This is a genomic window from Streptomyces sp. SP18CS02 (genome assembly GCF_036322365.1).
Taxonomy (GTDB): Bacteria; Actinomycetota; Actinomycetes; order Streptomycetales; family Streptomycetaceae; genus Streptomyces.
The window spans coordinates 54939-110679 of record NZ_JAQYXC010000277.1; the positions used below are offsets into that span (position 1 = coordinate 54939).

Below are 55741 nucleotides of genomic sequence, written 5' to 3' on the forward strand. Positions count from 1 at the left end.
CGGGGAGCGGATCGGCTCCTACTACGACGGTGTCCCGCTCCGGGGGTCATCCCCGCATGCGCGGGGAGCGGATCGACATGCTTAAGCCCGAAGCGTCCGTGGGGGGGTCATCCCCGCATGCGCGGGGAGCGGGGGCAATCAGGTCTCGGATGCCGCCCGCCGCTGGGGTCATCCCCGCATGCGCGGGGAGCGGACTCGATGAGCTGCGGTTTCATCTACCGGTCGAGCCAGTTTCAGCAAGGATGCAAGGTTCGGACATAACGCATGAACATCCCCATATGTCTTGCCGTACTCCGCCCGTGAAGCAGCATGCTCCCGGCGACATCGAACGGGAGAGGTCCTTGTGTCGAGGCACTGGTCGCTCCAGGGGTGATGTTCTTGCAGTTGCGTTGTTTAAGCGGGTCGCGCGGAGCCTGGACCGAGCCCAACCCGGCCCAGGCACATACACGACTTGATGAGGGTCCACGGGCTCCGATCACCGCGTATGAAGCCGCCTGCACCCGCGCCGTTCGGCCTGTGCCGCTTCAGGTTGTGCGGTTGCCGAAGCGGCGGCGTTTGGAAGCCTTGCTCCAGCCGGACGTCGGGGAAGTTCCTCGGACGCCGGCATCCGGGGCGGGGCGGGGCGAGGGGCGGAGCATGAGGGTGAGGCCCTCATGATCCACCGGGTGCCAGGCGTGGTCGTGGGTACGGAAGGCATAGCCCTGCTCGGTGTCCGTCGCATGAGCAAGCAGAGCGCGGCCATTGCCCGCGTACTGGCGTACCTCGTCCCATAGGGCGTCGCGGATCCTGGCCGAGGGATTACCCACGAAAACGCCCGGGGAGATCTCCAGAAGCCAGCGGGTGAGGAAGCCGCGCAGGCCGATCGGGCAGTTGGCAAGAACGACGACCGTCACCAGATCACCCCGTCCCGCGCCCGTGCGTCCTGTACGGCCGTGTCATCGGCGTAGTTGCGGCCCGCCGCCATCCGGGCGCCCTTGTCGGACAGGAGCGTGACCCGGTCGTCGTACGGCTCCGGCCGGCTGTCGGTCGTCGTCGGGAAAAGCGCCTGGATATCCCGGACGCACCGGTCGAGCAGCCCTGTGCTGTTGACGCGGTCGCGCAGTGCCCGCCTCGTACGGGGTCCGACGTCCTCCGGGCCTTCGGCGGCCACGTCGAAGGCCACCGGAATACCGATGTCCGTCTTGTAGAGGTCGGCGATGTCGAGGACGAAGGAAAGCTCGTGGCCCGAGTGGACGAAGCCCAGGCCGGGGCTGCAGCCCAAGGCGGTGACAACGGTCTGGGCGATACCGTACATGCACTGCGCGGCGGCCGTGACGGCCTGGTTGATCGCGTCACCCGAGCCGAAGTCGCCCGGGGTGAACCGCCGTCCCCTCCAGGGCACACCGGTCCGTGATGCCTCATGCGCATAGCAGCGTTTGACGCGATCGCCCTCCTGTCCCAGAAGCTGCCTTCGGGTGAGCCCCGCCGGATCCTCATCGGGGAAACGGAGGCGGTACATGGCCCGGGCGACGTCGAGTCGTGTCCGCTGGTTCGCCCAGGCCAGTGCCTGGGCCTCGACCAGGGCCGAGGAGCGGTTGAGCGCACGTCCTCCGGCGTAGAAGCGCACGCCGTTCTCACCGACCCACACCACGACTGCCCCGGTGTCACCGAGCAGAGCCATGGCCTGGTGGGTGACGCGCGTGCCGGGACCGAGGAGCAGCGTTCCGATCGTCGCCGAGGGGATGTGAGTGGTTCCGTCGGCGTCCTCGGCCGTGAGGGCGTTGGAGTCGCGGTGCACCACACAGCGTTCGAGGTAGACGAAGGACAGACGATCACCGACACGGGTGAGCTGACGGGGGCTGGTCGCGGGCCGACTTCCCACAGTGGCCATGGGCTACTCCACCGGAGCCAGTGTCATCAGCCCACAGCCGTACGCCTTGGCCTTGCCGAGACCTGCGGTGAGGGTGCGGCGCAGGGCATCGGGGTCGGTGACCCGAAGCCGGCCGTCGAAGGTCACACGAGTCAGCCGTACGTCATGACCGCGGCCGCTGCTCTCCTCCCGCTTGCCGAAGGAGAGGTCCCGACGACTGTGGACGGTGATCTCGTGCCACGGGGCGTCGAGGCCGTCAGGCCGGCGTTCGGGGCGTTCGATGATCGCGAAGCCGGCGTCCGCCTGCCGTTTGAGCAGCCAGTCCACCTGGTGGCGCGGCGTGACGTGCGCGGTGCGCTTGGTGGGCTCGGCGGCGTGCCGACGGACACTGTGCACGGGGTTGGCGGTGAGCCGGAAGGCCCAGGTGTCGTCCTTGGCGAGTCGGGCCAGGAACGAGACGTAGGGGGAGGTCAGCCAGCTACCCGTGGTCGGCCATCCGGCCTGCTCCACCAGATGGGTGAGGTCGGGGCGGTGCGGGCTGACGATGTACAGCAGCACCTCGCTGTTGGACTGGTGGTCCAGCCGCCACAGCACCCTCGGACCACCGCCCAGGGGCTCGACCTTCTCCGCGAAGGACGCCATCACCGCCGCGTGCAGCCGCTGCGGCGAGGAGAGGAGCCGCCGCGCGCCCATGCGCGCGGTGTTGAAGCGGAATCGCGTCAGGAACATGTTCAGTCTTCCAGCAGGGACATCGGATCATGTGCGGGCGGCGTGAAGGGCTTCCGGTGCGTACCGAGCGGATGGGCGACGACGACCGTGTGCGATCGGACGGTGCGCGTGCCGTAGCGCCGGTGGCGGGGATCGAAGCTGAGCGGCTGGTCGCGTACGACATCACCGGGTCCCTCCGCCCGCTCCGCACCGACGGTCAGGTCGACGAGGGCTTCCAGCTCGACGCGACGTTCGCGGATGCGGCGTCGCTGGACCCAGGCGGACGCCTGCCAGCGCTCGGTCTCCAGCGCCCGCCACAGTCCGGACCGGTGGACTCCAAGAGCGAGCGGACGGGACGGCGGGCAGGAGCGGCGCCCCAGGAACGGCAGGTACACCGGGGCCCTGACTGCCTTGTGGAGCGCGTCGATCAGGTTCCTGTCCCCTTCGACGGCGGCGACGAACACCGCGTCGGCCAGGTAGAAGCGTTCGGAGATCGGCATGGACTTGTGTGTGTCGCCATGCGTCGCCGTCTGGTAGTCCCTCATGCGGGTTCCCGGCTGGTCCAGCCGGACGGCGAAGCGCAGCTGCGCGAGATCGGAGACGTCGGCGCTCCGGTCGCGTCCCTGAGCGGCGGCGAGCAGGCCCAGCACTCCGCTCTTGGTCGGCGCGCGTTCGGTGGTCCGCCGGGCGAAGCGCGATGACGCCCCCCACGACTGGAGCGGACCTGCGAGACACAGCGTCAGGACGTTCGCGTGCTCGCTCATGCCCCCGCGCCCGGTTCTTTCGGCGTTCCCGGTGCCCTTGCCGCCAGTCGCGCGGTCACCGCTTCGCTTACCGCGTCGAGCAGTCCACCGAGGGTGACGTCGGCTCCGAGTGCCGACAGAGGTTCGGTGGCCACGCCCACCCGCATCACCCAGCAGGGATCGTCGGTGACCTCGTACGTCTTCTCGATGTCCGAGACATGAGCCAACAACTGGGCACAGGCGGCGCGTACATGGCCCCCGGTGCCCTCCTGGGTGATGACGGGCTCCTCGAAGGCGGAGACGAAGCTGATGGGCCGGGCGGAGCGGAGGGTGACGACCACGGCTTCGGGCAGGGTGTGGTTCCCGAAGGAGTTGATCTTGCCCGTGGGCATGGAGGCCACGAATCCGTGCAGGAAGGCGCGTACGGCCCGGATCACCGGCGTCTCCTGCGGCTGTTCGTCACTGAGTGCGGGGCCCAGGTTGTCGCGCAGCCGGTCCACGTCAAGGGCCGCGTACCGGTACAGGGTCGCCGAGTTGAAGTCGACCGTGCCGATCATGCCGGCTCCGGTCTCCTCGTCCCTCTCGTTGTGGTCGTCCACCGCCGTGTAGTAGTCGGATTCGGTCTCCGTCCGGTGGACGCCGATGGCGTGCGCGACCTGAGCGGCAGCGTCGACGCCCAGGTCGGAGGAGTCGGCGACCATGCGACCGAAGAGGGCGATATCGACCGAGTGCCGGGTGTCGGCGATCTCTCGAACCCTGTCCCTGGTCTCTTTCGGCTTCAGGTACGCCTTGATGTCGTGGGCGCCCCCGACCGCGATCCCGGCGAGACCGTCGAGCTGGCGGGCGCTGAGGAACATGAGGTACGACGACTCCGGCGGCGGTTCGGGCTCGCCCTTCTTCTTGGCGCTCTCGGCCTTCCGCCGGGGCACCTCGATCTTCGAACCGGTCGCGACGCGCAGGGTCTCCGCCGCCGCCGCCAGGGCGTCGCCACCGGCCAATGACGGCTCGCGCTCCGTGATCCGCTCGGCGAGGAGCTCGGCCACCCTTCGGGTACGCACGCCCAGGTCGGCCGGATCGAGAAGGTCCCGGAAGGCCTTGCGGGTCGCCCGCTTCCACGCCTGGCTGGACACCCGGGCACGGCGTACACCGCCGTACACGGCAGTCTTCGGGGCACCGGTGTCATCCCGGTTGAGGTTGCTCGGCGGCACGGTCTGCAGCACGTGCACGTCGATGATGGTGCGGGTCATGGGGTGTCGTCCTCCGGGAAGCTGGTTTCGGGGTGGTCGTCCTGCGCGCCTGCTCGGGCCGGTGTGGAACCGTTCCCGACGACCTCTCGGGAAACGACCAGGTAGGACCTGCCCCAGGAACGGCGTACGCGCTGTGGGCCGCCGGTCTGCTGCCAGGCGTGGAGCTGGTCGGCGAGCAGTCCGTAGTCGAGCGGGATCTCCTCCCTGCGCAGCAGGAGAACGAGGGCGCGCAGACGCACGGCGAGTTCCACCGGGGTGGCGGCCGCTCCGATGCGCACGAACCGTTTGTGCGTCGGTTCATCGATCTCCGCCGCGTACGTCCGACGCACGGCGGTGCCGAGCTCCGGTCCTGGTCTGCGGTGCATGCGCTTCGTGCGGTGAGACTGCTGATGGAGCGACCAGAGGGTGACGGCGATGTGCGTCGCCGCCTCGGCCCGGTTCATCGCCTCCTCGGTGAACTCGCCTCGTTCGTAACGCTCGTACAGCGGTTCGGTGCCGGTCAGGCCCCACAGGTCGGGGGTCTCCCCGGCCGGCCGGCCCACGCCGCGCCGCAGCCGGGCCAACGCGGCAACGGCGTCCGCGCGGTCGTCGAGGTATCCGCGCTGCAACCGGTTGATGTGCTGGTGGACCGCGGCACCGACCGGGCCGAGGGGTGGCCGGCGGGGGTTGGGCGGATCGGGTGAGTGTGCGGTCATGCCGGGAACTCCTCTGGGATCGAGGGGAGGGGCGGGAGGGAGGAGTCGTCCACAGGTGTGCTCGGCAGCGGCACGGGACCGTCGAAGGCGGTGGTCAGGAGCCGGCCGAGCCTGGAGCGGAAACGCAGTTCGGCCGTGGCGCCGCTCATCCAGCGGCGTCGGCCTCCGGCATCCACCAGGCGCCCTTCCCAGACGACGGATCCGGCCTCGTCCAGCAGCCTTGTGCCCATGGTGAGCACGAGGCCACGCAGCTCCCGCTTCCACCGGTCCCGCTGTTCGTACGGGTCGGGGGACGAGCCCAGATCGCGAAGCCAGCGGCGGTACGGGGTGTCCAGCGTGCCGAAGCCGAGGTCCAGCGCCGCGCTCTTCCTCGGTTCGGGCGGGGCGCCGGACGCCTCGGCGAGATCGGCGGCCAGATCACCGAGGAGCAGAACGGCCTTCTCCGCGTCGCTCAGAGCGTCCAAGGCCGTCTCCCCGTACTGGGGGTCCTCCCGGTGCAACAGCACCACGGACATCAGCACCCCGTCGTCCACCACCTCGTCGATCACCGACTGCTGGGTGCCGTACCGTGCCCCGATCGCCCGGATCCGGATCAGGTGCCGACGGGGCAGGTATCCCTCCGTGGACAGCCGCGCCACCCATTCGACGATGCGCGGCCGCAGGCGGGCGGCGGCGCCGTGCCGCTGCTCGGGTACCTGCTCCCGGCCCGTGATCAAGCCCCGAAGACCGCGCCACGCCATGTGCGCCGGGTCGTGCTCCTGGGGCAGGTAGACCTGGGGCTCACCCCTCTTCTTCTCCTGGGCGGGACTGCGGCGCCAGGCCGTCATGGGCTCATAGCCCTGCTTGTTGTGCGGTTCGAGCCGGTCCCCATAGGCGAGGACCACGCCGTGCACACCCTCGGCGTCGTGGTGCAGCCGGATGCGCCGGGACTGCCAGGTGTACAGGTCCCGCAGTCCGTACGGCCGCCCCGCCAGGTCAGCCGCCTCGGCCGGCCCGCAGTCCGGTGCCCTCCACGCCGGCCGGTCGACGGTCGCGAAGCGCACATGAGCGGTGTCGGCCGCCATGAGGTTCAGCAGCAACGTCTCGTGGAGGGTGTCCCCTTCGGCCAGCACTCCGCCCAGGTTGCCCGCCCAGCCGACTCCCTGTGGATACCCCTTGCCCGCCTTCACACGGGGGTCGCCGACAGCACCGGACTTGATGCCCGAGGGGTCGAAGGCCTGGGCATGCACCAGCCAGCGCGCTGCCTCCGCGAAACCGAGCCGGTCCGCCCCCGGCATCCGCATGCTGAAGAAGGGATCCCCATTGGGCACGTCGGCGACGAGGCGGTTGAGCGAGAAGACTTCGTCCTTCGCCGTGCGCAACCCCGCGACCTGGAAAAACGGACGCTCCGGGTGCAGCAGGTCGAAACTCTCACGGTGACGGAGGAAATAGTCGGCGACGGGGGAGAAAGGAGCTTCCGCCAGCCACAGTTCCTCCCAGGCGTCGATGTCCGTCGGCGCCGGGGCCCGGGCCTCCGGGCCGCCGAGGGCATCGTGCAGGATCGCCAGCAGAAGCCGCAGCAGCGCGAAGTCCTGTGTCGGCAGGTCGCCGACGATCCGACGGATGTCCCGGGCCTGGTCGAACACCTCCAGCAGGGACAACTCGCCCTCTCTGCCGTCCCTGAACCGAACGGGCAGCCAGGGCCGGTTGACCAGGTCGAACGTCGGCCTCTTCACCATTCGCGCCTTCTTCCTCCGCGCCGGTCCGTGACGGGACAGCAGCAGCCCCTCGTCGGGGTCGTATGCGAGGTCCCATCCCGCCAGCGAGGTCCGGCCGTCCTCGTCGAGGGGGAGGATGAGCTCCCCGGCGAGCCAGTGGCTCTCCTTGCTCTGCCAGGCCGGTACGTACAACTGCTCCAGGTCCGCGAGAGCACGCTCCAGTTCCCCCGGAAAGGCGAAGTGGTACGGGAGCCGCAGACCGCTCGCGGCGGCGGCACGGGCGGCGCGGGGGGACGGAACGGTGTCGGTCGGCAGGTCCAGTCCACCTCGTCCGCGGTCCAGCCAGGGCAGCGTGCACAGCGTGCCGTCGGCCCGCCGGGTCACCACCAGCACCTCCAGGCTCTCCCGGCTGTCGCGGACCTGGGCGCGGCCGGCCCGGCTGTCGTCCGCGTCGCCCACTCCGGCGTCGATCCAGCCGATCAGGGGACGCCCGTCCGCCCGTGCCTGCTCCAGCCGGAAGACCTCCGCGTTCCGTTGTTGCACGGCACGCTTGCGCTCGTACTCGGCACGGGCCGCGACGGCCTTTCCCGCCCAGTGGTCCGGCGACGGGTCGTCCTCACCGTAGGCGCGCTGGACGAGCGGGCTGATGTCCTCCGGCAACCGCACCGGACGCCCGCGAGTGCCGGGCGCGCCGAGGTGCGGAGCGAGAACCGCCAGCGAGCGCAGGAGGGAGTGGGCGCCGTAGACCGTGCACGAGCCGCCGACCGGTTCCGGTGCGGGCCGCGCCCGCCAGTCGACGCCGGTCACGAAGCAGCGTGGCCGCCGCAGACCGGGCGGGCGCAGGCGCTGTTCCTCGCCGCGCGGGTGCCGGTGCAGCCGGCCCATGCGTTGCAGCAGCAGGTCGGCCGGGCACAGGTCGGTCACCAGGAGGTCGAAGTCCACGTCGAGCGATTGCTCGGCCACTTGGCTGGCCACCACGATGTGTGCCTGCTCAGGCCGTCTCGGGGAGGTGCCGTCACGTTCCGGCGGCCCGAAGCGGTCGAGCAGCGAGGCGTCCTTGCGGGCTCGGTCGATGTCGACATACCTGGCGTGGGCGACGGTGACGTGGTCGGCTCCGAACCTCTCCCTGAGCGCGGCGGCCGTGTCCGTCACGCGGTCGACCGTGTTGCGGACCACCAGCGCACAACCGCCGTCGGCCAGCTCGCGGGCCAGCAGGTCGGAGAGGGTCGCGTCGTCGTCCGCCAGCGGCTCCAGCACCACATCGGTGCGCCGCCCTGACGCGGGGGGCGTCTCGACCACAGGCGCTGTGCCGGGGCACACGGCCGTCAGCAACGGGTACCCGGTGGCTTCGGCGACTGCCTCCGCGTCCGTGCCGTCGTACGCCTCGACCAGCTCGCGTCTGCGGGAGGCCGGGAGGGTCGCCGAGAGCACGACTACCGGGACGCGGTAGGCGCCGAGCCACGACAGCACGCGGTCCAGGTACGCGTTCATGTAGGCGTCGTAGGCGTGCACCTCGTCGATGACGACGACCTTGCCCGCCATCGCGAGGTGCCGCAGCGCAAGATGGCGGCTCTTGAGGCCGGTCATCAGAAGCTGGTCGATCGTTCCGACGGCGAACGAGGCGAGGAGTCCCTTCTTGCGTCCCCGAAGCCACTGATGCGCCACCAGGTCGGCCGGAGCCGTCCGGTTCTCCCGGCGGATCCCGGGAGGCACGTGCTCGTTGTCGTAGGCGTCGACCGCGGCGATCGTGCGGTGGCCGTCCCGCAGAAGGCCGGCATAGTCGTCCTGGAGCGCTGCCTTGGCGTGGGCCAGGAACACCGAGCGCTCACCGGTCGAGCCGGATCCGGTGGGCGGGAGCCGGTCGAGCCACGCCAGCAGCCGGGGGAACATGGCGTTACCGGTCGCCATCGTGGGCAGGGCGATGTAGCAGCCGCCGGCACCGGAGCGGGCGGCGAAGACCTCCGCGACGGCCAGTGCCGCCTCGGTCTTCCCCTCCCCCATCGGCGCCTCGATAACGAGCATCCCCGGTCTCGGCATGGTGCGGGCCATGGCGACGGCTCGCTCCTGCACCGGCCTGACGCGGGCACCGGGCGGAAGGGCGAATCGCTTGGAGAACAGTTCCTCTGCCGGATCGCCCGGTTCGGCAGGCTCCCAGGGAGGGGGCAGCCTCAGCCCCTTCCACGCGGCCGCCACCCGTTCGCTCTCATTGCGGGGCACGTCTTCCGGCATGTACGGGAAGAGATCCGGGTTGCTGGCGATCCAATCCGCGACGATCACCACGGCCGTCAGAAGCACCTGAACCGGCTGCGGCAGTTTCACCTTCTGCCAGAGAGCCAGCCGCTCTTCGACGCCGAAGACCTGGGCGCAGGCGTCCAGAACCTCGTTCTGCACCCGCCGCCAGACGGCCTCGGCCGGGCCCGGGGTCCGCAGCAGCTCGGGATGGGCATCGACGTGATGGATCTGGGCGTGGTCGGGCGGCACGCCGTGGTGGCCGCCTGCCACGATCGCGAACTGCGCGGATGACCGGCGGGACCAGCCGTGCCTGTCCTCCAGCCACTCCTGCAGCAGAACGTGGCCGGCCAGCCCGTGCGGCGCTGCCCTGCGGTCGTCGCCGAACTGCCTGCGGGTACGCATACCGAGGCCGGCGCCGCGCATGACGTCCGCGAGTTCGTCCACCTGGCAGGCGAAGGCAGGGGTGCATTTCCCGATGTCGTGTGTCCCGGAGAGCCATACGCAGAGCCGCCGCCCGTCTTCCTCCCCATCTGGCAGCGCCTCTGCCACGAGCGTCTTCACGCCGCGCGGCAGCCATCGATCCCAGAGGAGCCCGGCGACGGCGGCACTGTCCGCCAGATGCCTCCACAGCGGCAGCCACTTCCCGAAGTCGGGGTCGTGTTTGGCCCATACGGTCCTTGCAGCGCCGGTCAGCAGATCACCGAGTCCCACCGCCTCAACCTGGTCATCTCGCACGGCGGTCATTCAACAAGGAGGCGGGCACAGCTATGACACCGTTAAACAAAATGATCAATTTTGACCGAAGGTGACAATAATAGTCAGAATATCGATCAAACACCGGTCCGATCAAGAAAAATCGAAAGGATAAGTGGAAGTCGAAAATATATGGAACACAAGCCAGAAAAGGCCTCTCCGGACTTCACCATTCACCGACGGCTGGTGCGTGAAGGAAAAGCGAACACAGTACAGTGACATGGATCTGCTCCCCGGCAGCAACGGGGCATCCCGTCCCCAGGAGGACCTCGGGACGGGACCACAAGAGCGCTCTCCGATCCGGCACCTGCTGGATGACCCCTTGGCGCCTCTCTTGCGGACAATGCTCCTCGCACCTGCGGGGATAGGCACACTCAAGACGCCTCCGGCATCGCTCCGAACACCTGGAGCAACTCCGCTCGCCATCTCGCCCCCGCCCGTCGGTCGAGTGAATGACACCGAACTTGGCACCTCTCTTACGAAGACACCACGAACAACCTGCGTGTTGCAGTCGCAAGCTTCCTGGAGCCACCTCTAGATTGTCCGCACAACAAGACGGCAGTCGCAATGGAATGAATCCCATGCGATTGATGGATCATCAGAAACAATGGAGCTGACGGTCATGCAGGACGCCCCCGCCCCTCCGCCCTGCCCACCTCGCGGCATCCGCGCGGTGCTCGCCCGGCTTCTCCGAATGAAAACCAATATCGGAGCCTCGCTGCGGAAGCTCCGGCACATCGCCCGCCGACTGAGTCCCACCATCGTGGCCAGCGTTGTGTACGGGGTCACGGTGACGGCCTCGGACCTCGTCACATACAGCGTGGGATGGGTGCAGAGCCGATGACCGGCCGGTTTCCTCGCCGCCAGCGCGGGTCAATATCGACGCCGTCCGCCTCGCCGAGGTTCGTCACGAGTGCGGTACCCGGCCGGGACTCGAGTGCGAGAGGCGTCGCCTGGGTTCAGACGCCGTCCGACGGGTTGGCGGTGTGGACGATCGCCGGCAGCAAAGGGTGAGGCGAAGCGCCTTGATGTGTCCTTGCTCGACAAGCTGCGTCAGCGGCGGGCTGGCATGTCTCCCGCTCCGAGCGCGAGTTCGCTTCGCTTCACCCCTCTTAGTGAAGGCCCTGGTCGGAGCCAGCATCTTGATCATCGCGTGAATCACTTCGGAGACGCCGTGCCGTCGGCGCGAACCGTCAGGGCCTCATCCGGTGCCAGGCACTCCTGCCCGATGCCGCAGCGCGGGGAACGAGTCCGGGGTGGGCACAGCGTTCGGTGTCCTCGGAGCCGCCTGTGGGCTGCACTTTTGGCGGCAGGAACCCCTCGTCGCCGAGGTCCACGACCGGCTGATCGGCCTGTGCGTCACCCCCGGCGAGAGCATCGTCTGCCCGGACCCCGCCGGCCTTCCGGCATCCGCTGGTCCGGCCTCTCGGCGGAGAGGATCGCCGCGATCCCGGCCCCGGCGGCACGGCACGGCACGGCACGGCACGGCACGGCACGGCACGGCACGGCACGGCACACCGCTGGACGAGCTGAGCACGGAACGGTTCCGCCAGGTGGCGAACGGATCGGCTCGTCGCGGCGGTTCACGTTCCCGCGCCGGCTCCCCTCGGAGGCGGCCGTGCTCTTGGCCCAGGGCATCGACCGGTGCGTCGGGTCGGCGGCGGGCGAACGGAGCGTTGCCCGGGTGGATGCGGGAGAGCGCGACGCCTGGATCGGCGGACGACCGAGGCGGGTCATGCGCCTCACCGTGGACCAGGTCGTCCCACTCGGCAGTGACCCGGGGCTCCGGGGGACGCACCGGTGGGATCCGGCCAGATCGGCGTGGGCTCGGGGAGACCTTGGCCACATCCCTCCCCTTCGGGTATCCCGAGGGTGCCTCCGGATGTTGGGGCCGGTGAACACACCCGAGTTATGGACAGGACATGAAAGACGTGAATTCCAGCCGCGCAGCCGACACCCTCGCCCGCCCGTTCTCCGTCCGCGGGCTCACCTCGCGCAACCGGATCGCCATGGCGCCCATGACCCGGCAGTTCTCCCCGGGCGGTGTTCCCGGGCAGGACGTGGCGGACTACTACACCCGGCGGGCCGCCGGGGGTGTGGGGCTGATCATCACCGAGGGCACCTACGTCGACCACCCCTCCGCGGGCACCAGCGACCGGGTTCCGCGGTTCCACGGCGAGGACGCCCTCGCGGGCTGGGCCGGTGTCGCGGACTCCGTGCACCGGGCGGGCGGCGCGATCATCCCGCAGCTGTGGCACGTGGGCGTCACCCGCACCGAGGGGGCCGGGCCGGTGGCGGACGCGGAGCCCGTCGGCCCCTCGGGCGTCTCCCTGGCGGGTGAGCCCAAGGGACGCGCCATGACGCAGCAGGACCTGGACGACGTCATCGCCGCGTTCGCCGACGCGGCGGCCGCCGCCGAGCGCATCGGCTTCGACGGCATCGAACTCCACGGGGCGCACGGCTACCTCATCGACCAGTTCCTGTGGGCCGGCAGCAACCGGCGTACCGACGCCTACGGCGGCGACATCGTCGCCCGGACCCGGTTCGCCGCCGAGATCGTGGCCGCCTGCCGCGCGGCCGTGTCCGACGCCTTCCCCATCTTCTTCCGTATGTCCCAGTGGAAGATGGACGCCTACGAGGCGAAGCTCGCCGAGACTCCCGAGGAGCTGGAGTCCCTGCTCACGCCGCTGGCCGCGGCCGGCGTGGACGTCTTCCACGCCTCCACCCGCCGCTACTGGCTGCCGGAGTTCGACGACTCCGACCTCAACCTCGGCGGCTGGGTGAAGAAGATCAGCGGCCTGCCCACGGTCACCGTCGGATCGGTCGGCCTGGACGGTGACTTCTTCAACGCCTTCCAGGGCAACGGCTCCCAGGTCACCGGTATCGACCAGCTGCTGGACCGGCTGGAGCGCGACGAGTTCGACATGGTCGCCGTCGGCCGCGCGCTGATCGCCGACCCCGAGTGGGCGGAGAAGACCCTGGGCGGGCGCACCGGGGACATCACGCCGTTCGACGCGGGGATGCTGTCCACCCTGCGCTGATCCGGCACGCTTCCGACGCGCGCGTGGCATCCGGCCACGGTCGGCGCCTCGCGGCGTCGGTCGTGGCGGGTGCCGGCCGCGCCTTCCCGCTGCGCCGCACGGGTGGTCATGGACAGAGCAGAAACGTTCCTGCATGTGCCAGAGGCATACGCCGGCACACGCGCGTGGTTCCTTGATGCCGCGCCCGGCCGCGAAGGCCGGCCGGAACGAGCGAACGGAGCAAGCCATGAGCACCACCAGCGGGCTGCCCAACGGTGTCGTCGTGATCAGCCCCCCTGAGGGCGCCCCCTGTCCGCCGCAGACCCTGGGTCTGTGGCGGCACTACAACTGCGGCGGCGAGGCGTACGGCATCGGTGCCGGCCACAACGTCGACCTCAGCCGGCTGCCCCTCCCGGGCGGCGGCAGCATGGCCAGGAACGTGTCGTCCTGGGTCAACCTCACCGACACGGACGCGAAGCTGATCAGCAGGAGCGGTACGCGCATCCTCCCGGCCGGCGAGAAGCTGGAAGAGCCGAAGGAGCACAACGACACGGTGGAACGAGTCGAGTGGGTCCTCTGACCCCGGCCGGCTGACGTGCGGGGCGGGCACGCGCGAACGCACCCGCCCCCCATGGGTTCACCCCCGCGCCCCTCACGGGCCCTCTCCCCTCCCACGACCCGCCGGGCCCCACCCCGTACCCGCGTCCCGGCCCCACCGGCCCCACCGGCCCCACCGGCCCCACCCGATCCCCGCGCGTCCCGCCCCCCGGGCCCTCCCGGATCCCCGCGCGTCCCGGCATCGGCCCCGGGCATCCGCCCCGCACGTCACGGAAACCCTTCCCCCGGAGCGGACCAATATCTGACCCCGCTGAATGAGAATTCGACGCGACGCCCGGTGAGAATTTCTCACTCGACAGGCCGAGTGGAATTTCGCACCCCGCACGGCCGATCCAGCCGTGCTACTGTCGACACCAGTTGCAGTTGTGGTTCCCAAAAACTCCAAGTACCTCGACGGCCTTCACCGGCCTCGGGAGTTCTCTTGTATTTCCGGTCGTTTTTCCGGTAGGGGCAATCATCGCGGCGACGCGGAGTCCGCACAGTGCGGGCTCCGGGCACTGCCCCGAAGGAGATTTGACATGGCATCTGGCACCGTGAAGTGGTTCAACGCGGAAAAGGGTTTCGGCTTCATCGAGCAGGACGGTGGCGGCGCTGACGTGTTCGCCCACTACTCGAACATCGCCGCCCAGGGCTTCCGCGAGCTGCAGGAAGGCCAGAAGGTGAACTTCGACATCGCGCAGGGCCAGAAGGGCCCGACGGCCGAGAACATCGTTCCCGCCTGATATTGACGCGTAGGACGAGCTGGGGCCCGCACCTTGGGGTGCGGACCCCGGCTCGTTGCTTTTGAGGGCTCAGCCCTCCTCCCCACCTGCCGTCCGGCGATCACGGCCACGGCAGGAAGGCGTCCGGATCCGAGGCCCCTCGCCCGGCGGGCGCCACACCCGTCCTCGGGTCAGAATTCCGTATGGGTTTCGACGCTTCCGCACTTCAGGACCGCGACTCAGGAATCACCGATCCGGCGCCCGGACGACCCGGCGCATTCCAGTGGTCGAACCCGCTGATGCTCCGCAGGTCGATTCCGTTTCTGCTTTCATTTCGGCTCGTTCTCGCGATTCTCCGCGCTGCTCATTCGCCGCGGTAATTCCTTGATACGTGCCGCATCGAGGAAGGTTCCGTATGAACCGCACACGCACGAACGACCGCTCTTCCCGCACCCGTACGCCCGGCGGCTCCGGCCGGGCCGGCGGCTTCGGCGGCACTGCCACCACCCGGTCGGGCGCACCCGGCCGCCCCGCCAGGACGAACCGCTCGGGCGGTCAGGGCCGGCGGCCCGGCGCCGTCCAGGGCGAGTTCGCCCTGCCCGTCACGCTGACCCCCGCGCTGCCCCCGGTCGAGGGGTTCGCCGACCTCGACATGCCCGAGCAGCTGCTGGCCACCCTCACCGCCCAGGGCGTGTCCGCGCCCTTCCCGATCCAGGGCGCGACGCTGCCGAACACGCTGGCCGGCCGGGACGTACTGGGCCGCGGCCGTACGGGATCCGGGAAGACGCTGGCCTTCGGCCTGGCGCTGCTGGCCCGTACGGCGGGCCGGCGCGCCCAGCCGAGGCAGCCGCTCGCGCTGATCCTCGTGCCGACGCGTGAACTGGCCCAGCAGGTCACCGACGCCCTCACCCCCTACGCCCGCTCGGTCAGGCTGCGCCTGGCCACGGTGGTGGGCGGGATGCCGATCGGCCGGCAGGCCGGGGCGCTGCGCGGCGGGACGGAGGTCGTCGTGGCGACCCCGGGCCGGCTGGCCGACCTGATCGAGCGCGGCGACTGCCGGCTGGACGAGGTCGGGATCACCGTCCTGGACGAGGCCGACCAGATGGCCGACATGGGCTTCATGCCCCAGGTCACCGCCCTGCTCGACCAGGTGCGTCCCGGCGGCCAGCGGATGCTGTTCTCGGCCACCCTGGACCGCAACGTCGACCTGCTGGTACGCCGCTACCTGAGCGACCCGGTCGTGCACTCGGTGGACCCCTCGGCCGGCGCCGTCACGACGATGGAGCACCATGTGCTGCACGTCCAGGGCCATGACAAGGAGGCCGCCACGACGGAGATCGCCGCCCGCGACGGCCGCGTGATCATGTTCCTGGACACCAAGCACGCGGTGGACCGCCTCACCCGCAGCCTGCTCGACAACGGGGTACGGGCGGCGGCCCTGCACGGCGGGAAGTCGCAGCCGCAGCGCACCCGCACGCTCACGCAGTTCAGGACCGGCCATGTGACGGTGCTGGTGGCCACCAACGTCGCGGCCCGCGGCATCCACATCGACAACCTCGACCTCGTCGTCAACGTCGATCCGCCCACCGACCACAAGGACTACCTGCACCGCGGCGGCCGCACCGCCCGGGCCGGCGAGTCCGGCAGCGTGGTCACGCTGGTCACCCCGAACCAGCGCCGCTCCATGGCCCGTCTGATGGCCGCCGCCCGGATCACCCCGCAGATCACCCAGGTGCGCTCGGGCGAGCCGGAGCTGAACCGGATCACGGGTGCGCAGGCGCCGTCCGGCGTGCCGGTCGTCATCACGGCCCCGGCGGCCGAGCGCCCCCGGCGCGGCGGCTCCTCCCGGCCCCGCCGCGGCCGCGGTGGGCAGGGACGCCGTACCGGCCGTCCGCAGTCCGCCTTCGGCGCTGCGGCCTGAGGGACCAAGGGGGGCGTCTTGTCGATCAGGCCGGAGCAGTGAGCGGCGAGGCGCGGTGCCGGACGTCGCTGGCCCGGCACGATCGGCGGGACACCCCCTCTCGGGAGCGCCCGGCCCCTCGATCAGGACGACGCCACTTCTCACGCAGGAGGCTCTTTTGACTCTGGTCCACACGCAGTCCGTCCCGGTGGACGCCGCCCCCACGGCCCGAACGGTCCTCGACGCCATGGACTCGGCCGGGCCCCAGGTCTGGGACGACATGACCGTCGAAGTGGCCCTGTCCGTCATGGCGGGTGCCCGCGCCGGGCACCTGCTGGTCCGCGACGGCGACGGCCGGTGCACCGGCCTGGTCACCCTGGCCGGGCTCCGCACCGTGCGCGACAGTCCCGCGTACACGGACCGGATCCGCCTGCGGGACGTCGCCGCCGGATCGGGCCCCGGTGGGCCCTTCCTCCCGCCCCACACCCCGATGACGGAGGCCCAGCACCTGCTGCGTCACCGGCGGCTCGGGGCCCTGCCCGTGGTCGACGAACACGGCCGCGCCCTGGGCGTCCTCGCCCTCTCCCGCTGAACCACCTGCTCCCGCTGAACCACCTGCCGGACCACCCGCCGGACCACCCGCCGGGCTTCGGCCGCGGTCCCGCTCCGGAGCACCCGCCCTCCCTCCCGTACCTTCCCTCCTTCTCCCTGTGAGGTCTCATGCGCTGCGTCATCGCCCGCTTCCCGTTCGACCTGACCAAGAGCGGAGTGCTGGAATCGATGAAGGGCGTCAAGCCCGAGCCGGTCACCGGTGACTACGTCGTCATCGGGCGCCGTCACTACCCCGTCAAGCAGGTCGGCGAAGTCGTCACGCGCCAGGACCGCCGCGACTTCAGCGCCGGTGAGGTGGTCCGGGCCATGACCCAGCTCGGCTTCACCTGTCGCGGGCCCGCCCAGGCCGCGCCCGCGCCCGTCATGACCCCGTTGGAGCGGGCCTCCTCCATGCTCGGCACCGCCGCGTCGATCTGACGGGCCGGCTCCGCCGCACGCACCGAGGGCCCGACCGGCATGTGCCGGTCGGGCCCTCGGTGCGTGCCGCCCCGTTCCGTGGCGGTGGCGGGTCGTCGGTGGCGGGTCGGTGGTGGCGGGTCAGTGGTCGGAGTAGCTGAAGTCGCCGATGGTCCAGGCGCTGACGTCCTCGATCGCGACGCGGTACATGCCGCCCGTCTCCGGGATTCCCACCGTGCCCTGAAGGATCCGGGCGACATGGAAGTGCAGGTGTTCGGGGGGCCCGTCCCTGCGGGCGTCCGTACGGAAGATTCCGGAGAAGTCGCTCAGGCGGGCCGAGTCGGTCAGGACCTCCGCCACGCGCTGCCGCCATACCGCTTCGGGAGCCAGCCGGCCGGTGATGACGGCCCCGCCGACGACCACGGTCAGGGACATCTGATTGCTCTGCCCGGACTCCACCAGGGCGGCGACGCCCACGAGCAGCTCGTCAGGTTTCGACATGGAAACCGAGTCTATTCATCTGTCCCGCCCCGCGCCCTCCACAAACCGGACACCGGAGTCTCCCGTTCCCGTCGTACGGCATGTCCGCCCGGGGTGCGGGCGAGGGATACGGGACCGAGGCACAGGCAGCGGATACCGGACCGGGGTACGGGAGAGGAACCCGTCCCGAATCCGCGATCCCGCACTTCTCGTCCCCGTTCGGACGGATTCGCCGACACAGGAGGCCGTCGCGGTATCCGAGCCGGCAGGTGGTGTAATTCCTTGGGGCCCTGGTGCCGTACGGCGCCGGGGCCCCTCGACTTGTTTCCCAGGATTCCGATTCCCTCACGTGTCCTGACAGAGGTGCAGATGACAGCAGAGAACCCGACAGGCCCGCTCGGCGGTCACCTGGACGACGACGACTACCCCGCCTACACGATGGGCCGGGCCGCCGAGATGCTCGGCACCACGCCCGGCTTCCTCCGCGCGATCGGGGAGGCCCGCCTGATCACCCCGCTGCGCTCCGAGGGCGGCCACCGGCGCTACTCCCGCTACCAGCTGCGGATCGCCGCCCGGGCGCGGGAGCTCGTCGACCAGGGCACGCCGGTCGAGGCCGCCTGCCGCATCGTCATCCTCGAGGACCAGCTGGAGGAGGCCCAGCGCATCAACGCCGAGTACCGGCGCGCGGCCGCCGAGCAGGCGGAGAACGGGTCCGACTGAGCCCGTCGCCCCCCAGGTCGTGCCGGCCGCCGGCCCACGGACCCGGCCGCGGGCCGGTGGACACACGGCACCCGTCGGGGACACAGGGCCGGTGGGCACAGGGCACCCGTCGGGGACACAGGCCCGGTGGACACACGGCACCCGCCGGAGGCACAGGGCCGGTGGGCACAGGGCTGTGCGGCCGCCGCCCGGTTCCGCACCCCCCGCCCTCCCCCGCCGACGGCCGGGCGCGCACCGCTCTGAGTACAGTGCGAGCCTCGACGTCACCGGCAGGGAAGGCAGAGGATGAGCGGCTGGAAGTGGGCGATGTCCACCGGTGTGAACCTCCTGCTGGGCATCCTCGCGATCATCCCGCTCTGGATGCTCCTGCTGTTCGTGCTCAACTTCCCGCTCGCCTCGATGGGCCTGTCCGAGCGGGAGCCCACGGAGAACGACGGGATGCTGCCCTGGCTGATCATCCTGGTGCCGTTGCTCGTGGGCACGGCGGCCCTGTGGCTGACGCTCAACGCGCTGATGCGCCGGAGGACCGGGCTGCCCGGGCGGAGCTACTGGTCGATCAGCTCCGCGACGGTACTGGTCCCCACGGTCACCACATGGGTCCTCGTGACCGTCCTCTGACCCGCCACGGCCGCGACCCCGACCGTCTCCGGACCGCCCACCGGCCGGCCGGTGCCTCCGGCGTCTTCGAGGCGTCCGGTGTCTCCGGTGCCTCCGAGGTGCCCGGTGCCTCCGAGGAGTGGATCACCTCACATCCTCCATCCCTTGCCCGCCACGGGAAGACCCCGCCGGGCCGGGCTGACGGACCCTCACCCCATGTGAACTTTGGATGTCCACGGTGCAACTGGCTTACTGTTCTTGACAATTACCCGACGTACCGATGGTAAGATCACCTTACATTTCAGTGGGCTGATGGCGCATGGGGGCATTCCGAGAGGGATGGATTCTCGGCCCCACATTCGGAATGGCCTTCCCGACGTGGCACCGGCCGAGGCTCCAAGAGCCCGGAACGGCACCGCGCCGAGCAGCGCCGATCCGTTTCCGTAGCCATGGCACTTGAAGTGAGTCTCATGACATTTGCACAGAGCCTCCTCCTCTGGGCACTGGTGGTCGTAGCGCTGGTCTCTGTGGGTGCCGTCCTGCGTGCTCGCACGACCAACATCCGGCTGCGCAGGCAGAACGCCGACCTCCAGGGGGAGCGCGACACGCTGCTGCGGCAGCGTGACGATCTGCACGCCGCGCACTCCGGTGTCCTGCACCGGCACGCCATGGAGCTCTCCGAGGTCCGCAAGGACGCCGAGGAGGAGACCAAGGCGGTCCTCAAAGCGGCGGTCCGCACGCTCCAGGGCCTCGCGGACGAACAGCAGGTGGTCGTCGAGAAGGCGCAGAAGAAGTACGGCGACGACCCCCAGATGCTGGCCGACCTGATGGCCATCGACCACGCCAACAGCCAGTTCGGGCGCCGGGCACAGGGCATCGCGGTGCTGTGCGGCGGCTGGCTGGGCCGCCGGGAGACCGTCGCCTCGGTCTTCGACGTGGCCCGCAGCGCCCAGGGCCGTATCCGGCAGTTCGACCGGGTGCGGATCAACGGACAGGTGAACTTCTCGGTCGTCAGCAAGGCCGTGGAGCCGGTCGCGGTGGTCCTCGCCGAGCTGCTGGCCAACGCCACCAACTACTCCGCCCCCGGCACCCCGGTGGAGATCAACATCCAGGCCGTGCCCAAGGGCGTCTGCCTGATCGTCGACGACGCCGGTCTCGGCATGGGCCAGGAGGAGAAGGACCGCGCGGCGGCCCTGCTCGCTCCGCAGGCCGCGATCAGCCTCTCCAGCCTGGGCATTCCGCCGCAGTTCGGATTCGCCGTCTCCGGCATGCTGGCCGCCCGCTACGGGTTCCGGGTGTCGGTGGATTCCGTATCCCCCTATGGAGGCGTACGCGCCGTGGTTCTGCTGCCCGACGAGCTTCTCACCAGTGACGCCCCGCCGCCCGCGGCGGTCGGCGGTCACGAGGCCCACGTCTCGGAGTTCGCCCGGCGTCAGACACCCGCCCCGCCGCCCACACCGCTGTTCCCCCCGGCAGCACAGCCGGCCCCCGCCCCTCAGCCCGCGGGCCAGGTCACCACTGCCGGTGGCCTGCCGAAGCGTCGTCGCAAGAGCCCCGTCTCCGCCGTGCCGTCGGCCGATCTGGCTCCGGTGCCGAGCAACGAGGAGACCGCTTCCCGCCTGGGCGCTTTCCAGCGCGGGACCCGGTCCGGGCGTGACACGACGACGATGGAAGGACCCGAGATCCAGTGAACCCCGAACTGTCGTGGGTACTCAACGACCTGCTCCAGGTACCCGGCGCGCGCCACGCGATCCTCGTCTCGGCCGACGGTCTGCTGCTGGCCAACTCCAATGAGATCGGCCGGGACGACGCGGAGACCGTCGCCGCGGCCATGAGCTCCATGCAGTCGCTGAGCCGGGCCGTCGGTCCCTTCATCGGGAGCCAGACCCCGGGCCGCTGGCGGCAGACCCTCCTGGAGTACGAGGGGGGCTGGATCTTCCTCATCGCGGCGGGCACGGGTGCCTACCTCGCCGCCGCGGCAGCGGCCGACGTGGACATGGAGGCCATGTCCTTCCGTATGCAGCAGCAGGTGAGCGCGCTCGGAAAGGCGATGACCACACCTCCCCGCCAGAGCGCCGGAAGCGACGCATGACGACGCCGGGCGAGGAGCAGGCGGTCAGCAGCGGGTTCGTCCGGTCCTACGTCATCACGGGCGGACGCGGTCTGCCCGACCCGGACGAGCTCTCGCTCGTCACCCTGGTCACCATCGCACCCGACCGGCAGCCGCACCCGAACCCGAGCCCCGAGGTCCGGGCGATCTGGGAGCTGTGCTCCGGGGGCTACCTGTCGGTGGCCGAGGTGGCGGGCCGCCTGGAGCTGCCCGTCGGGGTGGCGCGCCTGCTGCTGAAGGATTTAGCGGAACAGGGTCACCTCATCCGCCGCAAGGCGCCGCCACCGGCCCAGCTCGTTGACAGGAAGATCCTCGAAGAGGTGTTGCATGGACTCCATGTCCGGTTCGGCTGAGAACATCTACGTGCCGGACGCGGTGCAGCGTGCGGCGAAGATCCTCGTCGTCGGACACTTCGCCGTGGGCAAGACGACGCTCATCGGCACCCTCTCCGAGATCGCCCCGCTGCGTACCGAGGAGAGGATGACGCAGGCCAGTGCCCAGATAGACGACCTGCGGGGTGCGCCGGACAAGGTGACCACGACGGTCGCCCTGGATTTCGGCCGGCTGACGCTGAGCGACGAGCTGGTGCTGTACCTGTTCGGCACGCCCGGTCAGCAGCGCTTCGTGGAGCTGTGGGAGGACATGGCCCGGGGTTCGCTCGGCGCCCTGCTCCTCGTCGACCCGTCCCGCCTCGCCGACACCTTCCCGGTCATCGACCTGGTCGAGACGTACGGGCTGGAGTACGCGGTCGCCGTCAACAGCTTCACCCCCGGCTCCCGCCACGCCGAGGAGGAGCTGCGTGAGGCCCTCGATCTGCTGCCGTCCACACCGGTCGTGTACTGCGACGCCCGGGACCAGAAGTCGTCCGCCCAGGCGCTGATCACCCTGGTCCAGCACCTCCTCTCGCGCGTGGACTGATCCCCGTTCCACCCGCTTCCGGCATTCCGCCGCCCCCCGACATCCGACCGGTGCCCCGACAAGGCCCGCGATCACACCGAGGAATCACACATGGACTCTCAGCCGGGAGCCTCCCCGTACAGCGTCCCCGCTGGGTGCCCGATGCACCGTGAGCGGCAGACGTCGCTCTACGGACCGGAGTTCGCCTCGAACCCGCAGCGCGTGTACGACGAGTTCCGGGCGCACGGGCCCGCCGCGCCGATCGAGCTGGCGCCCGGCGTGGACGCCACGCTGATCGTCCAGCACGAGGCGGCACTGCGGGTCCTGCAGAACCCCGCCCTGTTCGCACGGGACGCACGGCGTTGGGGGGCGCTGCGGGAAGGGCGCGTACCGCTCGACAGCCCGGTGCTGCCGATGATGGCGTACCGGCCCAACTGCCTCTTCACCGACGGCACCGAGCATCTGCGGCTGCGCAAGGCCGTCACCGAGAGCCTCGCCCGGCTGAACTCCAGCCGGCTCAGCCGGGACGTCGAGCGCATCGGTGACTACCTGATCGACCAGTTCATCGAGCGCGGCAGTGCCGACCTGCTCAACGACTACGCGAAGCTCCTGCCGCTTCTGCTGTTCAACCAGCTCTTCGGCTGCCCCGGTGACATCGGTGACCGGCTGACCCGCAACATGGCCGCGATCTTCGACGGCGAGGACGTGCTGCGGGCCAACGCCGATCTGACGGCCTGCCTGATGGAGCTCGTCGCCTTCAAGCGCCGGACGCCCGGCGAGGACATCACGTCCTGGCTCATCCAGCACCCCGCGGGCCTGCGCGACGAGGAGCTCAAGGACCAGCTCGTCATGCTGATGGGCGCGGGGGTCGAGCCGGAGCGCAACCTGATCGCCAACGCGCTGCTCCTGCTGCTCTCGACCGACGGCTCGGGAGCGAACCGGCGCGGTTCCGGGATGCTGGTCGAGGACGCCCTCGACGACGTGCTGTGGAACAACCCGCCCATCGCCAACTACGCGACGCACTACCCGGTCCAGGACATCGATCTGGGCGGCGGGGTGACGCTGAAGGCGGACACCCCGGTACTGATCAGTTTCGCCGCCGCGAACAGCGACCCCGAACTCACCGACGCCCGCCAGACCCTGAGCAAGGGCGCGCACCTGGCGTGGGGCGCGGGGCCGCACGTCTGCCCGGCGAAGTCCCCCGCCCAGCTGATCGCGCTCACCGCCATCGAGAAGATCCTCAACGCGGTGCCGGACCTCACCCTGGCCATACCGGCGTCCACGGTCGAATGGCGGCCGGGGCCGTTCCACCGGGCCCTGGTGTCCCTGCCCGTGCGGTTCAGCCCGAGTGCCGCCCGGCACACCGCGACGGCCGCGCAGGCGATGCCCTCCGCACACCGTGTCCCGGCCCCCGAAACGGTGTCCGCGCCGCACCGCGCCGCCCACGCGGAAGCGCAGAAGAAGCCGAAGGGCTGGTGGAGTTCCTTCCTCGACGTCTTCCGTGTGTGAGGGGTCGCCCGCCCTCCTGTCGAACGCCTGATCCATTGGCCGATAAATCACCTGACGGTCTGTCCGGTCAGGCGCTTGACGGGGCTTATGTCCTGTGACGGGGACAACAGACGGCAACGCTTGGCGAGTACATGCGGAGGGGTAGGTTCTGGCCGTAATCAGGTGCCGAGAACAAGGGACTCCGCGTGAGCGCCATATGTGGCACAGACAGGCCGGCCGTCGACCGCCGTGCTCTCATCCCGCTGCTCCGGCGCCTGAGGACCCCTGAGGGCCAGGCCGATCCCTACCCCGTCCTGGACGAGCTGAGAGCCATGGGCGACGTCGTACGGGCCCCCTGGGGCGGCTATCTCCTCACCGGCTACGACGTGTGCGACCAGGTCCTGCGCGGCCGGAACTGGTTGGCACCGGACTTCGCCTGGCAGGAGCGCCAGTCGGACACCGACCGCTGGGACGCGATCGCCACACAGGAGATGACGAAGACGCTCTCCCGGCTCAACGCGCCTGATCACACGTGTCAACGGCGCAGTCTCGGCAACCTCTTCGACCGCTCGACGATCCAGCGGCTGACCCCGCACGTCGAGCGGCACGTGGACCGCCTGCTCGACGGACTGGCCGAGGGGCTGCGCCGGGGGGAGGCGGACTTCGTCGGCCTCGTCGGCGACCGGCTCCCGATCAGCACCATCGGCTCCTGGCTGGGGATCCCGCCCGAGGACCACCCGGCCATCCTGGAGATCACCCACAACCAGGTGCACGCCCAGGAGCTGCTGCCCACCAAGCGTCAGCTGGCCCTGTCCGCCGAGGCGACCGTCCGGCTGCGGGCGTACTTCACCGGCCTGGTCGGGCGGCGCCGCGCCACACCCGGCGACGACGTCCTGACCGGCTGGATCCGCACCTGGGACGCGCTGGAGCCCGACCGGGCGACCGCCGACGAGATCCTCTACCGCCTGACCATGTTCGTCACCATCGCCTCGCTGGAGACCACCGCGACGCTGCTGTCGACCATGGTGTGGCTGCTGTCGAGGGAGCCGGGCCAGTGGGCCTGGCTCGCCGAGCACCCCGAGCACGTCGACGCCGCCGTCGACGAGGTGCTGCGGTACGACCCGCCCATACACGTCAACACCAGGGTCGCCGCCGACGACACCGTCCTCGCGGGCGTCCCGATCGCGAAGGACAGCATGGTCCACGTCCTCTACGGGGCCGCCAACCACGACCCCCGCCGCAACGCCGACCCGGCGCTCTTCGACATCCTGCGCCGGGGCGACCACCTCACCTTCGGCGGCGGCGTCCACTACTGCCTGGGCGCGGCGCTCGCCCGCCTGGAGGCGCGCACGCTCCTGGCGGGACTGCTGCGCCGCTTCCCCACCCTGCGCCCCGCCGCCCCGCCCGGGTACGCGTCCCGCATGGTCTTCCGGCGCGTGACCTCGCTGAAGGTGACGGTATGAACCTCGCGCCCTCCGACTACCTGGCCGCGCACCTGCCGCAGGCGCCACACCTGCCGCCGACTTCGCACATACCGCAGACCCCACCCATACCGCAGAACCCGCACATACCGCAGAACCCGCACATACCGCAGAACCCGCCGGGCGCCCCCACCGCGCAGGCCCCCCCGGCCCCACCGCACGGCCCGCACGGCCGGCAGGCGCCGCGTGACCCGTCAGGAGCGCCCGGACCGCAGGCGGCCCCGTCCGGCCGGCCAGCCCGGGTACGCACGCTGCGCGAGGGTCATGTCCTGCACCTGGAGCTCCACTGTCCCGACACGGGCAACGCGGTGACCGAGGAGATGCTGGACGACCTGCTGGCGGTGCTGGCCGTGCCGGACCCCGATGTCCGGGTGCTGGTCCTCAGCGGCGCCGGCGACGACTTCTGCCTGGGCGGGGACCGTACGGAGTTCGCCGACTGGCTCGACGAGGACCCCACCGGGCGGGGCATCCGGATCGCCGGAGACAAGGCCCGCCGCGTCTGCGAGGCGCTCTCCGCCGGGCCGGCCGTCACCATCGCCCGGGTGCAGGGCAGGGCCATCGGCGCCGGGCTGGCGCTGGCCCTCTCCTGCGATCTGCGCGTCGGGGCCGACACCGCCGGATTCCGGCTGCCGGAGCTGGCGCTCGGGCTGCCCACCGCGTGGGGCGGTGTGCTGCCGCGGCTCATCCACGAGGTGGGCGCCGCCCGGGTGCGCGAACTCATCCTGACGGGACGCGCTTTCGGCGCCGCCGAGGCGTACGGCCTGTCGATCCTCCAGCGCGTGGTGCCCGAGGACGCGCTGGACGAGGCGGTCGCCGCATGGGCCAGGCCCGTCGTCCGCCGCCCGGAGGCCGCGCTCCGGGTCACCAAGGCGCTGCTCAACTCCTACGCGGCCCCCACCCGGCTGGCCGACCCGTCCCTGCTGGACGGGGAACTGATGGCCGCGGTCGCCGCCGCGACCCGCCGCGGCCGCCACGGCGGGGAGGCCGGGCCCGTACAGGGCCGGTGAGCCGGGCCGGCAGGCCTGGAGGCCGGCAGTCGCGGGGCCGGTGAGCCGGGGGTCCGGGTGCGGCGGCCCCTCGGGCCCGGGACCCGGGGCCCCGGCCGGTGGGCGGCCGCGCACACGTCGACGGCCGTGCCGCTCAAGCCGGCACGGCCGTCGGAACGAACGGCACCCGGAGGGCCGTCTGACACGCATTCCGGTCCGGGGTGCATGGGCGAAGCCGGGGGGCGACACCTTCAGGACGCCACGGGGCTTCGCGGACGGAAGCCGGCACCGGCCGGCTACCAGTAATGCCGTCGCCCGCCGACGGCGTGCCCGAGCGCTCCGAGGATCCACAGGATGGCCCCGATGACGAGCAGGATGATTCCGATGGTCCACAGAATGGAGATGCTCAGCACCCAGCCGATGACGAGCAGGATGACCCCGAGAACGATCATGGCGCCCTCCGATCTTGCGATGTACCTCTCTCTCAGCGTAGGCGCTGCGGGGCGGCCCGGCCTCTTGAGCCGTCGCCTCACCGGGGCACCGGACGCCGGGGGGCCGTGGGCTTCGCCCGGCGGGTCGGGAAGGGCCTTCCGGGCGGGGTCGCGAGGGGCTGCCGACGGGCGGCGAGGGGTGTCCCCCAAAGCGGAACTGCGGGACGGAACGGCGGGAAGACGGAACGGCCGCCGCTGAATCCGGAAACGGCGGAAGGGGGCACGCCGAAGAACTCGGTGTGCCCCCTTGCCGTAATAATTCCGGGCGGCTATTCCACCAATGCTTACCACTGCCCCACTGGTTTGCGTTCTCACCGGTGAGGGCCACTGGTCTGTTTGTTTCTGCCGTGCCGTCAGCCGTGACGACGCCCGCCGGCTACCAGCGGTACCAGCGGCCTCGTCGGCCACTCGGGCCCGTGGAACGGGCGACGAAGCCGATCAGCCACACCACCAGCACGATGACGGCGATCCACCACAGGGCCTTGAGTGCGAATCCCGCACCGAAAAGGATCAGGGCCAGAAGAAGAACGAGAAGAAGGGGAACCATATTTATCGACCTCCGTTCCGCCGTCTGCCCCGGTATTCCGCAGGTACACACTCGCATGACCCGTCACTTCCTCGGCGGCCGCCGGGACTCGGCCGGGGCGCCGGGGCGGGACGCGCGTCCTGAGCGGGACGGGAGGCGTGCCGCGGGGTGGCTACGCGCCGGTCTCGATCAGCGCGAGGGTGATGTTGTCGGGGCCGCCCGCCTCGATGGCCGACTTCCACAGCTCGAACGCGGCCCTGCCGTCGTCGTGGAGCCGCAACAGCTCTTCGAGCGCGTCCTGCGGTACGGGATCGGTCAGGCCGTCGGTGCACACCAGGTACCGGGCGCCCGGGGCGAACGGTGAGGTGGCGACATGGGGTGTGATGGGGTGGAACCGGTCCGCGCCGCCGAGCGCCTGGGTGACCAGGGTCGTGGTGCGCTCCCCCTCGGCGAGCGGCGGACTGTCGTCCACGCTCACCTGGCGCAGGCCGCTCCCGCCGGCGTCGAACACCCGGCTGTCGCCCACGTTGAACACCAGCAGGTGCTCCGCCAGGACGACCGCCCCGGCGACCGTGGTGCCCATGGTGAACAGCTCCGGGTCGCGGTCCGCCGCCGCGTACACCGCCTGGTTGCAGGCGTCCAGGGCATCCCTGACGGCTTCCTCCCCGTCCAGGGACGGTCCGAGCGCGGCCAGTTCGGTGGCGACCAGCGCACTGGCCACCTCGCCGCCCGGCTGCCCTCCGATGCCGTCGGCGACGGCGACGACGAGCGGGGTGCCGAGGGGGAACACGAGCGTCTGCGGGTTCTCGGTCACGGTCCCGCAGAGCGTCCACGGACCCGCCACGAGACTGTCCTCGTTGAGGCCCCGGACGAGCCCGGGATGGCTCAGGGCGGTCACGGTCACGTACGGCATCGCATCGTCCCGCCTCTCCATGGCGACAGGAGCGTCCCGTGCCTCCATTGTGGCGCCGGGGGGCGCCCGGCGCCGAGACGGGCAGCGGTGGAGCCCTGCCGCAGCCGGGCGCCGCGCCCCGAGTTGCGGGGCGGGGTCACCGGGGTTATGCCGAAGTGGGCGGGCGCCATACCGGTGTCCCTCCCCCAGGATGGTGGTGAACCACCGTGCTGTTCACCGATCGCACGGATGCCGGACGACGTCTCGCCGAGGCCCTGCTGCACACGCGCGGGGAGCGGCCCGTCGTCCTGGGCCTGCCCCGTGGCGGGGTCCCGGTGGCCTACGAGGTGGCGCGCGCGCTCGGCGCCCCGCTCGATGTGATCGTGGTCCGCAAGCTCGGGGTCCCGTACCACCGGGAGCTCGGGTTCGGGGCCATCGGCGAGGGCGGCGTACGGGTCATCACGGACGACATCGTGCGCCGCAGCGGGGTCGGGGCGAGTGACATCGTCTCCGTCGAGCACGCCGAGGAGGAGGAGCTGGCACGACAGGCGCGGCGGTTCCGCGGCGACCGGGCGCGGGTGCCGCTGGGGGGCCGGACGGTGATCGTGGTGGACGACGGGATCGCGACCGGTGCCACGGCGGCCGCCGCGTGCCAGGTGGCGCGGGCCCAGGGAGCGGCCCGGGTGGTGCTGGCCGTACCCACGGCCCCGCCGGACGCGGTGGCCCGGCTGCGCGAACAGGCGGACGAGGTCGTGTGCCTGTCCACGCCGCACGCCTTCCGGGCCGTGGGCGAGTGGTACGAGGACTTCTCCCAGACCCCGGACGAGGATGTGGTCGCGCTCCTGGCCCGGTCCACGGCCGCCCCCCTCGGGGGCCCTCCCGGAGGCGCCGAGGCCGGGCCCACCGAGGAGCTGGAGCTCGACGCGGGCGGGGTCTCCCTGACCGGGGACCTCACTCTGCCGCGGGGCGCGGAGGCGGTCGTGGTGTTCGCCCACGGCTCCGGGAGCAGCCGTCACAGTCCACGGAACCGTTCGGTGGCGGGGTTCCTGAACCGGGCCGGTCTGGGCACCCTGCTCCTCGACCTGCTGACACCCGCCGAGGCGGCCGACCGGGCCAATGTCTTCGACATCGAGACCCTGGCCGGCCGGCTGACGGACGTCGCCCGCCGGCTGCGGCTCCGGGAGCCCCTGCCGGTCGGGTACTTCGGGGCGAGCACGGGTGCCGCGGCGGCGCTGCGGGCCGCCGCCTCGCCCGGCACCGGCGTCGGGGCCGTGGTCTCCCGCGGCGGCCGGCCCGACCTCGCCGGGCCGCGGCTCGCCGACGTACGGGCACCCGTCCTGCTGATCGTGGGCGGCCGCGACACGACGGTGCTGGACCTCAACCGCCGCGCCCGGGCGGCCTTGCGCTGCGAGAACCGCCTCGACGTCGTACCGGGCGCCACCCACCTCTTCGAGGAGCCCGGGGCGCTGGACACGGTCGCCGGCCTCGCACGGGACTGGTTCGTCGACCACATGACGTCGGGGTGACGTCGCGGCGGCGACCCGGGGCCGCGCCTCCCGCCCGGCATGCCGCCGGCCCGCCGGGCGGTACCCGACGGGCCTCTGCGGACAGCGAACCGGCACGACCGCCACGACCGCCACGACCGTCACGACCGGCGGGACCGGCGGGACCGGCCAACGGGTGGCCTCGCGGTGGAAGGTCTAACGGGTGGCCTCGCGGTGGAAGGCCGAGCGCGCCCACAGGTAGCCGACCAGGCTCAGGCCGACGCTCCAGGCGAGGGCGATGACGGCGCTGTTGCCGATCTCCGTGCCCAGCAGCAGGCCCCGCAGGGTCTCGATGATCGGGGTGAAGGGCTGGTACTCCGCGAACCACGCCAGGCCGGCGGGCATGGAGTCGGTCGGGACGATGGCGCTGCCGATGAAGGGGAGGAACGTCAGCGGCATGGGCATGTTGCTGGCCGTCTCGACCGTCTTGGCCACCAGCCCCATGGCGGCCGCCAGCCAGGTGAGGGCCAGGGTGATGAGCGCGAGCAGGCCGATGGCCGCGATCCACTCGACGGGCGTGGCGTCGGGGCGGAAGCCCACGAGCAGCGCGACGCCGGTGACGAGCGCGATGCCGATCATCGTCTGGATCAGACTGCCGACGACATGTCCGGTCAGGAACGACGCACGGGAGATGGCCATCGTGCGGAACCGGTTGACGATGCCTTCGGTGACGTCGACGCAGACGCTGATGGCGGTGGTCAGGGCACCGGAGGTGGCGGCCATGAGGATGATGCCCGGGGCGACGTAGTCGATGTACTCGCCGCTGCTGGGCATGGTGCCGATGCCGCTCCCCAGGGCACCGCCGAACACGAAGTTGAAGAGGAGCAGCATCATGACGGGCATCACGACGACCGTGAGCGTCAACGACGGGTAGCGCAGCGCGTGCTTGATGTTGCGGCGGAGCATGGTCATCGAGTCACGGACGCCGTACGACATGGTGGTCATCGGACGTTTCCCTTCTGCGGGTCCGCCGGGGCGTCCGACGAACGGGTCTGGCCGGTGAGAGTGAGGAACACGTCGTCGAGATCGGGCGTGTGCACGGTGAGTGCCTCGGCCACGATCGACGCGCCGTCCAGGACGTCGAGCACGGCACGCAGGGCCGGAACACTGCCGTCGCTCGGGATGCGCAGGGTGAGTGCCTCGTCGTCGCGGACAAGGCCCACCGGGTCGAAGAGGGCGTCCGCCGCGTGCAGCGCGCCCTCGTCGGCGAACCGGAGCCGGATGTGGCCGCCGGGGATGCGGCGCTTGAGCTCCTCCGCGGTGCCCTCGGCGACCAGCCTGCCCTGGTCGAGGACGGCGATGCGGTCCGCGAGCTGGTCGGCCTCCTCCAGGTACTGCGTGGTCAGGAAGATCGTGACGCCGTCGTCGACGACCAGGCTGCGGATGATCTCCCACATGGTCCGGCGGCTGCGCGGATCGAGCCCGGTGGTCGGCTCGTCGAGGAAGATGACGCGCGGGTCACCGACCAGGGTCATCGCCAGGTCGAGCTTGCGGCGCATGCCGCCCGAGAAGGTGGAGACGGGCTTCGTGGCCGCCTCGGTCAGTTCGAAGCGGTCCAGCAGGCCGGCCGAGCGCCGGCGGCCCTCGCGGCGGTCCAGGTGGTTCAGGTCCGCCATGAGCATCAGGTTCTCGCGGGCGGTCAGCAGGTTGTCCACCGCCGAGAACTGGCCGGTGACACCGATCGAGGCCCTTATCGCGTCGGCCTCGACAGCCAGGTCGTGGCCCGCCACGCGCACCTCGCCGGCGTCGGCGGAGATGAGGGTGGAGAGGATCTGGACGGTGGTGGTCTTCCCGGCGCCGTTGGGGCCGAGGAGGGCGAAGATCGTTCCTTCGGGGATCGTCAGGTCGATGCCGTCGAGCACCACCTTGTCGCCGTAGCGCTTGGAGAGGCCCGAGGCGCTGATCGCCACCGGGGCGCCGGTGGCGCGGGAACCGGTCATGGCGGTCGTGACAGTCATGGCAGCCCTGCCCTTTCACTGGTGCGGTCTGGTGCGGTCTGGTGCGGTCTGGTGCCGTCATGGGGGTGTGGCCGTCCGGCCGGACGGGCCGTACGACGGAGTCATGTGCCGGGGTGCGGTGGTGCCGGAGCGGGAGACGCTCGGGGTCCGGAGGGGGGCGAGCGCGGGTGGGGAGGTCCGGGTGCCGCGGGGCTCCGGCCCGCTCACGGGTCCGGCGCCGCCGGATCACGGGCCTGGAGGCCGCGCCGGACCGCGAGGTCCGGGCGTCGCGGTGCCGGTGTGCCGGTGTGCCGGGGCCGGGGTCGGGTGGCAGGCCGCGGGGCCGATCAGGGGGCCGGTCGCAGGGGCCGATCAGGGGCGTCGCGGACCGGGAGGACGCCGGGCGGGCGCGGGAGCCGGCAGCGCGGTGGGAGAGGGGCCCGCAGGGGGCCGGGTGCCGGGGGCAGAGGCCGGGGACCCGTCAGCGGGCCGGGCCTGGCCCCGGCGGGCACCGGGCCGGGGCCGGTCGGGCTGTCAGGGTCGGGTGTCGAGGGCCGGGTGTCGAGGGCCGGGGCCGGGTGAGGTGCCGGTCAGGAGGAACGGCGGATCACGATGTCGCCGATCCCCGTGCGCGCACGCACCTTGACGGTCTCGTCGCTGGAGCCGGGCCCGTCGGAGGGATCGAGCGAGTTGCGCACCTTGCCCAGTTTGGTGTTCACGTCGAGCCAGGCGGTGGTGGACCGGCGGATGCCGATCTCGACCTCCCCGGCGGCGGTCTGCAGCTCGGCCTGACCCCGCACCACCTCGCCGACCCGGATGTCGCCGTTGGCGGACTTGGCGTCGATCCCCGCCTGGACGGCGTCGACGGAGATACGGCCGTTGGACGCGTTGACCCGCAGATCGCCGGCCACCTCGCCGATCGTCGTCTCGCCGTTGCCGTTCTTGACGACCGCGGTGCCCCCGATGCGGCCGATGTCGATCCGGCCCGCCCCGATCGCCTCGGTCTCGCCCTCCACCCGTTCCACACGGATGTCGCCGTGGCCGGTCCTGAGGTGGGCGGTGGACGCCTCCTCGACCTGGATGTGGCCGACGGACGTCTTGAGCCGGCAGTGTCCGAAGACGCCCTCGCAGGCGAAGTCCCCCACGGCCGAGGTGCCCTGGACGTCCGAGCCGGCGGGAAGCCCGATGGTCACGTCGACCGATCCGCTCCTGCCGAAGAGGGACCGCTTCCTGACCCCCTTCACGAGCAGCCTCCCCCCGGTGAGGGAGACCTTCGTCTGCTGCGCGGCCCGTACGTCGGCCTCCTCGGTGCTGTCGCTCGGCACCACCTCGACCACGGTGTCCGTGCGCTTGCTCGCGGTGATGCGGACCGACCCGACGTCGAACTCCACCGTGACGGAGATCGGTTCCGGGGTCTCGAAATCAGGCATGGCTGTCCCGTCCTCATGGCTGTGGTGCGCGTTCCCGCCGGCAGGGCGGGTGCGATGACAAGTGGTGCCGTACGCGTGGCGGTTCGCCCATGGACCCGGGCGGGCACGCCCGCCCCCCCACGCTCGGCGGGCGGAGGTCCTGGACCGTGTCCGGAAGGTCCCGCCCGGACCGCGACGCCCGCCGGGCGGACGCCGGTACTTTCCGGACGCTCCCCCAGGGGCTCTCGTGCGGATCCTGCCGGGCCGATCCAACCGGAAGACCTAGCGGACCCAGCCCGTGTACCCCTGCTGACCGTGGTGGCGGCGCCGGTCGGCGGGCCGCGCTCCCGGCTCGCCGGACTCCAGGGCACCGGTCACGGCCCGCACCAGCCAGGCGTTGACCGAGAGGCCCTCCTGGACCGCGGCCTCCTCGATCCGGGCCTTCAGATGGGCCGGTACCCGGAAGTTGATGCGGGCGGTGCCGCCCTCCTCGCCGTCCGCCGGGGCCGGGGCCACCGGGGCGCGAGGGCCGCTCGGCACGCCCGCCGGCGCGTCCGTGTCCTCGTACGGCTCCGGGACGGGCGGCGGCGTGACCACGAAATCGGGGTCGAGCCCGCGCAGCCGTACGTCCACCGAGCCCGGCGCCAGTTCGCGGGTGACCTCGGCCATCGCGTCGGACAGGGCGTTCAGGAGGGTGAGCCGGGCGGCCGATTCCAGGGGGGCGGTGAGCCGCTCGGCCAGGGCACGGGCTTCGCTGCCGCCCGCGTCCGCGGCGACCGCGAGCTCGTGTCGGAGGTTGTCGACGTACGACGTGAGGTCCATAACGCCATCATGGCACACCGATGACGCCACGTCGAGCCCCTAGTGGCGCCACGTGGTGCCATGGGTGCGCCATGGCGGTGCGGATCTGCTGGAACGGCCGGCCGGGCCGGGGGGACGCTCGCTCCCGCGACGTCACCGGGACCCCGCCCGGCGTCGTCTCACCCCTGCCCCTCGCGCCCGGAGATGTGCTGGGGACGCCTCGGCGCCTGCTGCCGGGAAGCGCCCCCCGGGTCCTGCGGGTCGAAGGGGGACGCGCCGGACCGGGCCGGCGGGATGGGCAGCGCCTTCCCGGAGGCCGGGGCGGGGGCCGCGGCGGACCGGGGCGCGTTGCGGTGGCGCGGCTTGGCCTGCCGGGGCGGGCGGGTCAGGGTGATCTGACGGACGATCTGCTGGAAGCAGGCCAGGGCGGCGATGGGGGGCAGCGAGGCGGCGGCGGCATCGATGACCGTCCGGGGCGCCTCGGCCACGCACAGCAGCATGGCGACGGTGGAGAAGAGCAGGACGACGGCCCAGGAGTGCGCCGACCGCCGCTCGTGCAGCGCGGCCCGCAGGATCGACAGGGAGGCGACCACCCACGGCCCGTAGACCAGCAGGGGCCACCAGCGGACCGCCTCCTGGCCGGCCCGGTAGGCGGCGATGTGGCGCAGGGGATCGTACGCGACGATGCCGCCGAACACGCTCACCACGGAGACGATGACGGCGGCGAGCGCCCCCAGCAGGAAGCTGGTCGTCTGCAGCACGGTGACGGCCCGTCGGGAGGTCCGGACCCGGCGGTGCCCGGGAGCGGACGGGCGTACGGGGGGCAGTTCGGCGGTGTTCTCCCCCGCCCCGAACACGGCACCCTCGACGCCGGCGTCCCCGGCGGCGAAGTGGGCGGAGGACGGGACAGCGGCCTCCGTCGCACCCCCCGGAACACCGTCCAGGGGGCCGCCCGTGCCGGTGAAGACCCCCGGCCCGCCGCCATAGGCTCCGGGGACCCCGGCCGCCCCGCCGCCGATGACCCCCGCCCCGAAGGCCCCGGCCTCGGCGCCGCCTCCGTGCCCGGCGTATCCGACGCCCTCGGCGCCGAATCCGGCCCCGCCGAGAGGACCGGCGTACCCACCGCCGCCGGCGTACCCGCCGCCGTAACCGCCACCGGCGTAACCGCCGCCACCAGCGGGTTCGGCGCCGGCGACGCCGCCGCCCGCGCCCCCGGCCGCCGCCTGGCGGGCCGCGTTGCTCTGCAGCAGGTGCGCCAGTTCGGCCTCCGGGTCCCAGGCCGCGTCCAGGGTCTCGAGGTCGATCGGCACGTACAACTGCTGCCCGCCGCCGTACGAGGGGTGGCCGGGAAGCGGCTCCGCCCAGCCAGGGGGGACCCCCTGAGCGGGCTGGGTGGCCTGCGCCCGGGACCAATGTTCCTCATGCATGGATGCCCCGCTCGACGCACTCTCCACCGTGCCCGACGGACGCCCCCGCGGCGTTCGTCAGCCGGATGAAGTCCGCCTGGATACGGCCCACGGCCCCCAGGAAGTCCTCCAGCAGCGTGGAGGTGTGACGCAGCGAGATGCACTGGTCGCCATGGCGAAGAGTGGCGCTAGAACCTTGCGGAGAGTAAGCAACGGCCGGCGTGAAGGTCCAGTCCCCCATCCGGATCGTGCGGGACCCACGCCGGACGGCGGGCTCGGGCAGCGTGCGTGGTGTCGTCATATTCCAACCAACGACCCCGCCATTAACCCTGGTGCGCGGCAATCGGGTGACCCGCTGCGTCAAATGGGTGGCATATCCGAGCGTTTTATCTGCTCTGCGGCCATTCTTGTGATATAAGGGCTCCTTGTGTGAGCCTTTGTCCGAACAGCGCCGACGATGCTCACGGCGAACCGCTTCATCACGCACCCGAGTGACTACGGAACGTAAGGGCGATGGTAGCCCCTCGCCCTGCCGACACGCCCGGGAAGTTCCGCTCGGAGGCCCTCGCGCACCCGACCGCCGCATCCGGCCGCTCCCGCCGCCTCGCCCCCGCCCCCGCCCCCGCCCCCGCCCCAGAAGCCGTGACACGACCGGGCATACGGTGCGAAGATCATGAATCTTCAATCATATGGGGGTTGTCATGGCACTGTTCGGAAATGCGCACACCGTCGACCCGGTGGCGGCTCAGCAGGACTACGCGCGGCTGCTGGGGCAGGGCGAGCGGGTGCACGCCGCGTTCCTGTTGATCAGGGACACGATCCTGTTCACCGACCGCCGGCTGATCCTCGTCGACAAGCAGGGGATCACCGGCAAGAAGGTCGAGTACCACTCGGTGCCGTACCGGAGCATCACGCACTTCGCCGTGGAGACCGCCGGCACCTTCGACCTCGACGCGGAGCTCAAGATCTGGATTTCCGGCACTCCGGCACCGATCCAGAAGACCTTCACCAAGGGCGTCGACATCTACGAAGTCCAGGCGATCCTCACGCAGTTCGTGGCCCGCTAGCACGGCACCGCCCGCCACGCCCCGGGAGGGACCGTCCACGACGACGGGACCGCCGGAGCACATCCGCACGCCCCGCCGACCCGGACCCATCACCGCTGGTCAGCCATTTGATCAACTGTACCGAGCGGTAATCGCCGCATCCCGGGGGCGAGTCGAGCCACCCGGACGCACCGCCCGACCGGGGCCCCGGACCGAGACCGGGGCCCCGTTCCAGGGCCCGCCGGACCACCGCCGGCGCACCCCGGCCCGCCAAAGAGCCGACAGACCGGCCGACTTCGAGAAGGCCCTTTCAACGGGCTCGCGGGGCAAGGAGGTTGAGCGGCCTCCGCGTCACCGGACGACGCCTTCCCGGGAGATCGATCACTCCACGCGTTGACATCACGCCGAGCAAGGGAGAGGGTGGAAATGGCCCAAAAGTCCAATAAGCAAAGAATGCTCGGAGGTGTATGAAGATGCGCCGGAGGATCGTTGCCGCAGCCGCAGCAGGAGCCGCAGGGCTCGCGCTCGGCGTGATGCCCGCGACTGGGGCATTCGCTTCAAGCGACAGCAACCACAACGACCGTTACAGCTGTGACTGGCGAGATGGCCGTTGGCACGACTACGACTACTGCGACGACTACAGAGGCTCCCACCACGACAACGACCGCCATGACAACGGCCGGCACAACGGTTATGACAACGACCGTGGCGGCAACGGCCACCACGACAACGACCGTGGCGGCAACGGACACCACAACGGTGGCGGCAACGGCCACGACGGTGGCGGCGGCAACGGCCACGACGGTGGCGGACGTGGTGGCGACGGAGGAGGCCGTCACTGACCAGTAGCCGAACGTCGACACAGCGGACAGCGGTGAACACGGAACCCGCCGTCTGTGGCAAGCATTCGAGGCCCAGGTCCCTGACCTGGGCCTTCCTGATTTCCCTGTCCCTTGTCTCCCTGCCCCTGTCCCTGTCCCTGTCCCTCCCGCCAGGGCCGCGCGCGGCCCGCACGGGGGCGTGAGCGCGGTCCGGGTGGCGGTCGGGCGGTGATTCCACCCAGGGCGCAACTCGACCGTCCTGACTGCGTTGTTCCTCTCTCCTACGCTGACGGGGTGAGCGACCACATACCGCACCGAGACCATGTCGTCCCCCTGCGCCCCGCCCGCGCGGGCGGCTCCCCCGCCCCTGCCGCCGAACCGGCGCCCGCGGCCAGAGAGCCGCTGTGGCGGCACATCGTCGGCGGCGTGCTGCGGCAGGAGCGGCTCGCCCAGGGGCGCACGCTCAAGGAGGTGTCGGAGACCGCCCGGATCTCGATGGCGTTCCTCTCCGAGGTCGAACGGGGGCGCAAGGAGGCGTCCTCCGAAGTCCTCGCGGCGGCGGCCGGGGCCCTCGGCATGGGTCTGGCCGACATCCTCGCCCTGGCCCAGGAGGAGCTCGTCCTGCTCGCCGCCGCGCGGGCGGCCCGCGACGCGGAGCGGGAACGGCGCATCCTCGTGCGGACGGGCGCGCGGCGCGGCGTACCGCTGACGAACATCACCGGCGAACGGGCCGTCCCGCCGCGGACCGGATCCCGGACGGGTGCCCGGCCCGGCGGGATGTGCCTCGCCGCCTGATCGGCGGGGGCCCGCCCGGACGCCGGCCGATCGGCGGGGCCCGCCGGGACGCCGGCCGACGGGGCGCGCGGTCCGGGCGGCCGGCGGTCCCGCGCTCCGGCCGTTGGGGTGAAGCTCGCGCGACGCGCCGACCGCGGGGGAGCGAGGCGGATATCGACAGCCCGACCAGGTACGCGGGCGTGCCGGGAGGAGCCGGTGCGCCAGGAGCGTCCCCGCCTGGTCCCGTCGAAAGGTCCGCCCGTGTCCGTACCGTCCACCATCGATCACGACGCCACCGGTTACAGCCTCCAGCACGCCTACTGGATGGCCCAGGCGGCCGGCCTCGCCTACAAGGACGAGGCGGCCGTGGAGCAGCGGGCCGACCAGTGGGGCTTCGACCGGGTGCGCCACCACCACACCCGGTTCGACCCGCCCTTCCCGCTCCAGGACACGCAGGCGTACACGATGGCCAGCGACCGGATGATCATCACCGCGTTCCGGGGCACGGAGCCGGTGCAGATCCGGGACTGGCTGTCGGACGCCACCACCCCGCCGTGGCCCGGCCCCGCCAGGACCGGGTTCGTCCACTACGGCTTCGGCGAGGCCCTCGACTCGGTCTTCCCCGCCGTGCGGAAGGCGGTCGCCGAGCTCCGGGACAACGACCAGACCGTGTGGTTCACCGGGCACAGCCTCGGCGGTGCCCTGGCCATGCTCGCGGGCTGCCGGCTCTACATGGAGGAGCCGAAGCTGCGGGCGGACGGCGTCTACACCTTCGGGCAGCCCCGCACCTGCGACCGGCAGCTGGCCGCCGCGTGCAACAAGGGCTTCAAGGACCGCCTGTACCGCTTCGTCAACAACAACGACGTCGTGCCGCACCTGCCGCCCGAGCCGGTCTACACGCACGTCGACACGCTGCGCTACATCGACTCCGGCGGCAAGGTCCGCACCTCGACGCCGCTCGTCGGCGCTCTGACCGACCGTGCGAAGGGGCTGACCGCCGACATGCTCGCCCCGGCCGGTGACGGGGTGCGCGACCACAACATCACCAACTACGTCACCGCTCTGGAGCGCAATCTGGCCTGACGGGAGCGGACCCGGTGCCGGCCCCCGTCGGGAGCAGCGCCTCCCGGGCGGCCGGCACCGCGCCGAGCCGTACGCACGCGGCGCCGGGGCGCCGGGGCTCAGGCCGTCCCGGCTCAGGTCGCCGGGACGGTCTCCGGCATGGTGCCCTCGGTGGTGTTGATGTCGATCACCGAGAAGGTGGCCCCCTGGGGGTCGCGCAGCGCGGCGAACCGGCCGAACGGGCTGCTCATCGGGCCGAAGCGAAGCTCCGCGCCCCTCTCGGTCGCCCTGGCCACGGCGGCGTCGCAGTCCTCCACGGTGAAGTAGACGTTCATGAACGAGGGTTCTTCGGGCGGGAACTCGTCCGTCATCGCCATCCGCCCCAGGACCGGGTCCTGGCCCAGGTCGAAGAGCTTGAAGTCGACCGCCTCGTCCCGCATCCGCTTCACGTGGTACGGGTAGACGGCGGGGAAGAAGGCGTCCGCCTTGCCGGACTCCCGGGTGAAGATCTCCGCCCAGCAGTAGGCACCGGGCTCCCCCTTCGCCTCGAAGCCCTCGTGCGTACCGGCCTGCCACACCCCGAAGACGACACCGCCGGGGTCGCGCGCCAGCACCATCGTCCCGAAGTCACCCACCTGCATCGGCTCCATGAGCACCTCGCCGCCGTTGTCGCGGATCCTGCGCGCGGTGGCCCCGGCGTCGGGCGACGCGAGGTAGAGGCACCAGGCCGACGGGCCTTCCTCTCCGTCCTGCCCGGGCATGGGGGGTACGACGGCGGCCACGGCCTTGCCCTCGGCGTACGCCGTCGTGTAATTGCCGTACTCCGAGGACGACTCGCCGAACGTCCAGCCCAGCACGTCGCCGTAGAAGCTCTTGGCGCCCTCCAGGTCGGAGAACATCGCGTCCGCCCAGCACGGGGTTCCCTCTGGTTGTACGGCCATGGCTCTGTCTCTCTCCCGCTCGATGGACCGTCCGCTCGATGGACCGTCCGTTTTGTCACGCTAACGAGGGGTGGCACGGGTCGCCTGTCGACCCGTGCGGCCGGGGCCGGGCGTCAGCCCCACAGGGCGCGGGCGCAGGCCGCGCCCGCGAACGCCGCTCCCAGGCCGACCGCCACGCTCCCGGCCACGTTCAGCGCCGCACCGGCCGCCGCACCGTCCTCGGCCAGGCGCAGCGTCTCCCAGGAGAAGGTCGAGTACGTCGTCAGCGCCCCGCACAGCCCGGTGCCGAGCAGCAGCCGCAGGTGCGGGTCCGCGCCGGTCAGCAGGCCCAGCACCAGACAGCCCGCCACATTGACGGTGAACGTGCCCCACGGGAGGACGCTGCCGTGGCGGGCCGCCACGGCACGGTCGGTCAGGTACCGCAGCGGCGCGCCGACCGCTCCGCCGACGATCACGAGCAGCCAGTTCATCCGTCCGTCTCCCGGCCGCCGTACCGGACCACCCGGCAGCGGTCCAGGACCACCAGCCCCCGCGCCACCACCTCGCCGAGGTGCGGCGGGAACGCCCTGACCCGCTCCTCCGCGTCGACGACGACCCTCATCCGCAGGCCGGCGCCCGTCGGCCCGGTCATCGCGTTCCGCCCGCCGGCGCGGGGACCAGCAGGCGGCGGGTCGTCCGCGCCGCCAGCCATACGGCGCCCAGCGCCGCCACCAGGGTCACCATGAGGTAGGCGAGGCCCCGTCCCGGCGCGCCACCGGCCACCAGGTGCTCGATCTCGACCGCGTACGTCGAGAACGTGGTGAACCCGCCCAGCACCCCGGTGGCGAAGAACGGCCGCAGCAGCCGGTGCGGTGTCCTCACTTCGGTGATGACCACCAGGAACACGCCGATCAGCGCGCAGCCCGCCACATTGGTCCACAGCGTCGCCCAGGGGAATCCCTCCGGCGGCGTGGGCCACAGCAGGACCAGCCCGTACCGGCCCGCGGCCCCCAGGGCGCCGCCGACGGCCACCGCGCCGACCACGGCGGGGTCGGCGACGGCTCGATCTCGAGAACGTTCCATGGGTCCACGGTCCCGCACCCGGGGCGGGGACTCACCCGGTGGCCAGCACCTGCGCGAGGAACTCGTCCAGGGCGAGGCGCTCGCGCCCCTCCGGCACCATCTCGTACGTCCGGTCCAGGAACCGGGCCATGGAGGGCGCCCAGACCGTGAACACGGCGTGGTTCACCTCGTCCTCCAGGTCCGGGCCGCGCAGCTCGATGCACAGTTCCTCGCGGGTTCCTTTGAGGACGGGCCACATGCGGACGTCGCCCACACCGACCGGGTGACGCATGCCCTCGCGCAACATGCCGCGGTCCAGTCGCCACTCCGCGTAGACGCAGCCGTCGTGGGTGAAGCCCACGCCGACCGCGTACGGATCCTGGTCGTCGTACGTCATCCGGACCAGCACCGGAAGCTCGTGCCCGCTCTGCGAGAGAAGTCGCATGAAGACCTTTTCGCGCATGACCGCGTTCATGTCGTTCGTTCCTCCAGTGAAGTCGGTCCGTGGTGGCCCGCCCCTTCCGGTGCCCCTGAAGCCGGGAGTGATGCGAGGGTGCCCGGGTACGGGAGGAACCCGGGCGCCCTCCGGTACTCGGGCACCGCACCCCTGGGCCGGGCACCCTCCGGTACTCGGGCGCCCCCGCGGCCGGGCCGGCCTCGCGCCCCCGGGCCTCCCCCCTCCTGCCCCGCCACGCCGAAGGGCGTAGTCCGGTCGGCGCACCCCGCCTGCGCCCCGCCCGGCGCGTTCTTACGGTGGCTGAATGATCGTCAGCTGCGTTGTACGCCGGGTCGCGGCCTGCGCGACCGTGTCCCTGCTCTTCCTGCCGGCCCCGGCGGCGGCCGCTCAGGCCCCGCGGCGGGGAGAGCCCATGCCGCCGCAGGCCACGGCGGCGATCGACCCGTCGGTGCTGCACCGTTCCGGCACCCAGGTGCGGCTGCCGCCCGGCGCCGAGGCGCCGCCCGAGCTGTCGGCGCGGTCGTGGCTGGTGGCGGACGCCCGCTCGGGCGATGTGCTCGCCGCCCATGACGCCCACCGCCGGCTCCCGCCGGCCTCCACGCTCAAGGCGCTCTTCGCCCTGGCCACGCTTCCCCGCCTGGCGCCGGACACCCTGCACACGGTCGAGGAGAGCGAGCTGCGGGGGGTGGGCGCCGGCAGCAGCCTGGTGGGCGTCAAGGAGGACGTCACCTACCGGGTGGCGGACCTGTGGCTCGGCGTCTTCCTCAGCTCCGGCAACGACGCCGTCCGGGTGCTGGCGGGCCTGAACGGCGGCTGGGAGGAGACCGTCCGGCAGATGCGGGAGACCGCCCGGGAGCTGGGCGCGCACGATACGGAGGTGGTCTCGCCCGACGGGTACGACGCGCCCGGCCAGGTGTCGTCCGCGTACGACCTGGCGGTCTTCGGCCGGGCGGGCCTGCAGAACGCGGACTTCGTCCGGTACTGCGGGACGCCGTACGCGAAGTTCCCCGCCGACGGCTGGTCCTTCGGCATCCGCAACACGAACCGGCTGCTCACCGGGGCGGACGGGGTGGCCCGCTACCCGGGCCTCATCGGGGTGAAGAACGGCTACACGAGCGGTGCGGGCCACACGCTGATCGCCGCCGCCCGCCAGGGCGGGCGCACGCTGGTGGCGACGGTGATGAACCCGCGCGAGGGCGGTGCGTACGCGGTGTACGAGGAGGCCCGCGCGCTGCTCGACTGGGGCTTCGAGGCCGGGCGCCGGGCCCGGCCGGTGGGCTCGCTCCTGCCGCACAGGACGCCGGTGACGCCGGTGACGCCGTCGGTCCCGGCGGCCACGGAGGCCGCGGTGCCGGTGTCGGCCCGGCCCGGCCCGCAGCGGGCGGCGGCGGCGGCGGTCGACGGTGACGACACGGGGAGCGGGGCGGGGATGCTGCTGCCGCTGACGTTCATCGGCTCGGCCTGCGTGGCGGCGGCCACGCTGTGGGTGGTGCGGCGCCGCGTCCCCCGGTGAGCCGGACCGCCCGGGGACCGGCCGGGATCCGGCCGAGGACCGGGGATCCGGCCGGGACCGTGCGCCCCGGCCGGGCCCCGGTCCCGGCGGGATCCGGACGAAGGGCCCTACGCCCCGGCCTGCCCACCACCGCCGTACGGGCGGGTGATGATCTCCATGGCGTGCCCCGCCGGGTCCATGAAGTAGACGCCGCGCCCGCCGTCGTTGTGGTTGATCTCGCCCGGCTTCTCGCGGTGCGGGTCGGCGAAGTAGGCGACCCCCGACTCCTGGATGCGGGCGAAGGCCGTGTCGAACCCGGCCTCCGTGACGAGGAACGCGTAGTGCTGCATGACGATGGACTCCGGCGGGATCGTCGCGAAGTCGAGGGTGACGCCGTTGGCGGTCTCCACGGGGATGAAAGGGCCCCATTCCGGTCCGACGTCGAGGCCCAGGACGTGGGCGAGGAACTCCGCTGAGACGCGGTTGTCCTTGGCGTGGATGATGGTGTGGTTCAGCTGTACCGACACGGTGGAATGCCTCCGTAAGGCAAACTCCCGGCACCTCCATGCCTCACCCGGTCGGTGACCGGCACGCGATGCCGTCCGCCGATCCTAGGAACCGGGCCCGTCGTTGTCGAGCGCTTACCGGACCGCCTCCGTACGACCCGGCCGGCGCACCCCCGCGCCAGAAGGAGTCCGCATGGCCATCCCGGTGATCCTGGACTGCGACCCCGGGCACGACGACGCCTTCGCCATCATGCTCGCGGCCGCCCACCCCGCCGTCGACCTGCTCGGGATCACCACCGTCGCCGGGAACCAGACGCTGGACAGGACCACTCTCAACGCCCGCCGGGTGTGCACGGTCGCCGGGATCCACGACGTCCCCGTCGCCGCCGGGCTCGCCCGCCCGCTGCACGGCGAGCCGATCGTGGCCCGCGGCATCCACGGGGAGTCCGGCCTGGACGGCCCCGGCTTCGGCGAGCCGACCGTTCCGCTGGACCCGCGCGACGCCGTCACCCTCATCCGCGACCTCCTGCTCGCGCACCCCGGGCCCGTGACACTCGTACCGACCGGTCCGCTGAGCAACATCGCCGCCCTGCTGCTCGCCCACCCCGGCCTCGCCGGCCGGATCGAGCGGATCGTGCTGATGGGCGGGTCCACCGGGAGGGGGAACACCACGCCCGCCGCCGAGTTCAACATCGTGTCCGACCCCGAGGCCGCCGACATCGTCCTCTCCAGCGGGCTGCCGGTCACGATGATCGGGCTGAACGTCAGTCACCGGGCCCCGGCCACCGACGAGGTCCTCGCCAGGATCGACGCGCTCGGTACGCCGCTCGCGCGGATCTGCACCGAGCTGCTGACCTTCTTCGGCGCCGCCTACCGCGAGGTCTTCGGCTTCGCCGCGCCGCCGCTGCACGATCCGCTGACCGTCGCCCACCTCGTCGACCCGGAGCTGATCACCCTGGTCCACGCACCGGTCGCCGTCGAGCTGACCGGCACCCACACCCGGGGAGCCACCGTCGTCGACCTCGACGGGGTCACCGGCCGGCCGGCCAACGCGTGGGTCGGCGTCGACGTGAACGCCCCCGCCTTCTGGGACCTGGTCGTCGACGCCGTACGGACGCTGGGCGCGCGCACGGCCGGTTAGACCGTGCCCGCGGTTCAGCGCCGCAGCACCCACTTCTGCACGGACTCCAGCGGGCCGTCGGAGAACCGTCGCAGCCACAGCGTGGAGAACGTCATCAGCACGGCGCACACCGCCGCCCACAGTCCCATCACCCACCACGGCCGGCCCGTCTCGCCGAGCCGGTCCGCGAGGCCGAGCCCGATGCCGTACGAGGCGAGCACGCACAGCAGGTTCTGCAGGACGTACCCGGACAGGGCCGTTCGGCCGACGGACGTCAGCCCGGTCATGAGCGGGCCGGGCCGCCGCACCCGGTCGACGACGGCGCCGATCAGGCCGATGTAGCCCGCCGCCACCAGGGGGGCGGCGACGTACCGGCCCACCCCGAACCAGTCCTCGCCGCCCAGCGCGGCGGCGGCGGTGAGTGGCGCCCCGAGGCCGAACCCCCAGGCCAGCATCCGGGCCCGGATGCGCCGGCCGGTGGCGTCCGCGCCGAACGCGCCCGCCCGGAACAGCCGCACACCGAGCAGGAACAGGAAGACGAGCAGCCCGAAGGACAGCACCGGCTCAAGGCGCAACGCGATCGCGTTGTCCAGGCGGAAGGCGACCTGCTCCAGGTAGCCGCCGTGCGCGTAGAGGTCGACGACCTCCCGGCCGACCGGCTCCTCGTCCCCGGCGGAGTCGCCCAGCGACACCAGGGCCGCCGTCAGCAGGCCGATCAGCGCGAGGTGCAGACCCGCGGCCCACCACATCACCCGGCGCTGCGCCCGCTCGGATCGGGTCAGCAGCCAGGCGACGAGCAGGGCGGTGACGGCGTACCCCATCAGGACGTCCCACGCGAAGACGAGGACGAAGTGCACGGTGCCCTCGGCGAACAGGAACAGCGCCCGCCGGGGGTAGCGGCCGGGCCAGGGCTCTCCGCGCCGCTCGGCCGAGCGGAACTGGATCGCCAGCCCCACCCCGAACAGGATCGTCAGCAGGGACAGGAACTTGCCGTCGGCGAGCAGCCGGAAGAGCGACTCGGCGGCGTCGGGCAGGGTCCCGAAGGCCGCGTCGCCCATGCCGCCCTGGAGGATGCCCCACTCGGCGCCCGGGGCGGTGAAGACCCACACATTGGTCATCAGCGTGCCGAGGATGGCGGCACCGCGCAGCACGTCCAACAGGGGCAGTCGGCCGCCGGCGGCGCCGGGGGCCACGGTAGGGGTACGCAGGGTCTCGGTCATGTGTTTCATCGTCCGCGCGGCGACGTGCCGTTTCTTCGTGACCACGGACGAACAGGCGCTACATCGAAGGGTGCAGACGCCCGTACGGGGTCTTCGTCCCTCCGGCGGACCCGGCCGGCCGGCGGACCCGGCCGGCCGGCGGACTCCACAGGCCCGGCCGACCCGCGCCCGGCCGACCCGCGCCGGGCCGGCGGGCGGGTCCGTCAGCCGTGGACGTCCGAGACCTCCAGCACCCGCGCCCGGGGCAGCGCGGCCGTCAGCTCCGTCGCGTAGGCCGACCGCCCCGCGCGCGAGGCGAAGGCCAGCAGCAGCACTTCCCCGCCGCCCGCGTCGGCCCTCAGGCGCCGCTCGACGCGGCCGCCGTGCCCGGTCAGCGCGTCCAGGGCCGGGCCGGCGCGGTCCGAGCCGTCCGAGCCGTCCGAGCCGTCCGAGCCGTCCAGCAGGACGGTCAGGCGGGCCGGCGGCGCGGCCGACGGCTCCAGGGACTTGAAGAAGTGGACGTCCACGTTCCCGCCGGGGATGCCCTCGGAGCGGCCGGTCTCGACGTACCCCAGGCGCCGGTAGAACGGGGGCGCCTGGAAGGAGAAGGACGACACGATCACGCGGTCGCAACCGCGCCGCCGCGCCTCGTCCTCCGCCGCGCGCATCAGCTCCGTGCCGAGCCCGGTCCCGCGCCGGTCGGGGCGGACCCACAGCATGTCGATCCCGGCGAGGCCGCCCCAGGTCCAGCCGGTGAGCCCGCCGACGATCCCGCCGTCCTCGCCGGTCGCCCGGACCGAGAGCGCGGCCTCGTCGGCGGCTCCGGTGGCGGCCCGGTTGAAGGCCGTCAGCTCCGCGTCGAGACGCGCTTCGAGTTCCTTGTCCTCACCGCCGGCCGTGACGCTCACTTGTCCTCCAGGTCGCCTTCGGTCTCCAGGAACACCTTGCGCAGCTGCTCCAGGACGTGCGGGTCCGGCTCGGCCCACATCCCGCGCGACTCGGCCTCCAGCAGCCGCTCGGCGATGCCGTGCAGCGCCCAGGGGTTGGCCTGCTGGAGGAACTCCCGGTTCTCCGGGTCGAGGACGTACGTCTCCGTCAGCTTGTCGTACATCCAGTCCGCGACGACGCCGGTCGTGGCGTCGTACCCGAAGAGGTAGTCGACGGTCGCGGCCAGTTCGAACGCGCCCTTGTAGCCGTGGCGGCGCATCGCCTCGATCCACTTGGGGTTGACCACCCGGGCGCGGAAGACGCGGGAGGTCTCCTCGACGAGGGTGCGGGTGCGGACCGTCTCGGGACGGGTCGAGTCGCCGATGTACGCCTCGGGCGCGGTGCCCTTGAGCGCACGGACGGTCGCGACCATGCCGCCGTGGTACTGGAAGTAGTCGTCGGAGTCGGCGATGTCGTGCTCGCGCGTGTCCGTGTTCTTCGCGGCGACGGCGATCCGCTTGTACGCGGTCTCCATCTCCTCCCGGGCCGGGCGGCCGTCCAGTTCGCGACCGTACGCGTAGCCGCCCCACACCGTGTACACCTCGGCGAGGTCGGCGTCGGTGCGCCAGTCGCGCGAGTCGATCAGCTGGAGGATGCCCGCGCCGTAGGTGCCGGGGCGGGAGCCGAAGATGCGGGTGGTGGCGCGGCGTTCGTCGCCGTGCTCGGCGAGGTCGGCCTGGGCGTGGGCCCGTACGAGGTTGTCGGCGGCCGGCTCGTCGAGCGAGGCGGCGAGGCGCACGGCGTCGTCGAGCAGGGCGATGGTGTGCGGGAACGCGTCGCGGAAGAAGCCCGAGATGCGCAGGGTCACGTCGATGCGGGGCCGGCCCAGTTCGGCGAGCGGGATGGGCTCCAGTCCGTTGACCCGGCGGGAGGCGTCGTCCCAGACGGGGCGGATGCCGAGGAGGGCGAGCGCCTCGGCGACGTCGTCGCCGCTGGTGCGCATCGCGCTGGTGCCCCACAGGGACAGGCCGACGGAGGTGGGCCAGTCGCCGTTGTCGGTGCGGTACCGCTCCAGCAGGGAGTCGGCCAGCGCCTGGCCGGTCTCCCAGGCGAGGCGCGAGGGGACGGCCTTGGGGTCGACCGAGTAGAAGTTGCGGCCGGTCGGCAGGACGTTGACCAGCCCGCGCAGGGGGGACCCGGAGGGGCCTGCCGGGACGAACCCGCCGTTCAGGGCGTGGACGGCGTGGGCGAGCTCGTCGGTGGTGGCGGCGAGGCGCGGCACGACCTGGCGGGCGGCGAAGTCGAGGATGTCGGCGACGGCCTGTCCGTGGCCGGCGGCCACCGTACCGACGGCGGCCGGATCCCAGTCGGCGTCCTCCATCGCCTGGACCAGCGTCCGGGCCTTCTCCTCCGCCTCGTCCGCGCCCGTGCGGGTGGCGGCCGACTCGTCCAGCCCGAGGGCCTCGCGCAGTCCGGGCAGGGCCTGCGTACCGCCCCAGATCTGGCGGGCGCGCAGGATCGACAGCACCAGGTTGACCCGCTCGGGGCCGGTGGGCGCCCCGCCCAGGACATGCAGGCCGTCGCGGATCTGGGCGTCCTTGACCTCGCACAGCCAGCCGTCGACGTGCAGCAGGAAGTCGTCGAAGCCGTCGTCGTCCGGCCGGTCCGCCAGACCCAGGTCGTGGTCGAGCTTGGCGGCCTGGATCAGCGTCCAGATCTGGGCGCGGATCGCGGGCAGCTTCGAGGGGTCCATGGAGGAGATCTGCGCGTACTCGTCGAGCAGCTGCTCCAGGCGCGCGATGTCGCCGTAGGAGTCGGCGCGGGCCATCGGCGGGACCAGGTGGTCGACCAGGGTGGCGTGGACGCGGCGCTTGGCCTGCGTGCCCTCGCCGGGGTCGTTGACGAGGAACGGGTAGACCAGCGGGAGGTCGCCGAGCGCGGCGTCGGGGCCGCAGGCGGCGGACAGGCCGGCGTTCTTGCCGGGCAGCCACTCCAGGTTGCCGTGCTTGCCGAGGTGGACCATCGCGTCGGCGCCGAAGCCGCCGTCGTCCGCGGAGGCCGAGATCCAGCGGTAGGCCGCCAGGTAGTGGTGCGAGGGCGGCAGATCGGGGTCGTGGTAGATCGCGATCGGGTTCTCGCCGAAGCCGCGCGGCGGCTGGATGAGGACCAGCAGGTTCCCGCGGCGCAGGGCGGCGAGCACGATGTCGCCCTCCGGATTGCGGGAGCGGCCCAGGAACATCTCGCCGGGCGGCGGGCCCCAGTGCTCCTCGACGGCCGCGCGGAGCTCCTGCGGCAGGGTCGCGTACCAGCGCTTGTAGTCGGCGGCGGGGATCCGGACGGGGTTGCGGGCGAGCTGCTCCTCGGTGAGCCAGTCCTGGTCGTGGCCGCCGGCCTCGATGAGGGCGTAGATCAGCTCGTCGCCGTCGCCGGAGACCAGGCCGGGGATGTCCTCCTCGGGACCGAAGTCGTACCCCTCCTCGCGGAGCCTGCGCAGCAGGGCGACGGCGGAGGCGGGGGTGTCCAGGCCGACCGCGTTGCCGATCCGGGAGTGCTTGGTCGGGTACGCGGAGAGGACCAGCGCGAGGCGCTTGTGCTCGTTCGGGATGTGGCGCAGCCGGGCGTGGCGCACGGCGATCCCGGCGACGCGGGCGGCGCGCTCGGTGTCGGCGACGTACGCGGGCAGGCCGTCCTCGTCGATCTCCTTGAAGGAGAACGGAACGGTGATGAGCCGGCCGTCGAACTCGGGCACGGCGACCTGGCTGGCCGCGTCCAGCGGCGACAGCCCCTCGTCGCTCTCCTCCCAGGCGGAGCGCGGGCCGGTCAGGCAGAGCGCCTGGAGGACGGGGACGTCCAGGGCGGCGAGCGCGCCCGCGTCCCAGGCCTCCTCGTCGCCGCCCGCCTGGGCCGCGGCGGGCTTGGTGCCGCCCGCCGCGAGGACGGTGGTGACGATCGCGTCGGCGCCGCGCAGCCGGTCGAGCAGCTCGGGCTCGGGGGCGCGCAGGGACGCCACGTACAGCGGCAGGGCCTGGGCGCCCGCGTCCTCCACGGCGTCGCACAGGGCGCCGATGAACGCGGTGTTCCCGCTCATGTGGTGGGCGCGGTAGTAGAGCACCGCGACGACCGGGCCGTCCGTGCGGCGCGGGGTGCGCTCCAGGGGGCCCCAGGTGGGCGCGGGGCTCGGCGGCTCGAAGCCGTGGCCCGTGAGCAGCACCGTGTCGGAGAGGAAACGGCCGAGCTGTTCCAGGTTGTCCGGGCCGCCGTGGGCGAGGTAGGCGTGCGCCTCGGCGGCGATGCCGATGGGGACGGTGGAGGCCTCCATCAGCTGGGCGTCGGGGGCCTGTTCCCCGCTCAGCACCACCACGGGACGGTCCCCCGCCAGCAGTGCGTCGAGCCCCTCCTGCCAGGCGCGGACGCCGCCGAGGAGGCGTACGACGACCAGGTCGGTGCCGTCCAGCAGGGCGGGCAGCTCGTCGACGGGGAGCCGGGAGGGGTTGGCGAACCGGTACTCCACCGGACCGCCGGCGGCGCGAGCGCTCAGCAGGTCGGTGTCGGAGTGCGACAGCAGCAGGATCATCGCGTGCGCAGGCCTTCCTCGGGGTGTCCGCGCCCCGGGTGGTCGTAGGACGGCGGGAGTTCCTGACTCACCGGCTCGGGGCCGGTTCACAGTGGCGGGACCGCGCCGGATTCCCACCGGGCTTCCTCCCTAGGGCCCTGGGACCCTGTGCCGTCTGCATAGTAGAGGTTCGGCTTGATCGGGCGGGCGGTCACCTGGAAGGTCGTGGGTATGCTCGCCGCCATGCCGCCCACCCGACCATCAACGCCGAAACGGGTCGAAGCTCCCATACGGGACCGTGGCGACGCCTGCCCCGGCGCGCTGCGGCTGCACCAGGCCGACGACGGCCGGTTGGCCCGACTGCGCCTGCCGGGCGGCCTTCTGACGTCCCATCAGGTACGTGCGCTGGCACTGGCGGCGGACTCGCTGGGGGACGGGCACCTCAGCATCACCTCACGCGGCAACGTCGAGCTGCGCGGCCTCGGCGACGACTGCGGGTCGGCCCTGGCCGAGCTGCTGCGGGACGCCGGGCTGCTGCCCTCCGAAACGCATGAGCGGGTGCGCAACGTGGTCGCGTCCCCGCTGGCCGGGCTGGACGGACTGGGCCGCGCCGACGTGCAGTTGTGGGTGCGCGAGCTGGACGCCCTGCTCTGTGCCGCCCCGTGGTCGGCCGCCCTCTCGGGCCGCTTCCTGTTCGCCCTGGACGACGGACGCGGGGACGTGGCGGGGCTCGGCGCCGATGTGACCTTGATCGCAGAACCGGACGCCGGTTCCGCACGCGTACGGGTCGGCGTGCGGGAGGTGTGCCGGGTGCCGGCCGACGACGCCCCGCGCGCCGCGCTCGCCGCGGCCCGCGCCTTCCTGGCCGCCGCCCGCGCGGCGGGCACGGGCGCCTGGCGGGTGCGCGAGCTGCCCCCGGGACGGTCCGTGGACGTGGCGGCGCACCTGGCGGAGGCGGGCCTCGCGTTCTCACCCGTCGACGCCGCCGCCGCGGCTCCCGCGCGAGCCGGCGACGGCCCGGCCCCGGGAGGGACGGCCGCGCCCGGGCCGCGCCCGCTCCCGGGGGTCGTCACGCCGCCCGGCACGCCCGCCCCCGGCCCCGTGGCACCCCCGGCCGCCGTGTCGGTCGTGGCGCCGCTCGGCCGGGTGACGAGCGCGCAGATGCGCGCCCTGCTGCCGGCCGACGAGGTCCGCGTCACGCCCTGGCGCGGCCTGGTCGTGACCGGGTTCGCGGACCGGCGGGCCGCCACGGAACGGCTCGCCGCCCTCGACGCGGCCGGTCTGATCACCTCCCCCGACTCGCCCTGGCTGGGCACCGGCGCCTGCACCGGGCGGCCCGGCTGCGCCAAGTCCCTGTCGGACGTGCGCGCCGACGCCACCCCCGGCACGGGCGGCCTGCCCGTCCACTGGTCCGGCTGCGAACGGCGCTGCGGCCACCCGCAGGGCGCGTGGGTCGACGTCGTCGCGACCGGTGACGGCGTGTACGAGGTGACCGTCCGGGACGGCGCGGCCGCACGACCCGTACCCATGACCCGGGCAGGACTGGCCGCCACGGTGGCGGCAGCCCGTACCACCACGAGATGAGCGAGAGCAGAGTGTTCGACTACGAGAAGGACGGCGCGGAGATCTACCGCCAGTCCTTTGCCACGATCCGCGCCGAGGCGGATCTCGCGGGCCTGCCCGCCGACGTCAGCCAGGTCGCCGTGCGGATGATCCACGCGTGCGGCATGGTCGACCTCGTCCGCGACCTCGCCTACACCCCGCGGGTGGTGGCCCGCGCCCGCGAGGCGCTGCGGGCCGGCGCGCCGATCCTGTGCGACGCGCAGATGGTCGCCAGCGGTGTCACGCGCAAGCGGCTCCCCGCCGGCAACGACGTGATCTGCACCCTCTCCGACCCGTCGGTGCCGTCCCTTGCCGCCGAGCTGGGCACCACGCGCAGCGCCGCCGCGATGGAGCTGTGGCGGCACCGGCTCGAAGGAGCGGTCGTCGCCATCGGCAACGCGCCCACCGCGCTCTTCCGCCTCCTGGAGATGATCGAGGCGGGCGCGCCGCGCCCGGCCGCCGTCATAGGCATCCCGGTCGGCTTCATCGGCGCCGCCGAGTCCAAGGACGCGCTGGCCGGCCACCCCTCGGGCCTGGAACACCTGGTGGTGCGCGGACGGCGTGGCGGCAGCGCCATGGCCGCGGCCGCGATCAACGCGATAGCGAGTGAGGCGGAATGAGCGGGAAGCTGTACGGCGTCGGGCTGGGCCCCGGCGACCCGTCGCTGATGACGGTGCGGGCCGTGGAGGTCATCGCGGCGGCGGACGTGGTGGCGTACCACAGCGCCCGCCACGGTCGTTCGATCGCCCGTTCGATCGCGGCCGCGCACATCCGCGAGGACCACATCGAAGAGCGCCTGATGTACCCGCTGACGGTGGAGACCACCGACCACCCCGGCGGGTACCGGGGCGCGCTGAACGACTTCTACGAGGAGGCCTCGGCCCGCCTCGCGGCACACCTGGACGCGGGCCGCACGGTGGCGGTGCTCGCCGAGGGCGACCCGCTCTTCTACGGCTCGTACCAGCACATGCACAAGCGGCTGGCCCACCGGTACCCGACCGAGGTCGTCCCGGGCGTCACCTCGGTGAGCGCGGCGGCGGCGCGTCTGGGCGAGCCGCTGGTGGAGGCGGAGGAGATCCTCACGATCATTCCGGGCACCCTCCCGGAGGAGGAGCTGACGGCCCGGCTGGCGTCCACCGACTCGGCCGTCGTGATGAAGCTGGGACGCACGTTCCCGGCGGTGCGGCGGGCGCTGGAGCGGGCGGGCAGGCTGGAGGACGCCCGGTACGTCGAGCGGGCGACGATGGCCGGCGAGCGCACCGGCGCGCTCTCGGAGATCGACCCCGGGACGGTGCCGTACTTCTCCGTCGCGGTGCTGCCCTCCCGCATCGACGCGGAGCCCACGTCCGAGCGGGGCGAGGTCGTCGTCGTCGGCACGGGACCGGCGGGCCCGCTGTGGCTGACGCCGGAGACGCGCGGGGCGCTCGCCCAGGCGACGGACCTGGTCGGCTACACGACGTACCTGGACCGTGTCCCGGCCAGGCCCGGCCAGCGGCGTCACGGCTCCGACAACAAGGTGGAGTCGGAGCGGGCCGAGTTCGCGCTGGACCTGGCGCGCCGGGGGCACCGGGTGGCGGTGGTCTCGGGCGGTGACCCGGGCGTCTTCGCGATGGCGACGGCGGTCCTGGAGGTCGCCTCGCAGGGCCCGTACGCGGACGTGCCCGTCCGTGTCCTGCCGGGTGTCACCGCGGCGAACGCGGCGGCGGCCGCGGCCGGCGCCCCGCTGGGCCACGACTACGCGACCATCTCCCTGTCCGACCGGCTCAAGCCCTGGGAGGTCATCGCCGAGCGCCTTCACGCGGCGGCCGCGGCCGACCTGGTCCTCGCCCTGTACAACCCGGGCTCCCGCAGCCGCACCTGGCAGGTGGCGAAGGCCCGCGAGCTGCTCCTCGAACACCGCGCCCCCGACACCCCGGTGGTCGTCGCCCGGGACGTCGGCGGGCCCGAGCAGTCGGTACGCGTCCTGGCCCTCGCGGACCTGGAGCCGACGGAGGTCGACATGCGCACCCTGCTGCTGATCGGCTCCTCCCAGACCCAGGCCGTCCGCCGGGCGGACGGCACGACGATCGCGTGGACGCCGAGGCGCTACCCGGAGGGGTGAGGCGCCGGCGCCGGTCGGGCCGGGCGTGCCCGGCCCGACCGGCTCCTTTTCCCGGCCTCCGGGTCGATACCCCGGGCATCGCGCGGCGTTAAAGGGATCATGAATGCACGTTCCCACGTCCTGGGCAGGCGGCTGCCCCACGCGTCCGGCGGCTGGGCTCCGCCCACGGGCACGATCGGGCTGACCGTCGGCAGACAGGACGTGATCTCGCACCGCTCGCGCCACTTCGCCTGGGTCTCCGCGGAGCAACTGGCCCGTCTGGCCGAGCGCCCGGACGCGGCGGTGACCCTGCGGAGCAGGCGCGGCTACCTGCCCGACAGCCCGGAGAACCAGCGGCTGGCCGACCTGCTGCGCCGGCGCCCCGAGGACTTCGGAGCGGCCGGCGAGCCGATCGTCCTGGGCGCCGACCACGTCAATCTGCGCTGCGCGCCGGGCGACTGGCAGCCGACGCTGGAGCTGCACGGCGCCGAATGCCTCGACGGCTTCCAGCGGCTGGTCGTCATGGCCCACGCCCTGCGGGAGCTGGGCCCCGCCCACCTCGGCCTGGCCCGGGTGCGCATCGAGGTCGTCACCGGCGCGGAGCGGGACCGGGCGCGCCTCCTGTCGTACGAGACGCATCGGTACGCCAACGCCCCCTCGGCCCGGGACAACCTCTCCCGCTGCCCCGAACTGGGGCGGGTCCGCGCGGAGTACGAGCGCGAAGGCGGCTATTTCGACCCGCGCCGGGGCGTCGTCGCGGGGCCCCACCCCTGCGCGCACGGCGTGGCGGACGTCTTCCGGGCACTGGCCTGCTTCTCCACGGACCGGCTGCCGGACCTCGCGCACCGGGTGAGCACGGAATCGGGCCTGCACGCGGTGTGGAGCGACATCGAGGGCCCGGAGTACCGGAGCCTGATGAACGGCACGGTCCACGCCTGGAGCGTCCAGCGCGCGGTGGAGGCGTACGACGTGGCCCGTCAGGTGACGCGGAAGCTCGACACCTCGTCCGTCAAGGGCCACGCCCACCTGATCCGTTACGCCCCCGACCTGGTCGCCTGGGCCGCCGGCCGCAGCCTGCCCCTGCGTGAACTGCACGCCGACGGCCGGGGCGCGCCCGAGTGGGACCAGCTGATCCGCGGCGCGTTCGCGGCGACCGTGGCGGACACCGCCCGCCGCCTCGTCGAGGCGTACCGGGCGATCCGCCCCTACAGCGACAGGTTCAAGTCCGAGGTGGCCCGGCCGGACATCTGGACGGCCCTCGTCGAGCGGGGCGGCTGGGCCCGCTGACGGTCCGGGCACCGGCGTCCGGGGACGGGCGGGACGGCGAGCGTCCGTCTCAGGGCTCCTCGCCGTCGAGCTGCCTCTCCCGCGTCGACAGCTCCGCCCACACGAGCTTGCCCGGCCCGTCCCCGTCGGCGACGCCCCAGCGCCGAGCCAGTATGTCCACCAGAAGGAGTCCCCGGCCGCCGGTCGCGTCCTCGCCCGGCACCGCCATCGACGGCCGGGTCTCCGAGGCGTCGTGAACCTCGATCCGGAGACCGCCCGGGACGGGAGCGAAGCGGGTCTCGATCTCCCGGCCCGGTACGCACGCATGGCGCAGGGCGTTGGTGAGCAGCTCCGAGAGGACCAGCAGAGCATCGTCCTCGATGCGGCTCAGTTCCCAGCCGCTCAGTGCGTTCCGCAACTCGGCCCGAGCCCGCCCGACCGATCGGTGGCCGCTGCTCCAGCGCCGGATCACCGCCGGTTCCCGGCCGCGCGTGGGAAGCATGGCGTCCTCCATAGAAGTTCCCAGCAGAGATCTCTAGAGATGAAGGAAGTGAAGCGGGACCCGAGCACCCCTGTCCATACATCTCTAGAGATGTCAGCCGATCGTGTCGGCGGACGCTCCCTTAGGGTGTCCGCAGAGGAAGGAGGTGATCGGTTCCATGGCGCAGGGCGATGACCGGCGGCCCAAGTACCAGCGGATCGCCGATGAGTTGAAGCAGGCCGTGCGAGCTGGTGAGTACGGGCCCGGGGACCGGCTGCCGGGTGAGAACGACCTCATGGCCGCCCACGGGGTGGCCCGGATGACCGCCCGTCAGGCGTTGGGCGTGCTGCAAAGCGAGGGGCTCGCCGAAGCGCGCAAGGGCGCCGGCGTCTACGTGCGCTCCTTCAGGCCCCTGCGCAGGCGGGGCGTCCCCCGGC

At 72.3% G+C, this 55741-nt stretch carries 54 protein-coding genes, 1 CRISPR repeat array and 1 riboswitch (2 of these 56 only partly in view); of the genes, 26 read left to right on the top strand and 28 right to left on the bottom strand.

The genetic code is table 11. The annotated features are described in order from the left end of the window. Positions 1-193: a CRISPR direct-repeat array (repeat unit 29 nt; unit sequence GGGGTCATCCCCGCATGCGCGGGGAGCGG) (it extends 269 nt beyond the left edge of the window). A gap of 331 nt (positions 194-524) precedes the next feature. From cas2e to casA, 7 genes are read right to left on the bottom strand one after another with little or no spacing between them, the layout of a single operon-like run. Further along, positions 525-893 (bottom strand): type I-E CRISPR-associated endoribonuclease Cas2e, encoded by a 369-nt coding sequence (cas2e, locus tag PUR26_RS13935; protein ID WP_329872575.1) that lies wholly within the window; start codon positions 891-893, stop codon positions 525-527. Continuing rightward, the gene (cas1e, locus tag PUR26_RS13940) at positions 890-1870 is read right to left on the bottom strand and encodes a type I-E CRISPR-associated endonuclease Cas1e (protein WP_329872577.1); all 981 of its coding nucleotides are present in this window, start codon (positions 1868-1870) and stop codon (positions 890-892) included. Before cas1e ends, cas2e begins: the two co-directional genes overlap by 4 nt. Before the next feature lie 3 nt (positions 1871-1873). Next, positions 1874-2578, bottom strand: coding sequence for a type I-E CRISPR-associated protein Cas6/Cse3/CasE (gene cas6e, locus PUR26_RS13945; RefSeq protein ID WP_329872579.1), 705 nt, complete (start codon positions 2576-2578; stop codon positions 1874-1876). A gap of 2 nt (positions 2579-2580) precedes the next feature. Continuing rightward, the gene (cas5e, locus tag PUR26_RS13950; protein WP_329872580.1) at positions 2581-3321 is read right to left on the bottom strand and encodes a type I-E CRISPR-associated protein Cas5/CasD; all 741 of its coding nucleotides are present in this window, start codon (positions 3319-3321) and stop codon (positions 2581-2583) included. Beyond that, positions 3318-4547 carry a type I-E CRISPR-associated protein Cas7/Cse4/CasC gene (cas7e, locus tag PUR26_RS13955; protein WP_329872581.1) on the bottom strand — a complete coding sequence of 410 codons (1230 nt, stop codon included), beginning with the start codon at positions 4545-4547 and terminating at the stop codon, positions 3318-3320. The genes cas5e and cas7e overlap by 4 nt, the downstream gene beginning before the upstream one ends. Continuing rightward, positions 4544-5242, bottom strand: a complete 699-nt coding sequence (gene casB, locus PUR26_RS13960; protein ID WP_329872582.1) for a type I-E CRISPR-associated protein Cse2/CasB — start codon at positions 5240-5242, stop codon at positions 4544-4546. The genes cas7e and casB overlap by 4 nt, the downstream gene beginning before the upstream one ends. Beyond that, positions 5239-9906, bottom strand: a complete 4668-nt coding sequence (gene casA / locus PUR26_RS13965; RefSeq protein WP_329872584.1) for a type I-E CRISPR-associated protein Cse1/CasA — start codon at positions 9904-9906, stop codon at positions 5239-5241. Before casA ends, casB begins: the two co-directional genes overlap by 4 nt. A gap of 1940 nt (positions 9907-11846) precedes the next feature. On the opposite strand from casA, the gene PUR26_RS13970 reads away from it, so the two are divergent. From PUR26_RS13970 to PUR26_RS13995, 6 genes are all read left to right on the top strand, one after another. Next, the gene (locus tag PUR26_RS13970) at positions 11847-12965 is read left to right on the top strand and encodes an NADH:flavin oxidoreductase (RefSeq protein WP_329872586.1); all 1119 of its coding nucleotides are present in this window, start codon (positions 11847-11849) and stop codon (positions 12963-12965) included. 226 nt (positions 12966-13191) lie between these two features. After that, complete coding sequence (locus PUR26_RS13975) at positions 13192-13524, top strand: hypothetical protein (protein ID WP_329872587.1); 333 nt, start codon at positions 13192-13194, stop codon at positions 13522-13524. 556 nt (positions 13525-14080) lie between these two features. After that, positions 14081-14284 (top strand): cold-shock protein, encoded by a 204-nt coding sequence (locus tag PUR26_RS13980; protein ID WP_014047008.1) that lies wholly within the window; start codon positions 14081-14083, stop codon positions 14282-14284. Between the two features lie 394 nt (positions 14285-14678). Continuing rightward, a complete protein-coding gene (locus tag PUR26_RS13985) occupies positions 14679-16184 on the top strand; it encodes a DEAD/DEAH box helicase (RefSeq protein WP_329872593.1) in 1506 nt (501 codons plus the stop codon). A gap of 157 nt (positions 16185-16341) precedes the next feature. Further along, positions 16342-16755, top strand: a complete 414-nt coding sequence (locus PUR26_RS13990; protein WP_329872595.1) for a CBS domain-containing protein — start codon at positions 16342-16344, stop codon at positions 16753-16755. A gap of 128 nt (positions 16756-16883) precedes the next feature. After that, positions 16884-17192, top strand: coding sequence for an SCO5918 family protein (locus PUR26_RS13995; RefSeq protein ID WP_329872597.1), 309 nt, complete (start codon positions 16884-16886; stop codon positions 17190-17192). Between the two features lie 120 nt (positions 17193-17312). On the opposite strand, the gene PUR26_RS14000 is transcribed toward PUR26_RS13995, so the two are convergent. Next, complete coding sequence (locus PUR26_RS14000; RefSeq protein ID WP_329872599.1) at positions 17313-17672, bottom strand: hypothetical protein; 360 nt, start codon at positions 17670-17672, stop codon at positions 17313-17315. A 348-nt stretch (positions 17673-18020) separates the two neighbouring features. Here PUR26_RS14000 and PUR26_RS14005 point away from each other — a divergent pair, with 348 nt between their 5' ends. The 9 genes from PUR26_RS14005 (at position 18021) to PUR26_RS14045 (ending at position 25951) form a co-directional block, all read left to right on the top strand. Next, the gene (locus PUR26_RS14005) at positions 18021-18371 is read left to right on the top strand and encodes a helix-turn-helix domain-containing protein (RefSeq protein ID WP_329872600.1); all 351 of its coding nucleotides are present in this window, start codon (positions 18021-18023) and stop codon (positions 18369-18371) included. A gap of 285 nt (positions 18372-18656) precedes the next feature. Further along, positions 18657-18989, top strand: coding sequence for a hypothetical protein (locus tag PUR26_RS14010; RefSeq protein WP_329872602.1), 333 nt, complete (start codon positions 18657-18659; stop codon positions 18987-18989). A gap of 449 nt (positions 18990-19438) precedes the next feature. Next, a complete protein-coding gene (locus PUR26_RS14015) occupies positions 19439-20659 on the top strand; it encodes an ATP-binding protein (RefSeq protein WP_329872604.1) in 1221 nt (406 codons plus the stop codon). Then, positions 20656-21060, top strand: coding sequence for a roadblock/LC7 domain-containing protein (locus PUR26_RS14020; protein WP_329872605.1), 405 nt, complete (start codon positions 20656-20658; stop codon positions 21058-21060). Before PUR26_RS14015 ends, PUR26_RS14020 begins: the two co-directional genes overlap by 4 nt. Then, the gene (locus PUR26_RS14025; protein WP_329872607.1) at positions 21057-21431 is read left to right on the top strand and encodes a DUF742 domain-containing protein; all 375 of its coding nucleotides are present in this window, start codon (positions 21057-21059) and stop codon (positions 21429-21431) included. The genes PUR26_RS14020 and PUR26_RS14025 overlap by 4 nt, the downstream gene beginning before the upstream one ends. Beyond that, positions 21406-21996: a GTP-binding protein gene (locus PUR26_RS14030; RefSeq protein ID WP_329872609.1), complete on the top strand. Its 591-nt coding sequence runs from the start codon at positions 21406-21408 to the stop codon at positions 21994-21996. The genes PUR26_RS14025 and PUR26_RS14030 overlap by 26 nt, the downstream gene beginning before the upstream one ends. A gap of 90 nt (positions 21997-22086) precedes the next feature. Next, the gene (locus PUR26_RS14035) at positions 22087-23484 is read left to right on the top strand and encodes a cytochrome P450 (protein ID WP_329872611.1); all 1398 of its coding nucleotides are present in this window, start codon (positions 22087-22089) and stop codon (positions 23482-23484) included. A gap of 311 nt (positions 23485-23795) precedes the next feature. After that, positions 23796-24926, top strand: a complete 1131-nt coding sequence (locus PUR26_RS14040; protein ID WP_329872677.1) for a cytochrome P450 — start codon at positions 23796-23798, stop codon at positions 24924-24926. Positions 24927-25195: 269 nt separating this feature from the next. Beyond that, entirely contained in the window at positions 25196-25951 is a 756-nt protein-coding gene (locus PUR26_RS14045) for an enoyl-CoA hydratase/isomerase family protein (RefSeq protein ID WP_329872679.1), read from the top strand. A gap of 275 nt (positions 25952-26226) precedes the next feature. On the opposite strand, the gene PUR26_RS14050 is transcribed toward PUR26_RS14045, so the two are convergent. From PUR26_RS14050 to PUR26_RS14060, 3 genes are all read right to left on the bottom strand, one after another. Further along, on the bottom strand, positions 26227-26382 hold the full coding sequence (locus PUR26_RS14050) for a DUF6131 family protein (RefSeq protein WP_329872613.1): 156 nt from the start codon (positions 26380-26382) through the stop codon (positions 26227-26229). A 415-nt stretch (positions 26383-26797) separates the two neighbouring features. After that, entirely contained in the window at positions 26798-26968 is a 171-nt protein-coding gene (locus PUR26_RS14055; RefSeq protein WP_329872615.1) for a DUF5670 family protein, read from the bottom strand. A gap of 151 nt (positions 26969-27119) precedes the next feature. Next, on the bottom strand, positions 27120-27860 hold the full coding sequence (locus tag PUR26_RS14060; protein ID WP_329872617.1) for a PP2C family protein-serine/threonine phosphatase: 741 nt from the start codon (positions 27858-27860) through the stop codon (positions 27120-27122). Between the two features lie 206 nt (positions 27861-28066). Here PUR26_RS14060 and PUR26_RS14065 point away from each other — a divergent pair, with 206 nt between their 5' ends. Continuing rightward, positions 28067-29365: a phosphoribosyltransferase gene (locus PUR26_RS14065; RefSeq protein ID WP_329872619.1), complete on the top strand. Its 1299-nt coding sequence runs from the start codon at positions 28067-28069 to the stop codon at positions 29363-29365. A 174-nt stretch (positions 29366-29539) separates the two neighbouring features. Here the strand turns inward: PUR26_RS14065 and PUR26_RS14070 are convergent, their stop codons facing one another. From PUR26_RS14070 to PUR26_RS14095, 6 genes are all read right to left on the bottom strand, one after another. Further along, complete coding sequence (locus tag PUR26_RS14070) at positions 29540-30328, bottom strand: ABC transporter permease (protein ID WP_329872621.1); 789 nt, start codon at positions 30326-30328, stop codon at positions 29540-29542. Continuing rightward, on the bottom strand, positions 30325-31341 hold the full coding sequence (locus tag PUR26_RS14075) for an ATP-binding cassette domain-containing protein (RefSeq protein WP_329872623.1): 1017 nt from the start codon (positions 31339-31341) through the stop codon (positions 30325-30327). Before PUR26_RS14075 ends, PUR26_RS14070 begins: the two co-directional genes overlap by 4 nt. Before the next feature lie 569 nt (positions 31342-31910). Beyond that, complete coding sequence (locus tag PUR26_RS14080; RefSeq protein WP_329872625.1) at positions 31911-32750, bottom strand: DUF4097 family beta strand repeat-containing protein; 840 nt, start codon at positions 32748-32750, stop codon at positions 31911-31913. Between the two features lie 261 nt (positions 32751-33011). Beyond that, entirely contained in the window at positions 33012-33551 is a 540-nt protein-coding gene (locus PUR26_RS14085) for a toxin-antitoxin system HicB family antitoxin (protein WP_329872627.1), read from the bottom strand. Positions 33552-33709: 158 nt separating this feature from the next. Next, entirely contained in the window at positions 33710-34957 is a 1248-nt protein-coding gene (locus tag PUR26_RS34690; RefSeq protein ID WP_443077070.1) for a DUF2637 domain-containing protein, read from the bottom strand. Then, positions 34950-35237 carry a hypothetical protein gene (locus tag PUR26_RS14095; protein ID WP_329872629.1) on the bottom strand — a complete coding sequence of 96 codons (288 nt, stop codon included), beginning with the start codon at positions 35235-35237 and terminating at the stop codon, positions 34950-34952. The genes PUR26_RS34690 and PUR26_RS14095 overlap by 8 nt, the downstream gene beginning before the upstream one ends. Before the next feature lie 400 nt (positions 35238-35637). On the opposite strand from PUR26_RS14095, the gene PUR26_RS14100 reads away from it, so the two are divergent. Beyond that, positions 35638-36003 carry a PH domain-containing protein gene (locus tag PUR26_RS14100; protein WP_329872631.1) on the top strand — a complete coding sequence of 122 codons (366 nt, stop codon included), beginning with the start codon at positions 35638-35640 and terminating at the stop codon, positions 36001-36003. A gap of 536 nt (positions 36004-36539) precedes the next feature. Here the strand turns inward: PUR26_RS14100 and PUR26_RS14105 are convergent. After that, positions 36540-36845 carry a hypothetical protein gene (locus tag PUR26_RS14105; RefSeq protein WP_329872633.1) on the bottom strand — a complete coding sequence of 102 codons (306 nt, stop codon included), beginning with the start codon at positions 36843-36845 and terminating at the stop codon, positions 36540-36542. A 252-nt stretch (positions 36846-37097) separates the two neighbouring features. Here PUR26_RS14105 and PUR26_RS14110 point away from each other — a divergent pair, with 252 nt between their 5' ends. Together PUR26_RS14110 and PUR26_RS14115 are read left to right on the top strand one after the other, a co-directional pair. Continuing rightward, positions 37098-37598, top strand: coding sequence for a helix-turn-helix domain-containing protein (locus tag PUR26_RS14110; RefSeq protein WP_443077071.1), 501 nt, complete (start codon positions 37098-37100; stop codon positions 37596-37598). A 240-nt stretch (positions 37599-37838) separates the two neighbouring features. Next, on the top strand, positions 37839-38660 hold the full coding sequence (locus PUR26_RS14115) for a lipase family protein (protein WP_329872634.1): 822 nt from the start codon (positions 37839-37841) through the stop codon (positions 38658-38660). 113 nt (positions 38661-38773) lie between these two features. Here the strand turns inward: PUR26_RS14115 and PUR26_RS14120 are convergent, their stop codons facing one another. The 5 genes from PUR26_RS14120 to PUR26_RS14140 form a co-directional block, all read right to left on the bottom strand. Beyond that, positions 38774-39580, bottom strand: coding sequence for a VOC family protein (locus PUR26_RS14120; protein ID WP_329872636.1), 807 nt, complete (start codon positions 39578-39580; stop codon positions 38774-38776). A gap of 113 nt (positions 39581-39693) precedes the next feature. Continuing rightward, the gene (gene crcB, locus PUR26_RS14125; protein ID WP_329872638.1) at positions 39694-40050 is read right to left on the bottom strand and encodes a fluoride efflux transporter CrcB; all 357 of its coding nucleotides are present in this window, start codon (positions 40048-40050) and stop codon (positions 39694-39696) included. Next, positions 40047-40211 carry a hypothetical protein gene (locus PUR26_RS14130; RefSeq protein ID WP_443077072.1) on the bottom strand — a complete coding sequence of 55 codons (165 nt, stop codon included), beginning with the start codon at positions 40209-40211 and terminating at the stop codon, positions 40047-40049. Before PUR26_RS14130 ends, crcB begins: the two co-directional genes overlap by 4 nt. Beyond that, complete coding sequence (locus PUR26_RS14135; RefSeq protein WP_329872640.1) at positions 40208-40642, bottom strand: fluoride efflux transporter FluC; 435 nt, start codon at positions 40640-40642, stop codon at positions 40208-40210. Before PUR26_RS14135 ends, PUR26_RS14130 begins: the two co-directional genes overlap by 4 nt. 31 nt (positions 40643-40673) lie before the next feature. Beyond that, a complete protein-coding gene (locus tag PUR26_RS14140) occupies positions 40674-41096 on the bottom strand; it encodes an SsgA family sporulation/cell division regulator (protein WP_329872641.1) in 423 nt (140 codons plus the stop codon). A 286-nt stretch (positions 41097-41382) separates the two neighbouring features. Between PUR26_RS14140 and PUR26_RS14145 the strand changes: the two genes are divergently transcribed. Then, the gene (locus PUR26_RS14145) at positions 41383-42591 is read left to right on the top strand and encodes a D-alanyl-D-alanine carboxypeptidase family protein (RefSeq protein WP_329872643.1); all 1209 of its coding nucleotides are present in this window, start codon (positions 41383-41385) and stop codon (positions 42589-42591) included. Between the two features lie 107 nt (positions 42592-42698). Here PUR26_RS14145 and PUR26_RS14150 read toward each other — a convergent pair whose 3' ends face one another. Then, positions 42699-43097 carry a VOC family protein gene (locus PUR26_RS14150; RefSeq protein WP_329872645.1) on the bottom strand — a complete coding sequence of 133 codons (399 nt, stop codon included), beginning with the start codon at positions 43095-43097 and terminating at the stop codon, positions 42699-42701. Between the two features lie 172 nt (positions 43098-43269). Between PUR26_RS14150 and PUR26_RS14155 the strand changes: the two genes are divergently transcribed. Beyond that, complete coding sequence (locus tag PUR26_RS14155; RefSeq protein ID WP_329872646.1) at positions 43270-44217, top strand: nucleoside hydrolase; 948 nt, start codon at positions 43270-43272, stop codon at positions 44215-44217. A gap of 14 nt (positions 44218-44231) precedes the next feature. On the opposite strand, the gene PUR26_RS14160 is transcribed toward PUR26_RS14155, so the two are convergent. From PUR26_RS14160 to cobN, 3 genes are all read right to left on the bottom strand, one after another. Continuing rightward, positions 44232-45416, bottom strand: coding sequence for a DUF418 domain-containing protein (locus tag PUR26_RS14160; RefSeq protein ID WP_329872647.1), 1185 nt, complete (start codon positions 45414-45416; stop codon positions 44232-44234). A 203-nt stretch (positions 45417-45619) separates the two neighbouring features. Continuing rightward, entirely contained in the window at positions 45620-46303 is a 684-nt protein-coding gene (locus PUR26_RS14165) for a GNAT family N-acetyltransferase (protein ID WP_329872649.1), read from the bottom strand. After that, positions 46300-49896 carry a cobaltochelatase subunit CobN gene (gene cobN / locus PUR26_RS14170; protein WP_329872650.1) on the bottom strand — a complete coding sequence of 1199 codons (3597 nt, stop codon included), beginning with the start codon at positions 49894-49896 and terminating at the stop codon, positions 46300-46302. The genes PUR26_RS14165 and cobN overlap by 4 nt, the downstream gene beginning before the upstream one ends. 36 nt (positions 49897-49932) lie before the next feature. Continuing rightward, a riboswitch (cobalamin riboswitch) is annotated at positions 49933-50061 on the bottom strand. A 57-nt stretch (positions 50062-50118) separates the two neighbouring features. Here cobN and PUR26_RS14175 point away from each other — a divergent pair. The 4 genes from PUR26_RS14175 (at position 50119) to PUR26_RS14190 (ending at position 54844) form a co-directional block, all read left to right on the top strand. Beyond that, positions 50119-51459: a cobalamin biosynthesis protein CobG gene (locus tag PUR26_RS14175; RefSeq protein WP_443077074.1), complete on the top strand. Its 1341-nt coding sequence runs from the start codon at positions 50119-50121 to the stop codon at positions 51457-51459. Then, entirely contained in the window at positions 51456-52097 is a 642-nt protein-coding gene (locus tag PUR26_RS14180) for a precorrin-8X methylmutase (protein WP_329872654.1), read from the top strand. The genes PUR26_RS14175 and PUR26_RS14180 overlap by 4 nt, the downstream gene beginning before the upstream one ends. Continuing rightward, positions 52094-53578, top strand: a complete 1485-nt coding sequence (locus PUR26_RS14185; RefSeq protein WP_329872655.1) for a precorrin-2 C(20)-methyltransferase — start codon at positions 52094-52096, stop codon at positions 53576-53578. The genes PUR26_RS14180 and PUR26_RS14185 overlap by 4 nt, the downstream gene beginning before the upstream one ends. Before the next feature lie 99 nt (positions 53579-53677). After that, positions 53678-54844: a hypothetical protein gene (locus tag PUR26_RS14190; protein WP_329872656.1), complete on the top strand. Its 1167-nt coding sequence runs from the start codon at positions 53678-53680 to the stop codon at positions 54842-54844. 49 nt (positions 54845-54893) lie between these two features. On the opposite strand, the gene PUR26_RS14195 is transcribed toward PUR26_RS14190, so the two are convergent. Then, entirely contained in the window at positions 54894-55325 is a 432-nt protein-coding gene (locus tag PUR26_RS14195; RefSeq protein WP_329872658.1) for an ATP-binding protein, read from the bottom strand. A gap of 157 nt (positions 55326-55482) precedes the next feature. Between PUR26_RS14195 and PUR26_RS14200 the strand changes: the two genes are divergently transcribed. Further along, positions 55483-55741 carry the beginning of a GntR family transcriptional regulator gene (locus PUR26_RS14200; protein ID WP_329872661.1) on the top strand. The gene runs 497 nt beyond the window's last position, so only the first 259 of its 756 coding nucleotides appear in the window; its start codon is at positions 55483-55485; the stop codon falls past the right edge of the window.

Bases quoted from the DNA above. Each gene is read 5' to 3' on its own strand.
- cas1e (WP_329872577.1), bottom strand. From the start codon at position 1,870: ATGGCCACTGTGGGAAGTCGGCCCGCGACCAGCCCCCGTCAGCTCACC.
- PUR26_RS14005 (WP_329872600.1), top strand. From the start codon at position 18,021: ATGACAGCAGAGAACCCGACAGGCCCGCTCGGCGGTCACCTGGACGAC.
- PUR26_RS13975 (WP_329872587.1), top strand. From the start codon at position 13,192: ATGAGCACCACCAGCGGGCTGCCCAACGGTGTCGTCGTGATCAGCCCC.
- PUR26_RS14015 (WP_329872604.1), top strand. From the start codon at position 19,439: ATGACATTTGCACAGAGCCTCCTCCTCTGGGCACTGGTGGTCGTAGCG.
- casB (WP_329872582.1), bottom strand. From the start codon at position 5,242: ATGACCGCACACTCACCCGATCCGCCCAACCCCCGCCGGCCACCCCTC.
- cas7e (WP_329872581.1), bottom strand. From the start codon at position 4,547: ATGACCCGCACCATCATCGACGTGCACGTGCTGCAGACCGTGCCGCCG.
- PUR26_RS14035 (WP_329872611.1), top strand. From the start codon at position 22,087: ATGGACTCTCAGCCGGGAGCCTCCCCGTACAGCGTCCCCGCTGGGTGC.
- PUR26_RS14185 (WP_329872655.1), top strand. From the start codon at position 52,094: ATGAGCGGGAAGCTGTACGGCGTCGGGCTGGGCCCCGGCGACCCGTCG.
- PUR26_RS14010 (WP_329872602.1), top strand. From the start codon at position 18,657: ATGAGCGGCTGGAAGTGGGCGATGTCCACCGGTGTGAACCTCCTGCTG.
- PUR26_RS14070 (WP_329872621.1), bottom strand. From the start codon at position 30,328: ATGACCACCATGTCGTACGGCGTCCGTGACTCGATGACCATGCTCCGC.
- PUR26_RS13995 (WP_329872597.1), top strand. From the start codon at position 16,884: ATGCGCTGCGTCATCGCCCGCTTCCCGTTCGACCTGACCAAGAGCGGA.
- PUR26_RS14190 (WP_329872656.1), top strand. From the start codon at position 53,678: ATGAATGCACGTTCCCACGTCCTGGGCAGGCGGCTGCCCCACGCGTCC.
- PUR26_RS13985 (WP_329872593.1), top strand. From the start codon at position 14,679: ATGAACCGCACACGCACGAACGACCGCTCTTCCCGCACCCGTACGCCC.
- PUR26_RS14120 (WP_329872636.1), bottom strand. From the start codon at position 39,580: ATGGCCGTACAACCAGAGGGAACCCCGTGCTGGGCGGACGCGATGTTC.
- PUR26_RS14180 (WP_329872654.1), top strand. From the start codon at position 51,456: ATGAGCGAGAGCAGAGTGTTCGACTACGAGAAGGACGGCGCGGAGATC.
- PUR26_RS13970 (WP_329872586.1), top strand. From the start codon at position 11,847: ATGAAAGACGTGAATTCCAGCCGCGCAGCCGACACCCTCGCCCGCCCG.
- cas6e (WP_329872579.1), bottom strand. From the start codon at position 2,578: ATGTTCCTGACGCGATTCCGCTTCAACACCGCGCGCATGGGCGCGCGG.
- PUR26_RS14050 (WP_329872613.1), bottom strand. From the start codon at position 26,382: ATGATCGTTCTCGGGGTCATCCTGCTCGTCATCGGCTGGGTGCTGAGC.
- PUR26_RS14175 (WP_443077074.1), top strand. From the start codon at position 50,119: ATGCCGCCCACCCGACCATCAACGCCGAAACGGGTCGAAGCTCCCATA.
- PUR26_RS14025 (WP_329872607.1), top strand. From the start codon at position 21,057: ATGACGACGCCGGGCGAGGAGCAGGCGGTCAGCAGCGGGTTCGTCCGG.
- PUR26_RS14085 (WP_329872627.1), bottom strand. From the start codon at position 33,551: ATGGACCTCACGTCGTACGTCGACAACCTCCGACACGAGCTCGCGGTC.
- PUR26_RS14060 (WP_329872617.1), bottom strand. From the start codon at position 27,860: ATGCCGTACGTGACCGTGACCGCCCTGAGCCATCCCGGGCTCGTCCGG.
- PUR26_RS14030 (WP_329872609.1), top strand. From the start codon at position 21,406: ATGGACTCCATGTCCGGTTCGGCTGAGAACATCTACGTGCCGGACGCG.
- PUR26_RS14095 (WP_329872629.1), bottom strand. From the start codon at position 35,237: ATGACGACACCACGCACGCTGCCCGAGCCCGCCGTCCGGCGTGGGTCC.
- crcB (WP_329872638.1), bottom strand. From the start codon at position 40,050: ATGAACTGGCTGCTCGTGATCGTCGGCGGAGCGGTCGGCGCGCCGCTG.
- cobN (WP_329872650.1), bottom strand. From the start codon at position 49,896: ATGATCCTGCTGCTGTCGCACTCCGACACCGACCTGCTGAGCGCTCGC.
- PUR26_RS13980 (WP_014047008.1), top strand. From the start codon at position 14,081: ATGGCATCTGGCACCGTGAAGTGGTTCAACGCGGAAAAGGGTTTCGGC.
- PUR26_RS14055 (WP_329872615.1), bottom strand. From the start codon at position 26,968: ATGGTTCCCCTTCTTCTCGTTCTTCTTCTGGCCCTGATCCTTTTCGGT.
- PUR26_RS14145 (WP_329872643.1), top strand. From the start codon at position 41,383: ATGATCGTCAGCTGCGTTGTACGCCGGGTCGCGGCCTGCGCGACCGTG.
- PUR26_RS14100 (WP_329872631.1), top strand. From the start codon at position 35,638: ATGGCACTGTTCGGAAATGCGCACACCGTCGACCCGGTGGCGGCTCAG.
- PUR26_RS34690 (WP_443077070.1), bottom strand. From the start codon at position 34,957: ATGCATGAGGAACATTGGTCCCGGGCGCAGGCCACCCAGCCCGCTCAG.
- PUR26_RS14155 (WP_329872646.1), top strand. From the start codon at position 43,270: ATGGCCATCCCGGTGATCCTGGACTGCGACCCCGGGCACGACGACGCC.
- PUR26_RS14000 (WP_329872599.1), bottom strand. From the start codon at position 17,672: ATGTCGAAACCTGACGAGCTGCTCGTGGGCGTCGCCGCCCTGGTGGAG.
- PUR26_RS14160 (WP_329872647.1), bottom strand. From the start codon at position 45,416: ATGACCGAGACCCTGCGTACCCCTACCGTGGCCCCCGGCGCCGCCGGC.
- PUR26_RS14080 (WP_329872625.1), bottom strand. From the start codon at position 32,750: ATGCCTGATTTCGAGACCCCGGAACCGATCTCCGTCACGGTGGAGTTC.
- PUR26_RS14140 (WP_329872641.1), bottom strand. From the start codon at position 41,096: ATGAACGCGGTCATGCGCGAAAAGGTCTTCATGCGACTTCTCTCGCAG.
- PUR26_RS14195 (WP_329872658.1), bottom strand. From the start codon at position 55,325: ATGCTTCCCACGCGCGGCCGGGAACCGGCGGTGATCCGGCGCTGGAGC.
- PUR26_RS14075 (WP_329872623.1), bottom strand. From the start codon at position 31,341: ATGACTGTCACGACCGCCATGACCGGTTCCCGCGCCACCGGCGCCCCG.
- PUR26_RS14135 (WP_329872640.1), bottom strand. From the start codon at position 40,642: ATGGAACGTTCTCGAGATCGAGCCGTCGCCGACCCCGCCGTGGTCGGC.
- PUR26_RS14040 (WP_329872677.1), top strand. From the start codon at position 23,796: ATGGGCGACGTCGTACGGGCCCCCTGGGGCGGCTATCTCCTCACCGGC.
- cas5e (WP_329872580.1), bottom strand. From the start codon at position 3,321: ATGAGCGAGCACGCGAACGTCCTGACGCTGTGTCTCGCAGGTCCGCTC.
- PUR26_RS14130 (WP_443077072.1), bottom strand. From the start codon at position 40,211: ATGACCGGGCCGACGGGCGCCGGCCTGCGGATGAGGGTCGTCGTCGAC.